The sequence below is a fragment of the Novosphingobium sp. genome, from assembly GCF_031417815.1.
In the GTDB taxonomy this organism is placed as follows: Bacteria; Pseudomonadota; Alphaproteobacteria; order Sphingomonadales; family Sphingomonadaceae; genus Novosphingobium.
This window is the reverse complement of record NZ_JANOWI010000021.1, coordinates 1-55,146: the sequence shown is the minus strand read 5'-3', so window position 1 is coordinate 55,146 and position 55,146 is coordinate 1. Positions and strand designations below refer to the sequence as shown.

Genomic DNA, 55,146 nt, shown 5'->3' with positions numbered 1-55,146 from the left:
TCCATGATCAGCCCCGGCAGCACCGGCATCACCAGCCCGAAGCCCAGCATATCGATCAGCACGATGGCAAAGACGATGGCAATCGAGCCGCGGTGTTGCAAAACATATCCCCCAATCGATCCTTCCCATTTTTGGCGAATGCCACAAATGGGGAGGTGGCAGCGGCGTCGAGCCGCTGACGGAGGGGAAATGGCGCAAAGGTCCAAAACCCCTCCGTCATTTGCTCCGCAAATGCCACCCCCCCATTTGGCTGCGCAAAATGGAGAGGACCTTGTTGCACCTTTCGGCCGAGATCATTATCGGCCCATCATGACGATCCAGCCCAGCGATTCCATCCTTATTGTCGATTTCGGCAGCCAGGTCACCCAGCTCATCGCGCGGCGGGTGCGCGAAGCGGGGGTCTATTCCGAAATTGCCCCGTTCAACAGTGCCGCCGCTGCGTTCGCGCGGATGCAGCCCAAGGGGATCATCCTGTCGGGCGGGCCGGCCTCGGTGCTGGACGCTGATGGTCCGCGGATCCCGGTGGAAATCCTTGAGAGCGGGCTGCCGATTATGGCGATCTGCTATGGCCAGCAGGCTTTGATGCATCAGCTGGGCGGCGAAGTGCAGCCCGGTGACAGCGGCGAATTTGGCCGCGCTTTCATCGAAATTTCAGACAGCTGCGTGCTGTTCGATGGCCTCTGGGCCGAGGGCGAAAAGCACCAGGTGTGGATGAGCCACGGCGACAAGGTGACCCAGCTCGCCGCCGGTTTCCGTTCCGTGGCCGCCAGCTCGGGCGCGCCTTTCGCGGTGATCGCCAACGATGAAAAGCGCATCTACGCGATGCAGTTTCACCCCGAAGTGGTCCACACCCCCGATGGCGGCAAGCTTTACAAGAACTTCGTGCGCCACGTCTGCGGGCTGCCGGGTGATTGGACCATGGCCGAATTCCGCAAGACCAAGATCGACGAAATCCGCAAGCAGGTCGGCAAGGGCCGGGTGATCTGCGGGCTATCGGGCGGGGTCGTTTCTGCGGTTGCCGCCGTGCTGATCCACGAGGCGATCGGCGAGCAACTAACCTGCGTGTTCGTCGACCACGGGCTGATGCGGCTGGGCGAGGCCGAGCAGGTCGTCAGCCTGTTCCGCAATCACTACAATATCCCGCTAGTCCACAAGGACGTTTCCGCGCTGTTCCTGGGCGGGCTGGCCGGGGTCACCGATCCCGAAGCCAAGCGCAAATTCATCGGCAAGACCTTCATCGACGTGTTCGAGGAAGAGGCCAGGCAAGTTGGCGGGGCCGATTTCCTCGCGCAGGGCACGCTTTACCCGGATGTGATCGAGAGTGTTTCATTCACCGGCGGGCCTTCGGTGACGATCAAGAGCCACCACAACGTTGGCGGGCTGCCGGACAGGATGAACATGCAGCTGGTCGAGCCGTTGCGCGAACTGTTCAAGGACGAAGTCCGCGAACTGGGGCGCGAACTGGGCCTGCCGGACATCTTCGTCGGCCGCCACCCATTCCCCGGCCCCGGCCTGGCGATCCGCATCCCCGGCGAAGTGACCCGCGAACGCTGCGATGTGCTGCGCAAGGCCGACGCAGTTTACCTCGAAGAAATCCGCAACGCCGGCTTGTACGATGCGATCTGGCAAGCCTTTGCGGTGTTGCTGCCGGTAAAAACCGTCGGCGTGATGGGCGATAGCCGCACTTACGACAACGTCTGCGCGCTGCGTGCGGTGACCAGCACCGACGGGATGACCGCCGATATCTATCCGTTCGACGCCGCGTTCCTGAGCCGCTGCGCGACGCGGATCATCAACGAGGTCAAAGGCATCAACCGGGTCGTCTATGACTACACCTCGAAACCGCCGGGGACGATTGAGTGGGAGTGATGGAGGCTGCCGAACGAAACGCTTGGATTGCGAAGCTTTCCTGCTGGCAAGACCCCGCTCAGTTTGGTCGGCTCGTCAGTGAATGCCACGAAGCGCTTGGACAGTTCGGGGCCATGATCGAACATGGAACCGGATTTTGGAGAGATGCATGGCTCGCCCAGCAACAAAGCATCCATCTGAAAGCTTGCTCCGTCCGGCTTCTGCATCCTGAACCCTATCCAGATTTTGCCCTGATGTTGGGGACTGACGAGCTTAGATTTGAAGCTACCGAGGCCATCGGCCGACTTCGTCGAAGAGGCGACGAATATCGAGAAGACCTGCGCCTGGTCGAACAAGGCATCTTGCCGGTTCGACAAGATCCCGCTGACGCTTGGTTGTCACCAGAAATGGCATTTGAGCTGCTCCAGCAACGGGCGTCGGCAAAAGCCTGTAAACCTTATGCCGGTGCGTGCGGGCTGCTTATCTACCTGAATGAAAGCGAATACGGATCAAACGAACAAGCGATCCGCGACACCTTCCTAGGTGCGACCGAGCCAGCTGGTCTCACCTTCAGGACTGTAGATGTGTTGTGGCATTCTCAAGTCCATCGCGTTTGGGATTCCGGAAAACCGGCCGCTGGCTAAGTCTAGTTTCGACGACTACTCCCCAAACAAGTCCGAATGCGTCCCCGTTCGCGCCAGCAGCAACTCTGTCTCCGTCAACTTGTAGATCAGCACCCAGTCCGGCTCGACATGCAGGTCACGCCAACCTTGCCATTCGCCTTTGAGCGAATGGTCGCGGAGCTTCGGTTCGAGCGGCGCCTTCTCTATCAGCAGCAGGATCACCGCACGAAGCTTGGCCATGTCCCTGCCACGCTTGTCCGCTCGCTTGACGTCCTTCTTGAACGCCGTCGAACGGATCACTTCGCGCAAAGATCAGATACCCAGATCGTCGAATAATTCATCGACGCTCTCAAAACGCTTGCCCTTGCCGTCCTCGAGCTCGGCCAACGCCGCGCGGCTTTCGGCATTGGGCACCACCACATCAAAGGGCAACCGCTGGTCCGCCGCGACCCGGTGCATCAACATGCGGATTGCGTCAGAAACCGATAGGCCCATCGCCGCCAGCGCGGCGGTTGCCTTGACTTTGGTCGCGGTGTCGATCCGGGCGCGAATAGTGTCTGTAGCTTGCATGGGCTACAACGTAGCTACAATCGTTGCAAAGTCAATCCCGCTACGACCAGAGTTCTGAAAGTTGCCGCTTGACCCGTCCAATGACGCCAGTGCACCGCCCCTAAATGCCCAACCCCCGCCGCCTTCACTGGACCGATGTCCCGCTGGCCACCCTGCCAACCCCGCGCGGCACGATGGCGCTGCACCGCAGTCTGACTTCGGGCCTGTGCCGCCGCGCGGGCGATCCGCCGGGGGTGTTCTGGGGGGTGGGAGATCGCGGGCCCAATCTGGGGCCGGAAGATGCCGCGGCGCGTTATGGGCTGGACCATCTGGCGCACCTCGCCGCGCTCGACGGCGTCAAGATCATGCCGCTGCCCGATGTTGGCCCGGCGTTGGCGCGGTTCCGGCTGGAGGGCGATGCCGTTTTGATCGAAGCGGTAATGCCGCTGCGCTGCCCCGCTGGAACGCCGCTGAGCGGCCTGCCGCCGCCGCGTATTGCCGGGGCCGAAACCGAATCGGTCTTCGCGCTCGATGGCACACCGCTGCCCACCAGCGTCCACGGTGCGGACAGCGAAGGGATCGCCGCGCGGCGCGACGGCCTGTTCTGGATTGCCGAGGAATACGGACCCTCGTTGCTGTTGGTGGAGCCGGACGGCACCGTAATCCGCCGCCTCGTGCCACGCGGCAGCGCCGACCGGTTTGCCGGATCCGCGATCCCGATCGTCGCATCGCTGCCGCCGGTCGCGCTCACCCGCAAATTGAACCGCGGGTTCGAAGCGCTGGCGCTCAGCCCCGATGACGCAGTGCTGTATGCCGCGTTCCAAAGCCCGTTAGCCCACCCGGACCGCGCTGCACACGACGCGGGCGATCTGGTGCGGATCTGGGCGCTGGACGCCGATAGTGGCAATTTTCTGGCCGAATATGCCTATCCGCTTGATCCGGCCGGATGTTTCAGGCGCGATGCAGAGGCCGGACCGGTCAGCGCCAGCGACGTCAAGGTCAGCGAGATGGCCTGCCTGCCAGATGGCCGTCTGCTCGTGCTGGAACGGATCACCCTTTCAACGCATTTTTACCGTGTGAGACTTGGGGAGGCCCTGCCCGCAGCGCTACTGGATCCCACGCACCGGCCCACCCTTGAACAGATCGGACAGGCCGGGATGCAAGCCGCCGGCTGGCCGCTGCTGACCAAGCAACTTGTGGCTTCAACCGACCTGCTCAGCCAGGTTTGTGGAGATCTTGAAGGGCTGATCGTGCTGGGCGATGGCACCTTGCTGGCCGCCAATGACAGCGATTACGGAACCGAAGGCGCACAAACGCAGTTCTGGTTGCTGCCAGCTGGCTGATTGTGGCAGCTTGCCACCATCAATGCGCACAGCCGGCACACCTCCCGGGATTGTGTGAATCCTGGGCCGCGACCAATTTTCTATGCATACCTATGCGGACGGAACTGTCGCCAATTTGCAACGTTTTGTCGGCACAAATACTTGTAATACGTGGATTTGCTTGTTAACCCCCCGCAATACCGATTCCGTCTGGCGGGGGTCGCACCCGAAGAGCAGCCACGGATGGCTGTTGACTAGGAGTTTGATCGTGCAGATTGGCAATTTCCTTGGCTCCCGCAAAGCCCGGCAGACCATGGCAGCGATCGTTGCTCTTGGTGTCGTTCAGATTCCCTTGGTAAGCCTTGCCGATGCCCCGGCTCCGTGGGTGCAGAAGGCCGACCAGAAGAAGAAAAAGAAGAAGGCAGCGCGCCGCACCGCACGCCGTCCGGTCCAGCAGACCCAGACCGTGACCCGCGCGCCCGACTTGCCGCCTGAAACGGCTTACACCCCGCCGGTGGAAGCGCCGCCGCCGGTGGTTGAAGCGCCGCCGGTTGTGGTTGAAGCACCGCCGGTTTACGTTCCGCCTGCCGCACCCATCCCCGTTGCTGTCGCATCAAACGGCGGGTTCAACTGGCTGTTCCCGGTGCTCGGCCTGATCGGGCTCGGTGGTCTGGTCGCCGCCTTGGGCAGCGATTCGAACGGCTAAGCCGCAAGGCAATCACCGGCAATCAAGGGCCTGCTACCTTAGGGTGGCGGGCCTTTTGCTTTCCAGGCCCAGGTTTAAGGCGGTGCAATCTGTCAGGCGATAGCGACGAATTTACCAGCAGCGCGATCTTTCTTCACCTTGAGGCCATCGAACACCTCGCCGCTCATCGCGATATAGACCCCGGGCGGTGCCACCTGCGCGCAGGCAAAGGCCATGCCGAGGTTGAAATGTGCGTCGGTTTCGGCAAACCGCGCCGGGCTGAGCGCGCCTGTCAGCACGATCGTCTTGCCCGGCGCCGCCCGCGCCAGAACCTTGGCGGTTTCTGTCATGGTATCGGTCCCATGGGTAACGACGATGCGCTGCTCGGGTGCCTCGCGCGCGGCCTGGCCGATTTGCGCGCGGTCTTCATCGCTCAGTTCAAGGCTGTCCTTGCGCATCACCTCCACCACCCGGTGCGGCAGCGCCACCCGCGCTTCCTTCAGCAACGCCGGAATGCCGCTGTCGACAATCTGGTATTCGCTCAGCGCGTCGAAATAGTTCTTGTCGATCGTGCCACCGGTGGTGAGCACTAGGATGGCTTGCTGGGTCATGTCCCGGCCTTAGCCCAGCGCGCGCGCAATGCCAAAACGGCGGCGTGAAATTGCGGGCTGGCGCTTGTCTGGCCCCGTGCTAGGCTGGTGCCAACCTGGGTCGCGGGGGGAACGAACCATGGCAAGCGCGCCGCAGACCGCGAATCACGCCACCGGAACACGGCTTATCTGGCTGGTGGCGCTACTGGCACTGTCGATCCTGCTGAACTATGTTGATCGCGGCGCGATCGGCATTGTCGCGCCCAAGATGAAGGACGCGCTTGGCTTGTCAGCCAGCGAATTCGGCTTTGCGGTTTCGGCCTTCTTCTGGACTTATGCGCCGCTGTGCCTGGTGATGGGCTGGCTGTGCGACCGCTTTTGCGTTTACCGGATCTTCGCGCTGGGGGTTACGATCTGGGCGGTCTGCACATTCCTGACCGGGTTTGTTGGCGGGCTGGCAGGCCTGATCATGCTGCGGATCGGGCTTGGCATTGGCGAGGCCGTGGCCTTCCCCGGGAGTTCGAAGATCTTTGCCGCGCAGGTTCCGCCGCACAAACGCGGGATCGCCAATGCCTCGGTCGCCGCCGCCATCGCCTTTGGCCCGGCGGTCGGTTCGCTGGCGGGCGGGACGATCCTGACGCTGGGGGATTGGCGCGCGGTGTTCTGGCTGTTCGGCGCGGGCACGCTGTTGTGGCTGGTGCCATGGCGGATGGTTACCCGCCCGGTGCAGAGCCCGACCTTCAGCCACCCCACCGTGGGCCGGCTCGAACTGGGCAAGCTGCTGCGCATCCGCACGCTGTGGTTGATGGGGATCGCCCATTTCCTCTCGAACTATGGCTTCTATTTCCTGCTCACCTGGCTGCCGCTGTGGCTGGTCCAGACCAGAGGCTATTCGATCCCCGAAATGACCGCGCTGACCACACTGGGATTTGTGGTTCAGGGCGTGGCAGCGCTGGCGATCGGGCATTGGTCTGACGCGCAGGTCGCGGCCGGCGCCGATGAGGGCAAGCTGCGCCGCAAGCTGATCGTGGCCGGCCATCTTGCCGCGATGCTGGCGATTGCCGGAATTTTCCTCGCACAGAACACCTGGCAACTGGCCGCGCTGCTGGTGTTGGCCGGGCTGGGCTTCAGCCAGGTATCGACCAACATCTTCGCGATCGGCCAGATCTTTGCCGGGCCTCGGGCCACGGGCGGCTGGATCGGGATTCAGAACGCGATCGGCAACCTTTCCGGGATCATCGGCCCGATCGTTACCGGAATCCTGATCGACGCACTGGGCAGCTATGGCTGGGGCTTCGCGCTGGCTGCCGGGGTCTGCGCAGCGGGCGCGCTGTGGTGGGGGCTGGTAGTGCCCGAAATACGCCAGCACGACGGCCTGGAAACGGCCGCAACCTGCGCCTAGCGGGCCTTGCGCGAAACCCACCACGCCAGCCAGATCAGCACCGGCTGAAAGGCCAGACGCGGCAGGTGATAGCCCAGCCCCAAACCTTGATCGGCGCGCGCCATATCGTTGAACATATGCTGCACATTTGCGGGCCAGACGCACAAGGCATAGGCCGCCAGCCCCCAGCCTGCCGCCCGCCGCAGCGGCAGCGACCACGGCTGGACCAGCCCGGCCGCACCCAGCAGTTCGGCAATCCCGGTCAGCGCCACCACCGCCGCAGGCGCGGGTACCCCTGGCGGCATGATCGCCAGGAACGGCGCGGGCTTGACGAGGTGGAACATCCCCGCCGCGCCATAGAACAGCGCCAGCAACCAGCGCAGCACCGTGCGGGTCACGCCGCCAGCGCTCCATCCTCAACGGCTTCAATCGCCTCAATCGCGCGGTGCAGGCGCGCGGCCGCCGCTTCATCAAGCCGGTGTTCGAACAGCGTCAGGTGGCGCAGCAAGGTGCGCCGCACCGCACCGGCCCCTTCGCCGATCGGCTCGCCCAGTTCGCGGTAGTGTTCGAGGCCATAACGCAGCACGATCGTGGCGTTGATGGCCAGATCGCGCAGCCGTTCGGCCGGCCAGTCCAGCAGCCCGGCACCGACCAGCGCCGCCAGGTGCGCCTCGATCTGGTCAAAGGTGGCAATCAGCCAGCGCGGGGCATTGTCACGGATGATCGCGGCCTCTTCGCCGTAAGCCTGCTGATCGCGGTAGAGAAAGCGGAAGGCGCGAAATTCCGCCATCACCGCTTCAAGCAGCGCGGCGTAATCACGCACCGGATCGCCCCCGGGCCGCAAGGCCAGCCGCGCCTCGATCGCTGCGGCAAAGCGCTGGCTGATCGCATCGAGCAAGGCCGCGCGGGTCTTGAAGTGATACCACAGGTTGCCCTCGGCAATCCCGCAGGCAGACGCCAAGGCCGCTGTCGAAACCGCGCCGTAGCCGTGCTGGTTGAACAGCCGCAGCGCAGTTTCGACAATCCGGTCCCTGGTCTTCAATTGAGGGGTCTTCATCAGTAGTGCGATAGTTCGACCTGCAGCGATTTGTAGCCATGGACGAAGCAGGCCGGAACCCGCTCGGGCTCGCCGATCACATTGGCGCGCAGCCGCCGCTTGCCCATTTCCTCAAGCAAGGTGCACAGCTGCAATTCAGCCACCCGGGCACCAACGCAGCGGTGGATGCCATAGCCGAACGAGAGGTGGCGGCGGGCGTTTTCGCGGGTCACCCGGATCGCTTCGCCATCTTCGAACACCGACTCATCGCGGTTGGCCGAAAGGTACCACATCACCACCTTGTCGCCCTTCTTCATGTGGTGACCATCGATCTCGGTATCGACTTCGACCGTGCGCCGCATGTGCGAAAGCGGGGTTTGCCAGCGGATCAATTCCTGCACCGCATTGGGGATCAGAGAAGCGTCCGCCTCCAGCTTGGCGCGCTCTTCGGGAAACTGGCTGAGGCCATAGGCAAAGCTCGACATCGAATTGCGGGTGGTGTCGTTGCCGCCAACGATCAGGAGGATCAGGTTGCCCATGAATTCCTCCTCGCTCATGTGGTTCATGGCATCAGAGCGCAACATGACCGAGATCAGGTCGCTGCCCGGATTGGCCACTTTCTGCTGCCACAGCGCACCGAATGCGGCACCCATTTCCATCAGCGCGGCATTGCGAATGGCGATGTTCGCAGGATCCTTGATCAGTTCGACATCGCCGCCCATGTCAGACCAATAAGTCAGCTTGTGCCGTTCTTCCCAAGGGAAGTCGAACAGCGTGGCGAGCATGCCGGTGGTCAGCTCGATCGAGACTTTCTCAACCCAATCGAACGCCTGCCCGATCGGCAGCGAATCGAGCACTTCGGCGGTGCGCGTCCGGACTTCGGCCTTCATTGCAGCCACTTCGCTTGGGCCAAAACTTGGCGCAATGGTGCGGCGCTGGGCCGTATGTTGCGGCGGGTCCATGGCAATGAACATCGGCATCTTGATTTCATTCTCGATCGGTTCGCCGACCGAACCCGAGATCGCGATCCCGCCGTATTGCCAGCTTGACGAAAAGATCTTGGGCAGTGCTTCGATCTGCACGATCGGCTTGTAGGTGCTGACCGACCAATAGGGGCCGAAGGACGATTCCGGGACCCATTGGATCGGCGCCTCGGCGCGCAATTTGCGGAACGGCTCCTGCCAGCGATCTTCCGAATAGAGTTCGGGCAGCGAAACGTCGATCGGATCGATCGGCGAGCGTGTACGCTCAAGCGGTGCAGCAGTGGCCATGGCTCAATCTCCCTCGGCTGGCTGTGCAGCCAGCCTCTAGGGTGTTTACCCTAAAAAGATTGCGCACAGAGTCAAGCCACCGTTTGACCACACGAAAACCGCCGCCCGGATTGCTCCGGACGGCGACTCGCTGTGAAGCGTAGGCGACTTACTTGGCGGCTTTGATCCGGCGATACGGCACGAATTCGCCAAGACTGATCGATCCGTTGAACATATGGCTCGACCGGTCAAGCGTCTGGACGATGTCGAGGCTGCAGAACTGACCGCCATAATTGCGCGTAAACAGCACGTCGTCCGAATCGACGTCCCTGGCATTGCGCGGCACGTTGACCCAGATGGTGTTGCCCCAGCCAAAGACCAGCGCGGTACCATCAATCACGCGAATATCGCGCGCATCGTGCTGCGAAATACAACTGCGCGGGGTTCCCGCCTCGCGGCCTGCAAGCAGCTTGGCCAGTTCCTGATCCGGGGTCATTTTGGTGCGGGCTTCAAGCGCCGGGCCGGCCAGCAATGCAGCGGCCGAGACAAGGGCAATGGCGATCTTACGCATGGCTATGTTCCTTTATCCGCTTCACTCTACACCGCGATCCTGAACCCAATCTGAAAAACTTCAACCCGTGCCGCCCACCGTCAGCCCTTCAACCAGCAGCGTGGGCTGGCCAACGCCGGCGGGAACGCTTTGCCCGCCCTTGCCGCAGACCCCGACGCCTTCATCAAGCGCGAAATCGTTGCCGATGCCTTTGACCCGGGTCAGCACGGTGGGGCCATCGCCGATCAGCGTGGCACCTTTGATCGGCGCGCCCAGCTTGCCGTTCTCGATCTTGTAGGCCTCGGTGCAGGAAAACACGAACTTGCCCGAGACGATATCGACCTGCCCGCCGCCAAAGCTCTTGGCAAAAATCCCGCTTTTCACCCGGCTGAGCAGTTCAGCTGGGTCGTCGTTGCCGGCCTTCATGAAAGTGTTGGTCATCCGCGGCATCGGCGCATGGGCATAGTTTTCGCGCCGTCCGTTGCCGGTGGCAGCCACGCCCATCAGCCGGGCGTTGAGGCGGTCCTGCATATAGCCTTTCAGAATGCCATCCTCGATCAGCACGTTTTCCTGCGTCGGCGTGCCTTCATCGTCGATCGAGAGCGAGCCGCGGCGGCCCTGCCCGTTTGCCCCCAGCATGGTCCCATCATCGACCACGGTGACCCCCGGCGCGCCGACCCGCTCACCAATCCGGCCCGAAAAGGCACTGGTGCCCTTGCGGTTGAAATCACCTTCGAGCCCATGGCCAACCGCCTCGTGGAGCAGAATGCCGGGCCAGCCGGGGCCGACCAGCACGGTCATTTCGCCCGCCGGGGCGGCCACGCTGTCCAGATTGGTCAGTGCCTGCGCCAGCGCTTCGTCGATCGCGCGGTTCCAGGTTTCGGGTGCGAACAGATCGTCATAAAGCCGCCGTCCGCCGATCCCGAAGCTGCCGGTTTCGCGCCGGCCATCCCGTTCCACTACGATCCCGACGTTGAGCCGCACCATCGGGCGCACATCGCCGGCGCGGAAACCATCGGCGCGCAGGATTTCGATCACCGACCAGTTGGCGGCAATGCTGGCCGAAACCTGCACCACCCGCGGATCGCGGGCCCGCGCCGCGGCATCGATCATCTCGAGCAGCTTGACCTTTTCGGCAAAACCGATCCCATCAAGCGGCGATGCGGCGGTATAAAGATGGCGGTTGTTCTGGCGCGGCGGCGCGGCGGGCGCGGCCGTGGCCGGATCGAGCAGTTGCAGCGTTTCACCGGCGCGGCGGATCGCCGCCTCACTGATCTCGTTGCCATGGGCAAAGCCAGTCATCTCGCCCGAAACCCCGCGCAGCCCGAACCCGGCATCGCGCGAATAGTCAGCGGTTTTCAGCCGCCCGTCGTCAAACAGGAAGCTTTCCGCAGCGGTGAACTGCAAATAGAGTTCGCCATCATCGCAGGCCTTCAGGGCATCGGCGGTGATCGCCTGCGCGCGCGCAGGATCAAGCTGGCGGAACAGGTGGGCGGCGGCGGGATCAGAAGCAGTCATGCTCCCGATATAGGCACGTTAGACGCTGGCGCCAGAGGCGATATCGGGCAGGCTGGGCTGATCGGCCCCATCCGCCGGGCCGCCCTTCAGCACGAAGCGCTTGTCGCAATAGCCGCAATCGACATAGCCGTGCTCGTCAATTTCAAGGAAGACCTTGGGATGGCCCAGTGCCGCGCCGCCGGGAATTCCGGAAGCACCATCGCAGTAAACACGGGTGCTGGTGACGATTGCGGTTTCGGGCGACTGGCTCATGCGACGCCTCTAGCAGCGCCGCGCAGGCATTTCCACACCCTACTGGTATTGCACCACGATGTTGAAGGTGCCGGTGTAGACCCCGGGTCGCTGGTTGGCCCCAACATTGAGCCGGCCGGCCACGCGGAAGGTGAAAATCCCGGTGTTGGACACGATCTCATAGCGGCGGTTGCCATTGCCCAGGCCGTTGCCGTTGCCGCCGATGAACTGCAGTTCGGGCGCGGTGCCCAGCGTGATGGTATTGACCAGCATGGTCGCCCCGGCTGGCCCTGTCAGCGTGATCGAGCCGGGCACCTGGATCCGCGTCGTCATCTTCTTGGTGCCCATCCCGGCAAATTCGGCGAACTGGCAGGCCCCCTGGTGGATCACGCCGCCGGTGGTGGTACAGGCCCCGGTGTTGACGTTGATCGTCACCGTGCCCGCCGTTGTCCGCGCCGCGACCCGGCCGAAGTTGATATCGGAAACCTTGATCAGCGTCAGCGGCGCAACCACGGTGGCCTGCGCCGAAGCCGTCGTCGTGGCGACTTCCTTGGCATGGGCCTGTCCGGCAAAAAGGATAAGCGCCAGCAGCGCAAGACATGCGCGCATCGCCGTCCGGATACGCCCGGCCTGATTGGTTACCCCCGAATTCATCACGGTCTGCCCTAGTGATCGCGCCTGAAGACGCTCTGACTAGCTATGGTTAATGCCGGTGTAACGATTGCCGCCGCGCCCCGCAAATCCGGGGCTTTGCCATGTGAACGGCTTGGCGCTAAGCGGGGCAAATGGAATCGCCCGCAGCAATCTCGATCAAGAACCTGGTGAAGTGCTATGCGCCGGCCGGAAACGCCCCCGCCAAGCTGGCGCTCGACGACGTCAGCTTCGATGTGCCGCAAGGGCAGATCTTTGGCCTGCTCGGCCCCAACGGCGCGGGCAAATCGACGCTGATCAATATCCTCGCCGGGCTGGTGATGAAGACCAGCGGCAGCGCGGACATCTGGGGTTTCGATATCGACAAGGACGTGCGCAACGCCAAGCGTTCGATCGGGATCGTGCCGCAGGAAATCGTCTTCGATCCGTTCTTCACCCCGTTCGAAGTGCTGGAAAACCAGGCCGGGCTCTATGGCGTGCCCAAGGCGGCGCGCAAAAGCCTGGAACTGCTGGGCCAGGTGCACTTGTCGGACAAGGCCAATGCCTATGCCCGCACGCTCTCGGGCGGGATGAAGCGCCGCCTGCTGATCGCCAAGGCGCTGGTCCACACCCCGCCGGTGATCGTGCTCGATGAACCGACCGCCGGGGTCGATGTCGAACTGCGGCGGCAATTGTGGGAACTGGTCAGCGAACTCAATGCAGGCGGCGTGACGTTGGTCCTCACCACCCACTACCTCGAGGAAGCCGAACAGCTGTGTGACCGGATCGCGATCATCAACCACGGCCAGCTGATCGCCAACAAGCCGACCCGCGAACTGGTTGAAATGGCGCGCGAAAAGGTGGTGGTGGTGACGCTTGACGGGGATGTAGTCAAACTGCCCGAACATGCCGCGTTCCTCAAAAGCGAAAAGACCGGCGAGCGCACGATCGAGATCACCTATGACAAGGACCGCAGCAACGCCGGCGAAGTGCTGGCCGCGGTCCAGGCGCAAGGGTTGGGGATCATCGACGTGACCACCCGCGAGGCTGATCTGGAGGATGTGTTCGTGCATCTGACCAGTGCGGCGGCGGGGTAGTTTTGCGATTGCTGACTTACCCGCCCGAATCCCTCCCGCAAGCGGGAGGGGGGAAGAAAGCGCGACACAGTTCCCCTCCCGCTTGCGGGAGGGGTTAGGGGTGGGGCAGTGAGGAACCAAGGCAAGTTTCGCGATCGAGACACCAACCGTGCCCGCGAATTGCGCAACGCCGCAACGCCAGCCGAGCGTCTGCTGTGGCAATATCTTGCACGTTCCCAGCTGGGCGTGAAGTTCAGCCGCCATACGCCAGCCGGTCCTTTCTACGCCGATTTCCTGTGCCGCGAACTGATGTTGATTGTTGAGCTGGATGGCTTCTCGCATGACGTCCAACCGGAACGTGACATTTATCGTGATCGCTATCTCGTCGAACATGGCTACCGCGTATTGCACTTCACAAATGCTGAAGTGCTGGGCAATGTCGAGGGCGTGGTAACTGCAATCATTCGCGCGCTGGCCGACTGGCCCACCCCCAACCCCTCCCGCAAGCGGGAGGGGGGTATATGACCCACGACGTCATCATTGTTGGCTCGGGCGCCGCCGGCCTGACCGCAGCCTTGGCGCTGGCCGACAGGCTCAAGGTGCTGGTCCTTGCAAAGGGCGAGCTGACCGGCGGGTCGACCGCCTGGGCGCAGGGCGGGATCGCCGCGGTGCTTGATGCGGGTGATACGTTCGAAAACCACATCCGCGATACGATGGTCGCGGGCGCGGGGCACAACCGGCTGGAAACGGTCGAATTCGTGATCGAACAGGCCCCGCACGCGATCCAGCGGCTGATCGATCTTGGTGTGCCGTTCAACCATGAAGGCAGCGCGCTTCACCTCACCCGCGAAGGCGGACACAGCCATCGCCGGATCGTCCACGTGGCCGATGCGACCGGTTGGGCGGTGCAGGAAGCCTTGCTCAAGGCTGCCGCTGCCCATCCGGGCATCACGCTGTTGCCGCACCAGTCGTGCATCGATCTGATCACCGGCAAGCACGAGGAACGCTATTCCGGTTCGGGGCGGGTCTGGGGGGTCTATGCCCTCAATGCGCAGACCGGCAAGGTTGAAGCGCACACCGCGCGCGCCACGGTGCTGGCGACCGGCGGGGCGGGCCGGGTCTATCAGTTCAGCACCGCCCCGCGCGGGGCCACGGGCGACGGGATCGCGATGGCCTGGCGCGCGGGCGCGCGGGTCGGCAACATGGAAATGATGCAGTTCCACCCGACCTGCCTCTACAACCTCGACGTCAAGAACTTCCTGATTACCGAGGCGGTGCGCGGCGAAGGCGGGCACCTGCTCAACCCCCGCACCGGGCACCGCTATATGCCCGATTACGACGAACGCGCGGAACTCGCCCCGCGCGATATCGTGGCGCGCGCCAACGACAGCGAGATCAAGCGCGACGGGCTTGACTACGTCCACCTCGATATCAGCCATCAGCCGCCGGAATTCGTGCGCGAGCATTTCCCCAACATCCATGAAAAGCTGCTCGGCCTTGGCATAGATATGACCAAGGGGCCGATCCCGGTGGTGCCCGCGCAGCATTATACCTGCGGCGGGATCGTGATCGACCTGGCCGGCCGGACCGACCTGCCCGGGCTTTATGCGGCGGGCGAATGCACCGAAAGCGGGCTCCACGGGGCCAACCGGCTCGCCTCCAACTCGCTGCTCGAATGCTTCGTGTTCGGCGAAGCGGCGGCCAGCGATATCCTCGCCCGGTGGGACAGCTTCGAGGCCCCGCCGCCAGTCCGCGGCTGGGACGAAAGCCGCGTCACCGACAGCGACGAGGAAGTGGTGATCCAGCAGAACTGGACCGAAATCCGCCGTTTCATGTGGAACTATGTCGGCATCGTGCGGACCACCAAGCGGCTTGAACGGGCCAAGCACCGGATCCAGATGCTGACCGACGAGGTCGAGGAATACTACGCCCACTTCCGCGTTTCGACCGACCTGATCGAGCTGCGCAATCTGCTGCAATGCGCCGAACTGATCGTGCGGTCCGCGCTGCAGCGCCACGAAAGCCGCGGGCTGCACTATACGCTCGATTATCCTGAAATGCTTGCAGAGGCGAAGGATACGGTGCTGGTACCCTGAAGCGCGTGGCGTCATTCGCCGATGTGAAATCAAACCGTAACAATTGTGCCGCACCGTGGCAGGACAGTGATGAGCGACGATACAGCCGATAAACCCGATCCCGCCGATGCGCTGGCAAAAGGCATTGCCGCCGAGCGCGTGCTGGCTGCGCAGCAAGGCGCGCTGGCCGCGGCCGAAGCGGTGGCCAGACGCGGCACCCTGGCCGATATCGAGGCGCTGATTGCCGGTTCGGCCCCCGATGATGCGGTCCGGCTTCGCGCGCTGCTGGGACTGCCTGAAACCAGCATTCCGCTGCGCCAGACCAGCGACGAGCTGGCCCCGGGCTGGCAGCTGGGCGGCTATCCCTACAAGTACAAGATGCTGCGCAAGGATTACGAGCGCGAGAAATTCCTGCTTCAGGCCGAGCTCCTCAAATTCCAGACCTGGGTCCGCGAGACCGGCAACCGGGTGGTGATCCTGTTCGAAGGACGCGACGCGGCCGGCAAGGGCGGTACGATCAAGCGCTTCATGGAACACATGAACCCGCGCGGCGCGCGTGTGGTGGCGCTGGAAAAGCCCAACGAGATCGAGCGCGGGCAATGGTACTTCCAGCGCTATGCCGCGCACCTGCCGACCAGCGGCGAAATCGTGATGTTCGACCGTTCGTGGTACAACCGCGCCGGCGTGGAACGGGTGATGGGGTTCTGCACCGACGCCGAATACCGCTCGTTCCTGCGCGAAGCCCCCGAATTCGAAGCCAACCTGGTGCGCGGCGGGATCCACCTGTTCAAGTTCTGGTTTTCGGTCAGCCGCGCGGAGCAATTGCGCCGCTTTACCGAACGCAAGGTCCACCCGCTCAAGCAGTGGAAACTCTCGTCAATCGATCTCGCCAGCCTCGACAAGTGGGACGACTATACCCGCGCCAAGGAAGCGATGTTCGCCGCCACCGATACCGATGCCTGCCCCTGGACCGTGATCAAAAGCGACGACAAGAAGCGCGCCCGGCTCAACGCGATGCGCCATATCCTGAGCGCTTTCGCATATGACGGCAAGGATCTGGGGATCATCGGCACGGTCGATGCGCTGCTGGTCGGCCGCGCCAATGCCATCCGCGAAAGCGGCGAGGTTCCGCCGCCCGCCTGATCCTGCCAGGTGGCAGAGGAGATTGTGTCTCGCCCGATTGCCGTTAATCCTCCCACGCAAATCACAACCGGGGAGCAGACATGCCGCAGATCCAGGCCAACGGAATAAGTCTAGAATACGAAACCCACGGCGATCCCAAAAATCCCCCGCTGCTGCTGGTGATGGGGCTGGGCGCGCAGTTGACGCTGTGGCCGATGGAACTGGTCAAGGCGTTGGTCCAGCGCGGCTATTACGTGATCCGCCACGATAACCGCGATATCGGGCTCAGCCAGAAATTCAGCGAGCACGGCGTTCCGAACTTCAAACGGGTTGCGCTGCTCAGGATGCTGGGCCTGCGCCCGCGCACCCCTTATTCGCTGGGTGACATGGCAGACGATGCCGCCGGGCTGCTTGATGCCTTGGGGATCGCCAAGGCCCACGTGGTCGGCGCTTCGATGGGCGGGATGATCGTCCAGCTGATGGCGGTGAATCATCCCGACAAACTGCTGTCGATGACCTCGATCATGTCGACCACCGGCAATCGCCGTGTGCCGCCCGCCAGGCCTGAGGCGATGAAAGCGCTGCTGAATCGCGCCCCGGCTGATGCCACGCTTGAACAAGTGCTGCCGATCGGCCTGCACGTCAACCGCGCCATCGGCTCGCCCGCCTACCCGGCCAGCGAAGAGCGTCTGCGCGCCAATATTACCCGCGATTTCAACCGCAGCTTCTTCCCCGAAGGCGCCGCCCGCCAGATCAGCGCGATCATGGCCGATGGCGATCGCCGCAAGCGGCTGGCCAAGGTCACCACCCCGACGCTGGTGATCCACGGCGCCGACGATCCGCTGGTCCCCGTCGAAGGCGGGCGCGATACCGCTGCGGCGATCCCCGGCGCCAAGCTGCTCGAGGTTCCCGGCATGGGCCACGATTTGCCGCTGGAGCTGGTTGACCGGATTGCCGATGCGATTGCGGGGCACGCCAAGTAGGCCGCCGTAACTATGCGTTCAATTGTGCACTCTTCTGAAATCAGACCACAATTAACATGAAGGTGAAGCAGATGAGACCACGCCTGATTGCCGCCCTGGTATTGGCACTGTCGGCAGCAGCGGCGCACGCTGAGCCGCAGGCACCTGCTCCGTTGACGTGCGAAACAGGCCCGGTCCAGCGCCAATTCGGCGGGACGGACTGGCTAGTGTACAGTTGCGACGATGGGCGCTCGATGGTTGTCATCTCGGCTTCCGGCAATCCGGCGTCGCCCTTCTACTTTATCCTCACGCCGCTGGACGGTGCCTACAAGATCTACGGCGAAGGTAACGGCAGCAAAGCGGCAAGCGATGCTGCAGGCGGTGATCTTGCGCGCTTGCAGCAGGACGACCTGGCCAAGTTGCTCGCAGAAACGAAGACGCAGCCCGCCGCGCACAATTGATCGTCCGTCGAGGCTGCTAGGCGCCCGCCCACCACATCGACCAGAAATGCGGCCCGCCTTTAGGCACTTTCCACTCCTCGATCACGGCAAAGCCCAGTGCCTGATAAAGCCCGACGTTTTCAGGCGTGGCGGTTTCAAGATAGACCGAGCGGCCGCGCGCCTTTGCCCGCGCCAGCCCGGCGCGAATTGCCGCCCCGCCCCAGCCGCAGCCCTGAAAGGCTGGATCGACGCCGGCGAAGTGCAGGTAATCGTAGGTCTGGCCCGCGGGGTGGTGCGTGTCGAGCGCGGTGCTGACCGCCAGCGCGCGCGGCAGATTGGTGCCAAGCGCCGACCAGAACGCGGGCAAGGCGCGCACCAGATCCCACAGCGATCCGTGCACCGCCTCGCTGCCCCGCCACAGCGTCACCGCTTCGCTGTGCGGTGAGGCCAGCGCCCATCCGGACGCAAATTCATCATCGACCAGCAGCGCAAACAGCCTGGGCAGCCGCGCGGCGCGCACTGCTGGATCGGGCATGATCCACGCCATCGCCGGATCATCGGCAAAAGCGCGCGCCAGCGTTGCGATCATCGCTGCGCGGGCAGTGCGCGGCGGCGCGGCAATATCGGGCAGCGGGCGCGGCGGCGGCGCGCTCAAAAGTGCCAGCCCATCCGGTTGCCGATGTAGATCAGCACCATCGCGCCGACGATTGATCCAATGCAGCCGGCCCGGTTGTAACCTTCGCGGATGCCCTGCCCGTTTGTAAGGCTGGCCAGCACGCCCACCAGCAGCGCTCCGCCAATGCCGAGCAGGCTGGTCATCCAGAAGCCCATGTCGTTATCGCCCCAATAGACCCAGCGGGCGATCAGGCCGACGAAGAAGCCCGAAATGATATTGCCGATAAGGTTGATCATGGATGGCTCCTGCGTTGCGGTACACATCAGATAGCCACTCGGCGACGCGGATCAAGCGGGCTGCGTCACAAGCGTCAAACGGTGCGCGGGCGCAACAAGATTGCGCGGCTCGATTCTATCCGTGTCAACGCCGCGCCGGGGCGATTCCGGGTAAAAATATTTTTCAAAATCCATTTTGACTCTTGCGCTCATCACCAGTGGCGGATTTCCCGCGCGTCGCTGCAGCGCGGCAGTGCCCACAAGGCTGTGCATGACTGCCTGGCAGGGTGAACGGCGCATTTACCCTCTTGCGCGCGAATCAGGATACGGCACTATGGATAGTGGGCCAGCTTGGGGGCAGACCTACTAGACCTTGATTCAAGCCAGGGAGCGCGGTTCGCGCACCGGGGGCGGATTCGGGCCTGGTGGGGGCACTTGGGGGCAGGGCTGGGGAACGTTTCGGGATAAGTTTTTCTCGTTTCGTTCTCATGGCAGTGGTAGGACTGGCGCTTGCCGCCGATTCGAACGAATGTGGAACAAAGGCGCCGTGTGCGCCGCAATTACGAAGACGGGGGTCCAGGGTGGAATTCAGGAACGGAGACGAGCCGAGCATGGCCGATGTAGACGCTGCGCTGGCAACCGGGGACGCCAGGACCGACAATCAAACCAAGGGAAGGGCACCGGCAGTTACGATGGCTGACAAGACCGATCCGGGCAGCGAGGCCCTGGTGGAACAGCTGGGCGCCAATGCGCTGCAGGGCGCGCTGGCCGGCATGGCCAAGGCCGCAGCGCCCGAGGAGCACGATTCCAAGGCAATCCACGACCGCCGCTTCGCGATCGAGACCGATCACGCCCGCGATGCGTTGCTGACGGATTTCGGCAAGGATACGCTCGACGATCGTTATCTGCTGCCCGGCGAACGTTATCAGGATCTGTTTGCGCGCGTCGCCGCTGCCTATGCCGATGATGAAGCCCATGCCCAGCGGCTGTATGATTACATCAGCCGGCTGTGGTTCATGCCCGCCACTCCGGTGCTGTCGAACGGCGGCACCAATCGCGGTCTGCCGATTAGCTGCTATCTCAATTCGGTGTCTGACAGCCTCGAAGGGATCGTCGGCACCTGGAACGAGAACGTCTGGCTGGCCAGCCGCGGCGGCGGGATCGGCACCTATTGGGGCAATGTCCGCGGAATTGGCGAGCCGGTTGGGCTTAACGGCAAGACCAGCGGGATCATCCCGTTTGTCCGGGTGATGGACAGCCTGACTCTGGCGATCTCGCAAGGCAGCCTGCGCCGCGGATCGGCTGCCTGCTATCTCGACGTCAGCCACCCGGAAATCGAGGAATTCCTCGAAATCCGCAAGCCTTCGGGCGATTTCAACCGCAAGGCTTTGAACCTGCACCACGGCGTGCTGCTGACCGATGATTTCATGGAAGCGGTGCGCGAAGGCGCCGAATTCCATCTGCGCAGCCCCAAGGACGGTTCGATCCGCGCCACGGTCGATGCGCGTTCGCTGTTCCAGAAGCTGGTGGAAACCCGCCTGGCCACGGGCGAGCCCTATATCGTGTTCTCCGATACGGTGAACCGGATGATGCCCAAGCATCACCGCGATCTGGGGCTCAAGGTTTCGACCTCGAACCTGTGCAGCGAAATCACCCTGCCGACCGGGGTCGATCACCTTGGCAATGACCGGACCGCGGTGTGCTGCCTGTCGTCGCTCAACCTCGAAACCTGGGACGAGTGGAAGGGCGAGGACCGGTTCGTCGAAGACGTGCTGCGCTTCCTCGATAATGTGCTGCAGGACTATATCGACCGCGCGCCCGAAGAAATGGCCCGCGCCAAATATTCGGCGATGCGCGAACGCAGCGTCGGCATGGGGGTGATGGGGTTCCACTCTTTCCTGCAGAAGAAGAACATCGGCTTTGAAAGCGCGCTGGCCAAGGCCTTCAACCTCAACATGTTCAAGCACATCGCCGCGAAGGCGGACGAAGCCAGCTTGTTGCTGGCGCAGGAACGCGGCGCCTGCCCCGATGCTGCCGACATGGGCGTGATGCAGCGCTTCAGCTGCAAGATGGCGATCGCGCCCACCGCGTCGATCTCGATCATCTGCGGCGGCACCAGCGCCTGCATCGAACCGATCCCGGCCAACATCTATACTCACAAGACGCTGTCGGGCAGCTTCGTGGTAAAGAACCCCTATCTTGAGGGGCTGCTGCAGGCGAAGAGCAAGGATTCGACCGCGGTGTGGAACACGATCCTTGAACACGGCGGCTCGGTCCAGCATCTCGATTTCCTCTCGCCAGAGGAAAAGGCGGTGTTCAAGACCAGCTTCGAGATTGACCAGCGCTGGCTGCTCGAATTCGCCGCCGATCGCACCCCGTTCATCGATCAGGCGCAGTCGCTCAACCTCTATATCCCGGCCGATGTCGACAAGTGGGATCTGGCGATGCTGCACTTTCAGGCATGGGAAAAGGGTATCAAAAGCCTCTATTATCTGCGCTCCAAATCTGTCCAACGAGCAGGGTTTGCGGGCGGCGTGGAAGCCGACAATACCGCCGAGCCGGCCATCTATGAGCTGCCGACCACCGATTACGATGAATGCCTGAGCTGCCAGTAGGCCGGGCCGCAACAAGGGACTGATCGATGCAACACCGCCTGCTTTGCGCCGCGCTGGGCCTTGCCGCGCTGTTCGCCCCGGTCGCCGCCGGGAGCGCGCAGCTTGATGGCTGGGAAGCCGAACCCTTCGATGCCGGAACTGGCTGCTATGTGGCCCGGTTCGTCGAGAAGAACCTGATGGTGGGATTCCACTATATGAATGAAAAGCGCGAGTTCCGCATCGCCTTGTCGAGCGAGAACTGGGACGCGCTGGTGGCCGATGGTGATCGCCAGGGCAAGGTCGAGCTGCGCCTCACCACCCCCGGCGGCCTGCGCACGCTGAGTACAAAGGAAGGCTATGCCATGCCGCTGGGCGGCGGGACCGAGGCGGTGGCTGCGATCTGGTATGCGGGCGAAGGCGAAACGGTGCGTAGCGCGCTCAGCACGGCCAGCGCGATGACCGTCACGTTTGATGGCGATCCGGTCGGCACGTTCCCGCTGCAGGGCGCATCCGGCGCGATCGACGCGCTGATGGCCTGCGTTGCCGATCTCGGCAAGTCTTGAGGCCGGAAAGTCATGGGCTGCCATCAAAAATCGGGCCTGAACCCGTGACACCTCCAGCAATTACAAATCGCGACACGGCAGCCGCTTGCCATTCGTGCGGCAGTCTGCTTGATAATGCGAATCAATCGCAACAAGGATATGCAACCAATGCGCAGATGGCACCGCTGGCTCTCGGTTCTGTTCGGAGTGTTCCTGCTGTGGATCGCGGTTACGGGGGTGATGAGCCAGATCGCCGATCTGGTAGCCGAGGGCGAACGTTCCCCCGCAGCGCGGCAGGCGGCGGCGGTGGGCGCGGCGCTGGTGCCTGCAGCGCGCGCGCACGAGGAGCAGCTGGCTCCGGCGCCCAAGGCCTTCGTCTGCCCGGCCGAGATGATTTGCCGGCCCAAGCCCGATCCCAATGGCGCGCGGGCCTGGGTCGGCTATCTTCATCACCTGCATTCGGGCGAGGAGTTCGGGCCGCTGGGCACGGCAATCTCGATCCTCTCGGGCCTGGCGTTGGTGTTCTTCGCCTTTTCAGGCCTGTGGATGTACCTGCGCATGTGGTCGCACCGCCGCACCGCCAATCACAAGCCCGGCTGGTTCTGGAAGTGAGCGCTCTTCACAGCCCTATCCCCAGCCAATCGCCCGCGCCGCAATCGCGCCGCACGGCGTTCTGCGCTATCCTTTCCAGTCGTTCCAATCCGGAGTCGTAAGATGCCCCTTCTCGAAGCCCGCAAAAGCTACAAGCCGTTCGAATACCCGTGGGCTTACGAATTCTGGAAGCGCCAGCAGCAGGTCCACTGGATGCCCGAGGAAGTGCCTTTGGGCGAAGACTGCCGCGATTGGGCGCAGAAACTCTCCGAGCATGAGAAGAACCTGCTGACGCAGATCTTCCGCTTCTTCACCCAGGCCGATATCGAGGTGCAGAACTGCTATCACGAGCAGTACGGCCGGGTGTTCAAGCCGACCGAAGTCAAGATGATGCTGGCCGCGTTCAGCAACATGGAAACCGTGCATATCGCGGCCTACAGCCACCTGCTCGACACCATCGGCATGCCCGAAAGCGAATACAGCGCCTTCCTCGAATATACCGAAATGGCCGAAAAGTGCAGCTACATGCACACCTTCGGGGTCGATAGCGACGAGGATATCGCGCGCACGCTGGCGATGTTCGGCGGCTTTACCGAAGGCATGCAGCTGTTCGCCAGCTTCGCCATGCTGATGAATTTCCCGCGCTTCAACAAGATGAAGGGCATGGGCCAGATCGTCTCGTGGTCGGTGCGCGATGAATCGCTGCACTGCGAAGGCATCATCAAGCTGTTCCACGCCTTCTGCGCCGAGCGCCAGTGCCTGACCAAGGCGGTCAAGGAAGACATAATCGATTGCTGCCAGAAGACCGTGCGGCTGGAAGACAATTTCATCGATCTGGCGTTCGAGCTCGGCCCGGTGCCGGGGATGAGCCCCAAGGAAATCAAGCGCTACATCCGCTACATCGCCGATTGGCGGCTGAGCCAGCTGGGCCTGCCCGCGATCTACATGATCGAAGACCACCCCCTGCCCTGGCTCTCGCCGCTGCTCAACGGCGTAGAACACGCCAACTTCTTCGAAACCCGCGCCACGGAGTATTCCAAGGCCGCCACGCGCGGCAACTGGAACGATGTGTGGTCGAGCTTTGACTCAAGGCGCAAGGCCAAGGGCGACGTTGAAGGCGCGAATGACGTGGGCGCCGATCCGGCGAACGAGCCGGATATGTTTGCTGCGGGCGTGAACGCGGCGGAGTGATTGACGAGAACGAAATAAGAACATAACCTGTGCGCTCAAAGGAGCGAGTCATGCATTCGATCGAATTTTGTGCGGGCGCCGGCGGCCAGGCGTTGGGACTGGAGCAAGCTGGTTTCCGTCACACCGCGCTTGTCGAGATCGAGGGCGATTTCTGCAAGACATTGCAGTTAAATAGGCCGCAATGGGATGTGCGTTCGGAAGATATGAACGTGTTCGACGGTCGTCCATTCAAGGGAATGGACTTGCTAACGGCGGGCCTGCCATGCCCCCCGTTTTCGGTGGCTGGAAAGCAGCTTGGTGAAAACGACGAACGGAACCTTTTCCCGGCTGCGATCCGGCTCATCGATGAGATCAAACCCAAGGCGGTCATGATTGAGAACGTTCGGGGATTTCTGTCTCCAGTCTTTGAAGATTATCGGCTGTTCCTGAAGTCCGAATTCAAAAAGCTTGGCTACACCATTGACTGGCGTCTGTTGAATTCGTCTGATTTCGGCGTACCGCAGCTAAGGCCAAGGGTCGTCATTGTCGCGATCCGCAATGACCTGGTCGAGGCATTCGATTGGCCCGAGGTCCAGCCCCACAATCCAGCCACGGTGGGCGCGACACTTCAAGACCTGATGGCCGCAAATGGCTGGGCCGGCGCGCGGCGTTGGGCCGAACATGCCAACGATATTGCTCCAACGATTGTTGGCGGTTCGAAAAAACATGGCGGTCCTGATCTTGGTCCGACACGCGCACGGAAAGCTTGGGCTGCTTTGGGAGTTGAAGGTCGTTCTATTGCTGAGGCAGCGCCAGATGGCGATTTTTGCGGTATGCCACGACTGACCCTTCGCATGGTTGCCCGGATTCAAGGATTTCCTGATAGCTGGCAGTTCTATGGTCGAAAAACTACCGCCTACCGGCAAGTTGGCAACGCGTTCCCGCCGCCTGTCGCTCGCGCAGTCGCTCAAAATCTTCGGATCGCGCTTTCTGCGCAGCGTGCATTTGGGATGCAGAAATGCGTCGCGTAGGTTCAAAAGAAGGAATCCGGCGCTTTCTTTTGGCCAATGTAGGTCGCGTGATTCAGTCAGCCGAATTGCAAGCGGCAGCCAATGGCGCGTCTGAATTTGGCCGTCGAACTCGCGAGCTTCGGGATGAAGAAGGCTGGCCAATACTGACGCACAATGACAGCGCGGAGCTGAAGCCTGGGGAGTATCTTCTCAAGGAAATTCCTCCACCTAGGAGGGACGTTAAATTTTCTCGATCAATTTCCGCCAAGCTGAGAGCTGAGGTTTTGGATCGAAATGGCTTCACCTGTCAGATGTGCGGGTTAACTCCGGGCGATGTTGATCCTTTCACGGATCGAAAAGTGCGCCTGCATATCGGACATATCGTGGACAAAAGCCTCGGTGGCAGAGACGAACTAGCGAATTTGCGATCCCTATGTTCAACGTGCAACCAGGGTGCGAAGAATGTAACAGGCGAAAAACCCAGCGGCATATGGCTATTGTCCCAAGTAAGGCGCGCGGGTCGCGACGAGCAAATCATGCTCTTTGAATGGCTTAAATCGAAGTTTTCTTAGGTTGCGATTACACTCTACTTAACCCCCAAACTCTCCTCAAACCACACCGCCGGACGGGGACACGCGGTTAGCATGCCCGAGTAACGCGGCCTGCCCCCCGCGCAGCTGCTAGCGCGCCGGCACGCGGCTCCTGATGCGGTCAAACCCGGCCTTGATATTGGCGAAGCGTTCGTCAATCTGGGGTTCGAATTCGGTGTCGGTGAAGATGTAGGGCCAGTCACCCTCGATCCCCTCGCGGACCAGCTCGCCAACATAGCGCGGGTCTATCCCGTGGGCGATCGCATCGCGAGCGAGCTGGACGAACTCTGCCGCGCCTTCGCTTTCGTTGACTTCTTCGATCGCGCCAAAGCGATCTGGCAGATTGCGGACCGAATCCATGATCTGGGTCTTGATGAAGCCGGGGCACAGCACGGAAACCCCGATTCCGCGCGCGGCGAGGGTGACGCGCAGGCCTTCCGAGAGGGCAACCACGCCGTACTTGGTGACGTTGTAGGCCGGGTTGACCGCGGCGTTGAGCCCGGCGATCGAAGCGGTCGAGACGATCTGCCCGCCTTCGCCGTGGCTCTCGATCAGCGGCCCGAAAATTTCCACGCCCCAGACCACACTCATCAAGTTGACCCCAATGGTCCAGTCCCAGCTGGCATCGGTCCATTCGCCATAGTTGCCGCCGCCGCCAACACCGGCATTGTTGACCAGGATGTGCACCTTGCCGAAGCGTGCCAGGGTGGCCTCTGCGGCGGCCTGGAGTTCGGCCTTGAGCGAGACATCGGCGCGCACCCCGGCAACATCGGCGTTGGTTGCGGCAAGTGCGGCAACCGCCGCATCGAGCGCGGCCTGCTCGATGTCGCAGAGCATCACCTTGGCCCCTGCGGCACAGAGCGCCTGGGCTATGCCAAGGCCAATGCCGGATCCCGCCCCGGTGACAAACGCGACTTTGCCTTCAAGCTGCAACATACCCTGCTCCTTGCCGAATCGCGTCCCGCTAAGAGGTTAGGCGCGCGCAGCGGACAGTGCCAGCTTGGCTTTCCGCCAGCGCCCGTCCGGGACCATCCCTGCCCCGGCTCCGGAATCGGGGGGTTCTGTCGGATGGGAACACGCAGGTAGCATGTCCCCGGCCTAGCGCGACCGCACCGCACCTCGCCACACCGCCCACGGCATCACCGCAAAGCCCAGCTGCCCCGCCAGCCCCAGCATTCCGGCGGGTGTCGCCAACCCGCTCAGCCAGCCCGTTACACTCCCGCCCAGCAGCACCGCCAGCGCGGCTTCTGCGGCCATCAGCAGCGCGAAGGCCGCTGCGCCCATTACCAGCGCATCGGTGCGAGCGGCCAAGGGGTGGCGGCTCAGGAGGCGGCGGGACCACCACCAGCTTGCCGCGAGGATCACCGGCAGCTCGGCCATGACCGCCGCGAAAGCCCCCACGCGCGGTGCCAGCCACAGCGTCCGCCCTACGCCGACGCAAAAGGCCAGCGCAAAGACCCCGGCGAAATAGGCCAAGGCCAGGGGGATCACGCGGCGGGCGATTTGCATGGCGGTGCGGCTCCGGCGCGGTCGCGGCGCTGGCCATTGGCATAAGCGCGCGCCGCGCCGCTGCCAATTGGTTCGCGGGGCGGCGCAATGCAAAGGTCGGCGCGAAGGGGTTCTGATTTTGTCCGGCGCACACAAACCGTTTTCCTACACCTGCGGGCGCGCGTTACGATCCGGGGCATGGTGCCTGCCCTTCGCCTTGATCCGTTCCTGCCCTGCACTGGGCAAAAGCCGGGCCGCACGTTTTTTTATTTTGTCTGCGCCGGCGTTGGCACAGAAATGCCCGAAAAACCCCGAAAATCGAGCGTTTTTCGGGCGGGACACGAAGTGGACTCGGTGTCAACTGTGTCAACTTGCCCAGCGCTCGGTGCCGCGTGCAGCGTGCAGCGTTCCCATAGCCGCGCCGTCGCAGAGCCGGGCAGGCGCACCCCCTCGACACCGCCGTGCCCGCGCCTTAGCTTCGCTTTCCATGAAACGCGCTCATCTGGCCCTGGCCTTCGCCCTTGCTCTCACCGCGCTACCGCTCTCGGCCGCGCCGCAGGACACACGCCAGCGCGACGATATCGCCCCGCTTTCGATCGACAAGGACGACCGCGCGATGAACGCCGCGCGGGCCGAGGCGCGGCGCACGCTGCCCGTCTTCCTGGCGCTGCTGGCCAATCCGCCCGAGGGAACCGGCGGCTATGCGATCAAGTTTCCGCTCGAAGGGTGGGAGCACATCTGGGTGAACGAGCTGGAAATCGACGGCAAGGTGATCGTTGGCCAACTGGCGAACTATCCCGAACAGGACGGCTATGAAATCGGCCAGAGCGTGCGGGTGCCGATCAGCCAGATCACCGATTGGGGCTATCGCAGCGCAAAGGGCGTGATGCAGGGGCACTTTACCACCCGTGTGCTGCTGACCCGCATTGCCCCCGCCGATGCCGCGCAAATCCGCGATGATATGGGCTGGAGCGAATAGCTGCGGATGTGATGCAGGTCACACCGTGCCGGCAGGCGGGGCGCTAAACCCAGGCCCGGTCGCGCAACCGGGAGAACCATCGTGAAGCACTTTCGCACCTTAGCCCTGCCCGCAGCGCTTGCGGCATCGGCAATCATCGCCGCACCGGCGCTGGCGGGCAGCGCCATCAGCGTGAGCCAGGCCGACAGCATCCTCAACAACCGCTGCGCCGGCCCGCGTGAGCGCGCAGAAAAGGTAGCCCTGCAAAACGGCGACCCGCGTGATTACTATACGGCGATGGCGCGCGGCTATTTGACGACCGAGATGCCGATCGATCAGATCCAGCGTCTGATCAGCACCACCGACAAGCACCTGGCAGGCGGCAATGTTGCCCAGCAAACGGTTGCCGAGCTGATGTACTGCGTGCTCGAAGTGAAGCTGACGTACGCCCGCTGATGCAGGCGGCGGGGATGTTACTCGGCACCGTGGGGGAAATCGTCCTCGGCGTCGGCATCCTTGCCATAGGTCTGTTCTTCGTCGTCGTCGTTCCGCTCGCCGGCAAAGGCGCCCATGTCGATGTGGCCGCTGCTGACCATCTGGTTCATCGTATCGACCAGATCCGGGGTGCTGCCTTCACTTTCGTCGCCGGAGCCGACCTTCTCGCTCTCTTCATCATCGAACGTGGTGGCGCGGCCCAGCGCTTCGTCGGCCAGGGTCTGGGCCTGATCGGCGTCATCGTCCTGCGACTGGTTGTGGGCTTCCGGGGTGGCTTCGCGTTCGGACATCGTGGGGCTCCTGATCGGGGGTTCGATGCTGCAACGGCCTGACCCCCAGAGCGGTTCCCGATTGCCAGCCCGCCCGCGTGCAGGCATGCTGAACGCAGTGCTTGGTTCAGCGGAGAGAAACGTTATGCGAGCGACACTTGGTCACCTTGGACTGGTTGCCGCCCTGGTTCTGACGGCGAGCGCCATGCCGGCCCAGGCGGAAGAGCGGCTCGACCGGATGATGGCGGGAGAAAGCTGGCTGCAGGGCAAGGAACTGGACGCCGCGATCGCCACGGCTGAGGCGCATCCGCTGGGCTCGGAAGCGAACCCGGTGCGGGTGACTGCCCCGCAAGGCCAGCGCGCCTATCTTTCGCGCCAGCGCTGCAGCAATGGCAAGGCACCGACCTTTTTCCGCCGCGGCAACGTGGGCGAAGGGCCGTTCGGCAATATCGTCGATCTCTACATCGTCACCTGCGATGGTGCCGAGCCGGCCGAAAGCATGGTCTATATGGACATGTACCATGGCGGTTTCATGGAAAAACGCCCGCTGCCGGGCTTTGCCGGTTCGCCGCCGCCGTTGCCTGCGCCGGAAAAGGTGCCCGAGGCTGCCAGCAACCCGCGCGGCTGATTTCCGCGTTCCACCGACCCTCACAGAAAGTCCCAACGATGCGCCGGTTGCTGCCGTTCCTGATCCTCGCGCTTGTTTTCAGCCAGGGGGCTGAGGCGAAGACCCGCAAGCCGAGCAAGGCCGAAATGGCCGCGACCGAAGCCAAGGCCAGGCTCGATGCCGAAACCGCAGCGGTGCGCAGTGCGGCGGCGGCGCAGGTCCAAGCGATCCAGAGCCTCGACGATGATCCCAAGGGCCCGCAGCTTGACGCAGTGATCGTCTATAACCCCAATGCTGCCTATGAGGCGGCGCTGCTGGCCCACACCGGACGGCTGCAGGGCAAGACCGTGCTGATCAAGGACAACGTCGAAACCCGCGATTTTCCGACCACCGCAGGCAGCCTGGCGCTGGCCAACAACAGCACCGGCCGCGATGCCCCGCTGGTCACCCGGATCCGCGCCGATGGCGGGGTGATCCTGGGTAAGACCAACCTGTCCGAATGGGCCAACATCCGCTCGCCGATGAGCTCGTCTGGCTGGTCGGGCGTGGGCGGGCAGACCCGCAATCCCTACGCCACCGACCGCAGTGCCTGCGGATCAAGCAGCGGCAGCGGTGCGGCGGTGGCGGCGGGCATGGCCTGGGGCGCGGTCGGCACCGAAACCGATGGTTCGATCACCTGCCCGGCCAGCGTGGGCGGCATCGTCGGCTTCAAGCCCACCGTCGGACTGATCAGCCGCACCGGAATCGTGCCGATCAGCCACAGCCAGGACACCCCCGGACCGATGACCATGACGGTGCCCGATGCCGCGCTGCTGCTGACCGTTCTGGCCGGCAGCGATGCCAGGGACCCGGCCACCCGCGAAGCCGATGCACGGCGCAGCGACTATACGCTGGGGATCGGCAGCTCCAGCCTGCGAGGTGTGCGGATCGGCGTGCTGACCCGGCAAAGCGGCAACCACCCGGGTGTGAACCGGGTGTTCGATCAGGCCAAGCAAGACCTGCTGGCGGCGGGCGCGATCCTGGTGCCGATCGATTACGACCCGCCGGGCGAGATGTTCCGCGACGAGGGCGTGGTGCTCTATTTCGAGCTGCGTGAGGATCTCAATCTCTATCTTGGCGGTCTACCCGGCAATCCCGGCGTGCGCACGCTGTCCGAAGTGATTATGTTTAACAAGAACAATGCGCTGACTGAGCTGCGCTGGTTCGGACAGGAAACCTTCGTCAAGGCCGACAAGCCGGTCGACCGCGTGACCTATGAAAAGGCGCGGGCCAATTCGCTGCGCCTGGCTGGCCCCGAAGGCGTCGACAAGCTGCTGCGCGACAACCGCGTGGCAGTGCTGATCGCGCCGACCTCTGGCCCGGCCTGGCCGATCGATCTGGTCACCGGCGATCACTTCATCGATGTTGGCGCGGGCAGCCTGGCGGCAATCGCGGGCTATCCGCATCTGACCGTGCCGATGGGCCAGGTTGAGGGATTACCGGTGGGAATCTCGTTCATCGGGCCAAAGTGGGCCGACAAGCTGGTGCTGGATGTCGGCGCTGCTTACGAACGTGCCCGCACCGCGCCGCTGCCCAGGCCAGGCTTCAAACGCTGGGGAGAATAGGCCGGTGTCCAGCCGTTCCGGCAAAGCAAAGGCCCGGCGCGATCTGATCGCACCGGGCCCTGGAATGCTGCAAGCAAGGTAAGGCCTACTTCTTGGCGGCGGCCTTCTTTGCCGGAGCCTTCTTTTCCGCCTTCTCATCCTTGGGAGCGGCTTCCTTTTTGGGGGCCTTGTCCTTTGGGGCTTCCTTGGCAGGCTTGGCGTCGGCCTTGTCTTCAGCCTTGTCGTCCGCCTTCGCTGCGGCCTTCTTGGCCGGGGCCTTCTTGGCGGGCTTGGCGGCCGGAGCCGGGGCTGCCTCGTCTGCTTCGATCGCGGCCTGCAGGTCCTCGCGGGTCACTTCGCGGGTCGTGACTTCGGCCTTGTCGAACAGAAAATCGACCACCTTGTCCTCGTAAAGCGGCGCGCGCAGCTGGGCTGCGGCCAGCGGGTCCTGGCCGATGAAATCAGCGAAGCGCTGGCGATCTTCCGCGCGGTACTGCTGCGCCGCCTGGTTGAGCAGCATGTTCATTTCCTGCTGGCTCACTTCCACGCCGTTGGCCTGGCCGATTTCCGACAGCAACAGGCCAAGCCGCACGCGGCGGACCGCGATTGCCTGGTATTCGTCCTTCTCGTCCTCGATTTCCTTAAGCGCCGCAGCGGGATCTTCCTCGTTCTGGGCTTCCTGCTGCAGCTGGGCCCAGATCTGGTCGAATTCGGCTTCGACCATGCTCGGCGGGACATCGAAATCGTGGCCAGCTGCCAGGTGATCGAGCAGCGCGCGCTTCATCTGGGTGCGGGTCAGCCCGGCGGTTTCCTGCTCAAGCTGGCCGCGTAGCAGGCCCGTCAGCTGGGCGAGATCGGTGAGGCCAAGGTTCTTGGCAAAATCATCGTCGATCTTGGCTTCGCCGGGGACTTTCACCGACTTGACCGTGATGTCGAAGGTGGCGTCCTTGCCGGCCAGGTTTGCGGCCTGATAATCGGCCGGGAAGGTAACGGTGATGGTCTTTTCATCGCCTGCCTTGGCACCCACCAGCTGTTCTTCGAAGCCAGGGATGAAGCGGCCCGAACCGATTTCGAGCGCAGCGTCTTCCGCCTTGCCGCCATCGAATTCGACGCCGTCCAGTTTGCCCAGGAAATCGATGATCAGCTGATCACCGACTTCGGCCTTTTTGCCCTTCTTGGCATCGGTGAAGCTCTTGGCCTGACCAGCCAGCTTGGCCAGCTGTTCGTCCACTTCGGCATCCGACACCGGCACGACCAGCTTTTCCAGCTTGATCCCGTCGATCGAGGGCGCGGGGATGGTGGGCAGCACTTCGATGCTGACGATGACTTCGGCGTCCTTGCCTTCGGTATAGTCTTCGCCCAGCGCGATCTGCGGCTGCATCGCGGGACGCAGCTTGTTATCGGCAATCACCTTGCCGATCGCTTCGCGCACGGTGGTGTTGAGCGCTTCCTGGTGCAGCGCAGGGCCGTGCATCTTCTTGACGAGATTGGCCGGCACCTTGCCAGGGCGGAAGCCGGGCATGTTCATCTGCGGCGCAATCTTGGCCACTTCGCCATCGATCTTCGCGGCGATATCCTTGGCCGCAATCTTGACGCTGTAACCGCGCTTCAAACCTTCGTTGGTGGTCTCGACAATCTGCATGACAATTCAGGCCTTCTCGTGAATTCTTTTGCGCAACGCGGATGGCAGTGCAACCGGGACTGGTGCGGGCGAAGGGATTCGAACCCCCACATCTTGCGATACTGGTACCTAAAACCAGCGCGTCTACCAGTTCCGCCACGCCCGCAGCCCGACGAAGTCCGGAATCGCGCCGAAGTGACGAAAAACCGGAATCAAGGCGTGGCCCTTAGTGGCCCCTTGGGCAAAGGGCAAGCGGGGAGACGGGTGCCCCGAGGTTTCTGTGCGGCGCAAACTTGTCGCCCCGGCCCGGCCCGTCAGCGGCTCTGCAAAGCAAGCATTGAAAGCCGCGCCAACCAGCCTTCGCGGACATCGCCGGGCGGGGCGAAATCCAGCACCGCGCAATCGAGGCAATAGGCCTGCATTCCCTGCACCTGGCCCAGCCGCGCCAGCCCGCTGGCTGCCCGGTCCAGACCCAGCTGCTGGCGCGCCGCCAGCGTGGCAAACAGATCTCCGCCGGTTGCCGCCTTCGCATCATCCCCGCCGCCCAGCAGCGCGGTGACGCGGCCCGCCAGTGTTTCGGGTTCGGTGCCGTAGAATTCGGTGTGCCATGTCTCAAGCTTGGCGGCCTTGGCCACCCAGGCCGCCGCATCGTCAAGCCCGCCGAACTGGTCGACCAGCCCTTTCTGCCGTGCGGTGCCGCCATCCCAGACGCGGCCCTGCGCCATTGCATCGATCTCGGCCGCGCTTTTGCCGCGCGATTTGGCGACGACATCGAGGAAGCGGGTATAACCCTGTTCAACCGTGGCCTGCAGTACGGCATCGGTTTCGGGGGTGAGCCCGCCGAGGATATCGGGCTGGCCCGAAAGCGGCGTGGTACGCACGCCGTCGCTGTTGACGCCGTATTGCGCCAGTGTCTTTTCGAACGTGGGCAGCACCGCGAAAATCCCAATCGAACCGGTAATTGTGCCCGGTTCGGCAAAGATCCGCTGTGCCGGGGTGGACACCCAGTAGCCGCCGCTGGCCGCCAGGTTGGCCATCGAGACCACCACCGGGCGGCCATTCGCCTTGAACCGTTCAAGTGCGAGCCGGATCGTTTCGGAGGCCAGCACCGAACCGCCGGGCGAATCGACCCGCAGCACCAGCGCCTTGGCACCGTCGGTGTTGGCTGTATCGATCAGATCGGCAATCCGGTCACCGCCCGCTGTACCCGGCCCGGCATCGCCATCGACGATCTCGCCCGCCACGGTGACGACCGCGACGGCGTCGCCGCCACTTTCAACCGGGTGGGCACCGAGCAGCGCGGCCGGCTTGTTGGCGGCAAACGTGCCGGGGGCCTCGTCCAGCGGATCGGCCCCGACCAGCGCTTTTACGCGTTCGCCAAACGCCACCCGGTCACCCAATTTGTCGACCAGTCCGGCCTTCAGCGCGGCCTGCGCGCCATCGCCGTTCGACGCCTTGATCCAGCCGACCGGATCCTTCGCCGCCAGATCGAAGTTCGCCCCCGGCCGCGCCTTGGCAACATCGGCCCGCCACGTTTCCCAGACCGACTGATACAGTGCGCTGCGCGCCTCGCGCGACGGGGCCGAGGCCTGGTTGCCCAGATAGGGTTCAACCGCATCCTTGAACGTGCCGACCTTGTAGACGTGGACGTTGACCCCGAACCGTTTGAGCAAATCGCCATAATAGGGGGTGGTGCCGCCCGGCCCCATGACCATCGCCGCGCCCATCGGGTGCAGCCACACCTCACTGGCATGCGCGGCCAGCATCAATCCGTCATCGAGGTAAGCGACCGCATAGACCAGCACCGGCTTTTTGGCAGCGCGCACTGCGTCCATCGCCGCAGCCACTTCCTGCATCGAGACGATCCCGCCGCCGGTGAATCTGGATAGATCGAGCACCACGGCCTTGATCCGGTCATCGCTGGCAGCAAGGCGGATCGCCCGGGCAAGGTCGCGGGTGCGGTACTGCTTGTTTGGGGCGGCGGTGCCGATCAGCATGCCCAACGGATCCTCGCTCGACGGTTCTTCAACCACGGATCCATTGAGACTGAGCAGCAACGCGCCTTCGCGCACGCGGTCCGCGGCCGGGCGGCTGGAAAGCATGCCGAACAGCAAGAGGAAGAACAGCAGCATGAACAACAGCACCAGCCCGTCCTTGATGGCGACAAGCAGGTGCCAGACCTTGCGGGCAAAAATCATTGCGTAGAGTTCCCCAAAATGGCGCGTCTTGGCCAGGACATAGGGTTGACCAGTGGGCTTGACCAGTGCTGCCGGTCGAATGGCCCAATCGACAAGCAGGGCGCCCTTGCCGCCACGCCATTCGGTGTCTATGGCACTTTCTTCAATGACATCGTCGAAACCCGAAGCCGCCAGCCGCTATCCCGCCGGGTGCGCCGCCTTCCCGCACCGCGACCTGACGGGTCTGGCGGGGCTGGCCCCGTGGGAGATCCTGTACCTGCTGGATGAGGCGGAACAATGGGTCGAAATGAACCGGGGGGCGCAGAAACGCGACGAGCGACTGGCCGGGCTGACGATCATCAACGCCTTCTTCGAAAACAGCACCCGCACGCTGCTGAGCTTCGAAATCGCCGGCAAGCGACTGGGCGCAGACGTGGTCAACATGCTCGTCGCCGGGTCGAGCGTGAAGAAGGGCGAAACGCTGATCGATACGGCGATGACGCTGAACGCGATGCACGCCGATGCCATGGTAATCCGCCACCAATCAAGCGGCGCGGTGCGGCTGATCGCCGAAAAGGTCGATTGTCCGGTGCTCAACGCCGGGGACGGGCAGCACGAGCACCCGACGCAGGGCCTGCTCGATGCGTTGACGATCCGCCATGCCAAAGGGGATTTCTCAGGGCTGAAGGTGACGATCTGCGGCGATATCCTGCACAGCCGGGTGGCGCGATCAAACATGCATTGCCTGACCACGCTGGGCGCCGAAGTTCGCGTTTGCGCTCCGCCCGCGCTGATGCCGGCCGGGATCGAGGAACTGAAGGTCCAGCCGTTCTATGATTTCGACTCGGCCCTGGAGGGCGCGGATGTAGTGATGATGCTGCGCCTCCAGCAGGAACGGATGACCGGGCAGTTCATCCCCAGCCCCCGCGAATTCCGCCATCTTTACGGCCTCACCATGGACCGGCTGGCCAAGGCCAGGCCCGATGCGCTGGTGATGCATCCCGGGCCGATGAACCGCGGGGTGGAGATTGACAGCAACGTCGCCGATCTGGCCGGACGCAGCGCGATCACCACCCAGGTCGAAATGGGTGTCGCGATCCGGATGGCCTGCCTCGATGTCCTGACCCGCCGCGCGCGCAAGGTGGAGGGCTGGACCCTCTCGGAGGGCGGGCAATGAGCACCGCCGCACCGCTGTATATCCACAACGCCCGGCTGATGCTGCCAGGGTCCGAGCCTGCAATCGGCGCGCTGCGTGCGGCCGGTGGCCGGATCGCCGCGCTGGGTGACTGCGCAGCGCAGGCGGGTGATACGGTGATCGATGCCAAAGGCGCATTGCTTGCCCCCGGGTTGGTCGATCTGGGCGTTTTCGCGATCGACAAGGGCGCGCTGCACTTCGGCGGGATCACGCGCGCTGCGTTGATGCCCGATCAAGGCGTGGTGCTCGACAAGCCGAGTGCGGTGCGCTTTGCCGCCCAATCGGGCAAGCCTGACCTGTGGGTGCACCCCTTGGCTGCGGCAACGCGCGATCTGGCCGGCAGCGAAATCGCCGAACTTGCGCTGATGCGTGATGCTGGCGCGCGCGCCGTCGCAACCGGGCGGCGCTGGATTGGCGAATCGGGAACGATGCTGCGCCTGCTGTCGTACGCCGCGATGCTCGATCTGGTCGTCGTGGCCCACGCCGAGGATGCTGGGTTGACCGGATCGGCAGTTGCGACCGCCAGCGAAATGGCAACGCGGCTGGGCTTGCCGGCGGCCCCGGCCGAAGCCGAAGCGCTGGCGATTGCCCGCGATCTCGCGCTGGCCGAATTGTCCGGCGCGCAAATCCACTTCCGCCAGGTCACCACCCGGTGCGGGCTCGATCTGGTCCGCGCAGCCAAGGCGCGCGGGATCAAGGTCACCGCCGGGATAACCCCGGCACACTTCATGCTGTCCGACAATGCAATTGGCGATTTCCGCACCTTCACCCGCCTTTCCCCGCCGCTGCGCAGCGAGGCTGACCGCCACGCTGTGCTGGCTGCCCTTGCCGACGGCACGATCGACGTGATCGCATCGGGCCACGATCCGCGCGGGCCCGAAGACAAGCGCTTGCCGTTTGCCGATGCCGAACCCGGCATGGCCGGTGCCGAGACGCTGCTCGCGCTTACGCTGGGCCTGGTGCGCGACGGGGTGATTACGCTGGCTCGCGCGTTCGAACTGCTCGCCGCCAATCCGGCCCGCCTGCTCGGGGTTGAAGCAGGCAAGCTGGCGCTGGGCAAGGAAGCCGATCTCGCACTGATCAATCCCGACAAGCCGTGGGTGGTGGATAGCGACAAGATGGCCGCCAGCGCGGGCAACACCCCGTTCGACAAGCAAGGCGTACAAGGCCGCGTCCTCGCCTTGTGGAAGGGCGGCGCTGAGATCGCGCTTTGACCAAACGAAAACCCCTCCCGTTTCCGGAAGGGGTCTCGTGTCATCGGGCCGGGTAAAATCGTTTAGCGGCGCGCATTGCCTTGGCCGGCCGGAGCCTGCGCGGGTTTGGGCGCGGGGCGCATCGCCAGCTTGGGTTTGGCCTTGACCTGACGCTGCGCCATGGCCGGGGCATTGGCAGCCCGGCCGCGCGGCGCGCTGACCGAATAGGCGAAGCACACCCCGCCGCGATTCTTCACCGCCGAGCACAGTCCGCCCGCACCGCGGCCATCAAGACCAGCGGCGGCAACGCGCCAATAGGTCTTGCCGCGGACCACCGCCTTGGTGATCGCCATCTTGAAATTGCGCAGTTCGGGGTTGCGCTTGGCATAGTATCCCCAGGCACGGCGTGCGCCCTGTTCGCTGGCAAACGAGCCAAGCTGAACGAGGTGCGACGAACCGCGACCGGCCACAGCTGCGGCCGCATGGCGCGGACGCAGGCCCGGGCGGTGAGTCACGGCCTTGGGTTTGGCCGAAGTGAGGGTAGCGCGTGCAGGACGCGGCCTGGGCGCGGCCTTCATCTGGCGCGATGCAGGTGCCGTAACGGGCGTAGCATCAAGCGGCTGGACCACGGGGCTATCGCTGTATTCAGGGCGGAATGCTTCAGGCACTTCGCTCGCCGGAGCGGCATCGGCCACCGCCGGTGCGCTGACCGGCTGGTACTGCGCCAATGCGGCAGAGCTTTCGGCCGAAGCAGCCGGCAATTCGCCATTGGCACCCAATGCAACCGGCGCGACCGGCGTTGCGACCGGCGCACGCACGGCGCCGCTTTCGGCGGCAAGCTGCTGTTGATCGCTGCTGGCATTGAGCGCGAGAGCCGTCGGCTGACCCGGATCACCGCGCATCGGCACGTTAAGCAGGGAGGCAACCCGCTGTTTGGAATCTTCGGGCTTGGCCATGCTGGCCCAGCCGCTCAGCCGCGCATCAAGCTGATCTGCCGGAACATCCTGCGCGGCCATGATCCGGGCTTCGCGCCAGCGCCCGTCAAGCGCGTAGGCATAGGCGAGGTTCTGGCGCAGCTTGGGCGAATTATCGCCCGAACGCAGCGCATCCGACAGGATCGCCACGCCGCGGCTGGTTTCACCCGCCAGTGCATAGGCAAGGCCAAGGTCGGCGGCGGGAATGGCATCGCGCCAATCGTTGAGGATCGCCACGGCTTCGGGGGTGCGGCCGGCGCCGATATTGGCCAGCGCCAGCGACAGTGCGGTCTTGGCCGAATTATCGCCGAGCTTCATCGCATCGTTGAAGGTGGCGGCGGCGCTGTCAAAACGCCCGGCCTTGAGATAGGCCTGACCCAGCAGCGCGCGGTACGAAGCATCGCGCGGGTTGGCGGCAACCACCGCTTCAGCCAGCGCAATCGCCTTTTCGACATCGCCCTTGGCCAGCGCCTTCTGCGCGGCTGCGGCGGTCTTGTCAGGGCTCGACTTGGCGACCGCGCTGTTGCTTACGCCCATCCCGGCGACCATCGCCAAGGCAATCGCCCCGGCAAGACCCAGCGGCAGAACCGAACGGTTGATGCGGTTGGTATTCATGGGAAAAGTCCCTCCCTGGACAAAATCAGTGACGCTTGCTCACCACTTGCGCGGCGAGATCGGCGAGTTCGGGCAATTCTTCGAGCAGCGCGTCGAGCGCTTCGGTAACCAGTTGCTGCGCGCTGCGGCCCCTGATCGTGCAGGCAAGCCGCAATTTCAGGTGGCGTTCGGCATCGACCCGCAGCGTAAAGGCGGCGCGGCGCCCATCGGCCAGAGCCGAGCGGCGTTCGTGATCGAGACGGGTTGCCATGGCGCGCTGCTGGCGCACCACTTCGGGCAGATGTCCGGCAAAGCTGGTTTCGGGTGCGATCGGCACGACTTCGCCCATCGGGCCTTCATCGTGGCCCATGTCGTTCCAGCCCAGGTCTTCGTGGCTGATCATCACGGCACTGGCTTGCGAACGCATGGCCGGACGCGCACCGCCCTTGCGGGCGAGCAGGCGGGGGCTCAGCGAGGCAATCGGTTTGGATTCGGCCATGGCGCCCGCGCTCCTGCTCAGGAGCCCGCGACCCGGCGGCCGAAGCCCCCGGACTGACGATTGACGCCCGACATTGACGAAACGCTGGCAGGTGCGGCGAACACGGTGCGGCGGAAATTCTTTTCGAGCCGGTCGGAAATGTAGCTCCACAGCGCGGTCACTTCGGCGGCGCTGCGGCCGTTGGGATCAACTTCCATCACGGTGCGGCCATCGATCATCGAGGCCGCGAAATCGGTGCGGTGATGCAGTGTGATCGGGGCAACGGTGCCGTGCTGCGACAAAGCGACTGCGGCTTCCGATGTAATCTTGGCCTTGGGCGTCGCAGCATTGACCACGAAGATCAGCGGCTTGCCGGCGCGTTCGCACAGATCGACCGTGGCGCCCACGGCGCGCAGATCATGCGGGCTGGGACGGGTCGGAACGACAATCAGTTCGGACACCGCAATCACCGACTGGATCGCCATGGTAATCGCCGGGGGCGTATCAATCACCGCCAGACGGAAACCTTGCTGGCGCAGAACCGCAAGATCGGCGGACAGCCGCGCGACGGTGGTTTGAGCAAAAGCGGGGAATTCATCCTCGCGTTCGTTCCACCAATCGGCCAGCGATCCTTGCGGGTCGATATCGATAAGGACGACCGGGCCTGCGCCCGCTCGCTGGGCTTGCACGGCCAGGTGACCGGACAATGTGGTCTTGCCCGATCCGCCCTTCTGCGATGCCAATGCCAAAACGCGCAATGTCGGTCCCCTCGATAAGAAATACTGCAAACCTGATCAGATTTACGGCGGGGATCGCAGAACGTTCCTAATTTTGAGTTAACACGCACGCCCCTGAAATGCCGTTTCGGGCGACGCAAAGCGCAGAAAACCTTTGCTAACGATGCGTTCACTATGCCAGTTTACCATCCAGATCGGCGCTGGGTGCAACTGCGCCGGGCGGGGCAGCGGGCAATTGGTTGCACGGCTGTTGTGGGGACAGGGATTTTTCGATGGGCCGCAAAAAAATTCAATTCGCGCTTGCACTTGGCCTTGCGGCAATACTTGCTGCACCGGCATGGGCCGATACCAAGGCAGGTGTGGATGCCTGGACACACGGCGATTTCACCAGCGCAGTCAAATTTTGGGAAATCGAAGCGGCCAAAGGCGATAGCGATGCGGTGTTCAACCTCGGCCAGGCCTACAAGCTGGGCAAGGGCGTGAAGCAGGATCTGGCCAAGGCCGAAGCCCTGTTTGCCCAGGCTGCGGCGGCGGGCCATCTGCAAGCCGCCGACAATTATGGCCTGCTGCTGTTCCAGCGCGGCGAACGCGCAAAGGCGCTACCGTATCTTCGTGCCGCAGCCGATCGCGGCGATCCGCGCGCGCAGTATCTGCTGGGGATCATGCATTTCAACGGCGAGTTGGTGCCCAAGGACTGGGTCCGCGCTTATGCGCTGGTCACTCTGGCGCAGCAGCAGGGCTTGCCGCAGGCTGGCAGCGCGATGACGCAAATGAACGAATTCATCCCGATCGAGCAGCGCCAGCAAGGCGTCCAGCTGGCTGGCGAGCTGGCCTCCCAGGCTGACGCGACCCGCGCGCGCCAGCTTGCTGCGGTCGATCTGGGCACGCAGGTCCCCGCCGCCAATCCCGCCGCCACGCCGGTTACTGCCCCGCCAATGCGCGGGCCGGTTGTGGCTGTGGCCACCCCGGCCCCCACCCCGCCGCCGCGCGCGGTGGTAACGCCGCCCAAACCTTCTCCTGCGCCGCGTCCGGTGGCCGACAGCGGCGGCACCTGGCGGATCCAGCTGGGCGCGTTTGGCCAGCCGGCCAATGCCAATGCGCTGTGGGCCAAGGTAAAAGGTCGGCCCGAAGTGGCGGGCCATGCGCGGATCGACGTGCGCGCGGGCGCGGTTACGAAGCTGCAGGCCGGCGGTTATAGCCCGGCCGGGGCGCAGGCCGCCTGCGGCAAGCTCAAGGCGGCTGGCTACACCTGCGTCGCGGTGGCAAGCTAGGCCCCGCGAGCATGGCCGCCGCACCAATGCAGCGGCTTCGGGCGCTTGATCTGATCCGCGGGGTCGCGGTGCTGGGGATTCTTGCGGTTAATGTCGCCAGCTATTCGGGCGCACCGTCGGCGTCCTATTCGCCCAATTTGCCTCTGCCCGGGAGCGCCGCCGATCATTGGGCATACCTGGTCACCCTGGTGCTGTTCGAGGGCAAGATGCGCACGCTGTTTTCGATCCTGTTCGGAGCCAGCATGCTGCTGTTCATCGAACGGGCCGAAGCGCGCGGTGAAAACGGCGATACCATGCAGCTGCGCCGACTGGCCTGGCTGGCGCTGTTCGGGTTCCTTCATTTCCTGCTGCTGTGGCAGTGGGACATCCTGTTTCTTTATGCCGTGGTCGGCACGCTGGCGCTGCCGCTGCGGCATCTGCCGGTCCGCGCTGCCGTGGCCGGAGCCTTGCTGCTGTTTGCCGCCTGGCAAGCCTGGGGGTTTGACCAGTGGCGTCCATCGCTGCGTGCCGAAGCCGCCGTAGCCGCTGGCAGCGCCAGCACCGCCCAGCGCAGCGATCACGCGCGGGCCATCGCAGCCTACCGCGCTGAAGACCGCACCGAACTTGCGGTCCTGGGCCAAAGCTGGCCCGATCTGGTCACCACCAAGCTGCACGAACGGCTGGTGATGCTACTGATCGCGGTGATCTTCGTCAGCGGCGAGACCTTACCCTTCATGCTGATCGGCATGGCGTTGTTTCGATCAGGCTTTTTCAGCGGCGTCTGGACGCGGCGGCAACTGGTGGTGCTGGCCGCAGGCGGGACGGCACTGGGCGGCAGCACGACGCTGCTGTTTGCACGCTGGGCCAGCCAAGCGGGCTTCCCCGAAATCGCAATGCGCTTTTTCATTGGCTATGGTCTGGGGTTTGCTCATCTGGCGATGGCGCTTGGCTATGCCGCGCTGTTAATGCTTTTTGCCCCGCGCCTTCTGGAGCGCGCGCTGGGCCAAAGGCTTGCTGCAGCCGGGCAGACCGCGTTCAGCAATTACCTGGGCACCAGCCTGGTGATGACTGCAATCTTCTATGGCTGGGGGCTGGGGCTGGTCGGCCGGTTCGGCCCTGCCGTGCTGTCCGGCTTCGTGCTGCTCGGTTGGGCGCTGATGCTGGCGTGGAGTCCGTGGTGGCTGGGCCGGTTCCGGCGGGGTCCGCTCGAATGGCTGTGGCGCGGCTTGACGGACGCGCGGCTCAGGTCATCAACCGCGCGCTAGACATAGCCCATTAATCTGCGATTAAGGCCCGCGGCTGGATCAGGCAGGCCAGCAAGAAAGGGCAATTTAATGACGACCATGAGGATTTCGCAGGCATTTTCATCGAGCCACGTAAACCGCCCCCTGGCGCTGGCGCTGGCGGCTGCTTGTGCGGCTGCGGCAAGCCCCGCGATGGCCGATTGCGTCGCCGATGGCAGTGGCCTCATCGTCACTTGCTCGGGCACCTCTGGCCCCTATGTCAACACCAACACCGGCGTCACCCTGACGGCCCAGACCGCCGGTACGGTCACCGGACCGATGGTGCTTGGTGCCAGTTCCACCACCACCAATGACAGCACCTTCAACGGCGTCGCCGGAAGCCCGATCCTGACCGTCGGCGCGAACAGCAGCGTGACCAATTCGGTCACCGGCAAATTCATCCAGCCGGGCGTCACCAGCGGCACCGAAGGCGTGGTGCTGGGCGATAATTCGACCTTCATCAACAACGGCACGCTGACTGTATCCGCCGGGTTCAACGCCGCGCGCTTTGGCAGCAACGGCACTTTCACCAACACCGCTGCCTCCCCTGTGGTGGTGACCGGCAACGTTGCTTTCGGGCCCAGCCTGGGCGCCAATGTCAGCCGCTTCACCAACCAGAACACCGCTTTCGGGTTCCTTGGCAACGTCACCGGCAGCGGCAACCTCAACTTCGACAATTCGGGCAAGTTCACCGGCAACGTGATCCAGCAGGCGGCCGGTGGTACGGTCAGCATTGTCAATCAGGCGGCCGGAATCTTTACCGGCGCGATCAGCACCGGCGATGCAACCACGGTCAACAATGCCGGCACGATGACGCTCAACGGTGCATCGCTGATCGGTGCCTTCACCTCGGCCGGCACCAGCTTCACCAACACAGGCCGCCTCAACCTTGGCACCACCAATTCGGTCGGCACGCTGGCCGTCAATGGCAACTACACCCAAAGCGCGGCCGGTACGCTGGGCATCACGATCGGCGTTCCTGGATCCGCCGGCCCGATCGCCGGAACCACGTTCAGCCAGCTGCGCACCACGGGTACGGCCAATCTTGGCGGCACGCTCGCCCTCACCGTGATCAACGGGTATTATCCCACCAATTCGACCTACAATGTGGTCATCGGCGATACCGGGGTTACCGGCACTTTCGCGGCGGTCACCGGCAACCAGCTGACCTTCATCACCTTCGTGCCGATCGGCGTGGTGACCATATCGGGCAGCCAGCAGGCCTATCAGCTGCAGGTGCAGCGCACCGCCACTTATGCCACCGGGCTGGGCACAGGCGCCACGGCCAACCAGCTGGCGATTGCCACCGCGTTCCAGCCGTTCGTGGCCTATGCCGATACCCACCTGACCAGCGATGCTGCACGGCTGGTGGGCGCGGTTGACGTGATGACCGCCGCTCAGGCCAAGGTGTTCTTCGATTCGATCAGCCCGGCCGGTTACCTCGCCTATGCCACTTCGATGCGCGATCATGCCAGCATGTTCCACCGGCAGGTTTCGCTGCGGATGGACGATTACCACGGTGAAGAGCCCCAGAAGGGCTGGTGGGTAAACTTCGGGATGCAGGCGCTGAACAGCACGGTGACCGGCACCGACAAGACCAAGAACACCGGGATGAACATCGCCGGCGGCTATGATTTCTCGGGGCCCACCTATGTCGCCGGGATCGCGCTGGGCTATGCCAAGGGCACACTGAAGTATGCGCCGGGATCGCTGGACGGCAAGGATACGGCCTATCAGATCGGCGCTTACGGCTCGGTCAAGCTGGGGCCGCTGGTTGCCAATGCGATCGTCGATTACCAGCTCGGCAAGTTCTCTTCGGTCAAGACCATCAACTTCGGCAGCGCCGCCCGCACCGCCTCGGCCAAGGCCAACAGCCAGCTTTTGACCGGTACGGCCACGCTGGGGGCCAATCTTGATGGCGGCGGGATCGGCTTCAAGCCGTTCGTCGGGGTCCAGGCACACCGCGGTTCGATCGACGCTTTCACCGAAGATGGCGCCACCTCGGCCAATCTTGCGGTGAACAAGATCAAGGCTGATCGCACCGATCTAATCGCCGGGGCGACGCTGACCCGCACCACCGGCAACTGGCGTCCGTTCGTGCGCGGGACCTATCGCAACCTGATCGGCACCGCGCCGTCAGACACGATTACCGCCTCGTTCGTCGATGTCACCGGAACCGGATTTTCGGTAACCGGGCGCGGCGCGGGCAAGGACGCGGTCGAAATCGACGCCGGGCTTAACTGGGTGTCGAACGACGAAGGCGGGCTGTTCGTGGCCTACCAGGGCACCTTCCGCGACGATCTGACCAGCCACGGCGTGGTGGCCGGCATCCGCCTGCAGTTCTGATCCTGAACCCATGCAGCGGCCCTGCCGACCTCGGTCGGCGGGGCCGTTTTGCGTTTGAGGCTGTTTCAGTGAAACTGAAACAGACAAGACCGGCCCGCTCTCCGTCCCGGCCACCCACAAGAGTACCTATGAATGGGTGGCCAGGAGGGGGAGCGGGCCGGTGTTGCTTCCACGTCAGTGGAACAGATGCTGGCTCTATTTCTTGAACGGGTTCTTCGGGCTGCGCAGGTTGAGCCGCACCGGCACCGCATCGAACCCCAGATCGCGGCGCATCGAATTGACCAGATAGCGCTCATAACTGGCGGGCAGCGCATCCAGCCGGGTGCCGAAGATCACGAAGCCCGGCGGGCGGGTCTTGGCCTGGGTGATATAGCGCAGCTTGATCCGTTTGCCGCCGGGTGCGGGCGGCGGGTTCTTTTCCAGTGCTTCGTCGAACCAGCGGTTAAGCAGCGCGGTGGGTACACGCTTTGACCAGGCGGCGCGGATTTCGAACCCCACCTTGATCAGCGTATCAAGCCCCTTGCCGGTGCGCGCCGAAACGGTCAGCACCGGCACGCCCTTGACCTGGCTGAGCCCGTCTTCGAGCGCGGTCTTGATCCCGTTGAACAGAGTCGAGGCATCTTCGGCGGCGTCTTTGCCGGCCACGTCCCACTTGTTGACCGCGATGATCAGCGCGCGGCCCTCTTCCAGCACCATGCTGGCGATCTTCAGATCCTGGTGCTCCAGCCCGCGGGTGGCATCGAGCAAAAGCACCACCACTTCGGCAAAATCGACCGCGTGGCGGGCATCGGCCACCGCCAGCTTTTCCAGCTTGTCGATGACCAGCGCCTTTTTGCGCATGCCGGCCGTATCGATCAGCCGCACGGCGCGTTTCTCGCGGCTGTCGGGATCGGTCCATTCCCAGTCGATCGCGATCGAATCGCGGGTAATCCCGGCCTCGGGCCCGGTCAGCAGCCGGTCTTCCTTGAGGTAGGCGTTGATCAACGTCGATTTACCGGCATTGGGCCGCCCGACAATCGCCAGCTTGAGCGGCGCGGCGTTGAGCGCTTCCTCGTCGTCCTCATCAAACGGCTCGAATTCTTCACCATCGGGCTGCTTGGGCTCAAGCAGCGGCAGCAGTTCCTCGAACAGATCGGCCATCCCGGTGCCGTGTTCGGCCGAGAACGGGATCGGATCGCCGAACCCCAGCGAAAACGATTCGTAGACCCCGTGATCGCCCGATTTGCCTTCGGCCTTGTTGGCGATCAGCACCACCGGCACCGAGCTTTCGCGCAGATAGCGTCCGATTTCTTCATCAAGCGGGGTCAGCCCGGCGCGCGCATCGATCACGAACAGGGCGACATCGGCGCCGACTAGCGCGGCTTCGGTCTGCTGGCGCATCCGCCCGGGCAGACTGCTCGGATTCTCATCCTCCCAGCCGGCCGTATCGACGATGATGAAATCGAGGCCGAGCAGGTGCGCCTCGCCAAAGCGGCGGTCGCGCGTCACCCCGGGCTGATCGTCGACCAGGGCAAGGCGTTTGCCGACCAGCCGGTTCCACAACGTGGACTTGCCGACATTGGGACGGCCGATGATGATAACTTGCGGGAGCGCCATTGCCGCCCCCTGCGCCGGGCGGCGATTATTTGCAAGCTGTGTGGCAATGTGTTGCCGCGCCGTTAACCAAAGTGCGCAGGCCCGAAATAACCAAGTCACCCTAAACACACCGGTCATGAGGGTAAGAGTTCTCCTGGCAGTAGCGGTTTTCGCGGCGGGCATCGCCGCAAACCCGATTGGCGCGCGCGCCGCATTCCCGAACGATATTGCAGCCTTGGGCGGTGGGGCCTCCACCCTGCCGCCCTACCTGCAATGCGTGCCTTATGCGCGGCAGGTTTCGGGCATCCAGATCTATGGCGATGCCTGGACCTGGTGGAGCCAGGCCAGGGGGCGCTATGCCCGCGGTTACCTGCCCAGGATCGGCGCGGTGATGGCGCTGCGCCCGCATGGCAATTCGCGGCTGGGCCACGTTGCTGCGGTCAGCCGGATCCTCGATGCCCGCACCATCCTGGTCCGCCATGCCAACTGGAGCCCGATCGACGGCCGCCGCGGCCAGATCGAGGACAATGTCAAAGTGATCGACGTATCGCCCACCAACGACTGGAGCGAAGTGCGCATCTGGTACGCGCCGATCGGCGCGCTGGGCGGTTCGCACTGGCCGGTGCAGGGCTTCATCTATCCGGTGAAGCCGGGTAGCGGCGAAGTTACCGCCCGCTCCGCCGCGCCCAAGCCCGCAGCCATGGCGAAAAGCGCTGCAAAGCGCCGCAGCAAGGACCCGATCGCCGATATCATCGGCGCGAAGATGGGCTGGTAGCAAGATCCTCGCCATTTTCGCAAAGCGCAAATGGGGGGGGCCTTTTAGATCAAGCCTTCGCTAACGGGGCGTCGTCACCCAGGTCTTCGTACCAGGCTTCGACCGGACCGGTCAGCTTGATCGTCAGCGGCTGGCCCTTGCGGTCCATGGTCTTGCCAGCCTGGACCCGGACCCAGCCTTCGGAAATGCAATATTCCTCGACATTGGTCCGCACTGTGCCCTTGAAACGGATGCCCACCCCGCGCTGCAGCACATCAGCATCGAAATGCGCGCTGCGCGGGTTGATCGCCAGATGGTCGGGCGGCACGTCGGTACCGGTTGTGATGTCATCGCTCATGAAATGCGCCTCTAGGCCCGATTGCAGCCTTGTCAATTCGCAGAAGGCCCTCTAATGGCGCCGGTCTTGGAAGTGGGCGCGTAGCTCAGTGGTAGAGCACACCCTTCACACGGGTGGGGTCGCAGGTTCAATCCCTGCCGCGCCCACCACTTCCTGCTCCTGGAAATCAGCGGCCAATCAGGCCTAGCGCATGCCGGATGAACATATCGCGGTCGCTCACCCACCGGGCATTGGCGGGAAGTATCGGGTTGACGAAGGCCCAGCCCGGGCGGCCATAGACCTTGCTGAACCGCCCAGAGGTGTTGAAAGCCAGCGAAACTTCGCGCTGCTGCGCGGGCGCGGTCAGTTCGTTGCCATTGATCATCGTAGTGCCGGGGTTAAGCCCGGTACCTTGCGGGCGCAGCGCAAAAACAAAGGGTTCGCTGCGGAAGCTTTCCACGCGGGTGTTGAAGAATACCGAGAGGTAGACCTTGTCCAGCACGCCCAGCGCCTGCGCGGGCATCCGCCATGATCCATCGACCAGCGGGTTCCACGGATACATCCCCTGCCCGCCATAAAGGATCTCGCTGCGCAGATCGACCAGGGCATCACGCGGGGCCTGCGCCGAAGCCAGCCGTTTCAGCGTCAGATTGTTGGCCCAGGTAAAGCCCATCGCCGAGATGTCGACCAAGGGCATGGCCGAAGGCGCGGAACCGTTAGGCGTGTTCGTCACGGTCACGTTTTCGTAAACCCGCAGGTAGGCCTTGTCTTTCAGCTGGTGGCCGCTGGCCACATCCTGCCAGCCGTGCTGCCCGCGCCACACGCAATTCCTGAAGTGCGAGACGAGAATACCGTTGATGTAGGTGGTGTGTTCCTGATCGACGTTGCTGCCGACATTGCCCGAAAACTCGCTGTCCTCGATATAAAGCATGGTCTGGCCGCCGGGCACGAACAGCCCGTTCTTGCCGCCGAACACCTTGGAGCGGCGGATCACCGCGGTGAACAGCCCCGGGGCCTGCCCGCCGAACGTTTCCAGATGGAGCCCGCCCTTGGGCTGGACTGCGCCCGGAAAATCGAGCGCGATGTCGCTCATTTCGAAATGGACGCGCTGGCGGCCGAAATCGAACAGGCGCAGGTTGATGGTGGCCCACTGGTCAGCGGTGCGGAAGGTTACCTGCCGGCCCGGCACCGACGAGCGCAGGATATACTGCGTGTGGTCGAGCGACCCCACCACTTGCGGCAACCACGGGTAGAACGGATAGACACACGGGTTACCGGCGCTGTCACTCGCCTCAAAGATGATTTCATAGCCGCCCTCGGCCCGTCCGCCGATCGATTGCGCGCTGGCCCCGGCATAGACTTCCTTACCGGCGCGGCGCGAGGCTTCGCATTTGACGAACATCTTGACGACCGGACGCTTGAGCCCCTGCATCGGCATGTAGAACGGATAGGAATTGGCCGCAGTGGGCTGCGGCGCGATTGGCTGGACCGGCGATGTCGCACTCACCACATCTTGCGGCGCAATGCGCGGCGCGGGCTTGCCCTGCGCCATCGCGAGCGCTGCTGCGGCAAGACCGCCCAGTGCGGCAAGGGTCAAGGCAAGGGGGCGCTGCATACCGCACCGCTTATGCAGTGCGGGGCGTTACGGACAAGTGAACTCTTGGGCCTGTCCCGGCCTTGCACGCCTCCCGCCGACGCGGCATAGCGCCCGCACTATGCACGATATCAAATCCATCCGCGAAAACCCCGAAGCGTTCGATGCTGGCCTGGCCCGGCGCGGGCTGGAGCCGCAATCGGCTGCGATTCTGGCGCTTGATGCCAAGCGGCGCCTGGTGGCAACCCGGATGCAGGAGGCGCAGAACCGCCGCAATGAGGCGTCCAAGCTGATCGGCGCAGCGATGGGGCGCGGCGACAAGGACGAGGCAGAGCGGCTGAAGGGCGAAGTGGCGAGCCTCAAAGACACCCTCCCCGCGCTCGAAGGCGAAGAGAAGGATTTGACCCAACGCCTCAGCGATGTGCTGGCGATCATTCCCAACCTGCCCGCTATTGATGTGCCCGAAGGCGCGGATGAGGCCGACAACATCGAAGTCAGCCGCTGGGGCAGCCCACGCACGTTCAATTTCCCGCCCGGGGAACACGCCGATCTCGGCCCTTTACTCGGGCTCGATTTCGAAACCGGTGCGCTGATTTCAGGCGCGCGGTTTACCTTCCTGCGCGGGGCAATGGCCCGGCTGGAACGCGCGCTGGGCCAGTTCATGCTCGATCACCAGACCGGCACCAATGGCTACACCGAATGCAACCCGCCAGTGCTGGTCCGCGACGAAGCGATGTATGGCACTGACAAGCTGCCCAAATTTGCCGAAGATTCGTTCCGCACCACCGATGGTCGCTGGCTGATCCCGACCGCCGAGGTCAGCCTGACCAGCTCGGTGATGGGCCAGATCCTGAGTGAAGCCGCGCTGCCGCTGCGGATGACGGCGCTCACCTTGTGCTTCCGCAGCGAAGCCGGCGCGGCGGGCAAGGATACGCGCGGCTACATCCGCCAGCACCAGTTCGAAAAATGCGAGCTGGTCAGCGTGGTGCGGCCCGAGGACTCTGCCGCTGAACACGAACGCATGACCACCGCGGCCGAATCAATCCTGCAGGCGCTGGAGCTGCCCTACCGCAAGGTGCTGCTGTGCACCGGAGACATGGGCTTCGGCGCGCAGAAAACCTATGACCTTGAAGTCTGGTTGCCCGGTCAGGACACCTACCGCGAGATCAGCTCATGCTCCAATTGCGGCGCGTTCCAGGCGCGGCGGATGAACACGCGCTACCGGCCCGCCAATGACTCTGGGGGCGGCAAGGGCACGGAATTCGTCCACACGCTCAACGGCTCGGGCCTGGCGGTCGGCCGGACCCTGGTGGCGGTGCTGGAGAACTATCAGCAGGAGGACGGCTCGGTCGCGGTGCCCAAAGTACTGCTGCCCTACATGGGCGGGCTTTCCGCGCTGGTTCCGGCATGAGAATCCTCCTCACCAACGACGATGGCATCCATGCTCCCGGGCTCGAAGTCCTGGAAAAACTGGCGCGGCAGTTTTCGGATGACATCTGGATCGTTGCACCGGCTGAGGAACAGTCGGGCGCCGGCCATTCGCTGACGCTGAACCGCCCGGTGCGGTTGCGCCAGTACGATGAGCGGCGCTTTGCGGTTTCGGGCACCCCAACCGATGCGGTGATGATGGCGCTGCGCAAGGTTTTGCCGGGCAAGCCCGATCTGATCCTGTCGGGCGTCAACCGCGGCGCCAATCTGGGCGATGACGTGACCTATTCGGGCACCGTTTCGGCCGCGATCGAAGGCGCGCTGGCAGGCATCCCCTCGATCGCGCTGAGCCAGGTCTACGCCAAGGAAGGGATGGGCGATGACGTGCCCTTCGCCGCTGCCGAGGCCTGGGGAGCCAAGGTGCTGGCCCGGTTGCTGGATGCACCCTTTGCTCCGCGCACCTTGGTCAATGTCAACTTTCCGGCCCTGCCCGCGCATGATGTCCACGGAATTCGCGTTGTTCGTCAAGGATTTCACGATTATGCGCGCGGTTCGCTGGTTGAAGGAACCGATCCACGCGGGTATCAGTATTACTGGTTCGGCCTGCATGGGATCGAGCAGACGCCCGGCCATGCATCCGACCTTGAGGCTATTCAGGATGGGTACGTATCGGTGACGCCGCTTCAATTGGACCTGACTCACGAAGGCTCGCTCGGCGAGCTGGCGACGCGGTTCGCGGGATGAACCGCGCGGGGGCCTTTGCCCTTGCTCTGGCGGTTTTCGCCGCCGCCCCGATGTTGGCCCAGGACGCCAAGCCCGAGCCCAAAACCGAAGCCGTTCACGTGGTTCAACCGGGCGAAACGCTGGGTGGAATTGCTGCCCGCGCCGAAGTGCCCCGGGTGCTGATTATCGAAGCCAATGGCCTGAAAGCCCCTTATGCCCTGAAGGCCGGGCAAAAGCTGATCATCCCGCGCCGCCGCAGCCACACTGTGAAAGACGGCGAAACCGGGTTCGATGTTGCCATGACTTATGGCGTGCCGTGGAGCGCGATCGCTGCAGCTAACGCGATCAAGCCCGACGCAAAACTGAAAGCCGGGCAAAAGCTGGCGATCCCCACCGTTTCGGCCAAAGCGGTTTCCGCAGTGCCCGTCCCCTCGATTTCGACCGAGCCTGACGCCGGGCTGCCCGATACCGCCGCGCCGGGCTTTGCCTGGCCGGTCCAGGGCAAGGTTCGCCGCGCGTTCATGGCCGCCAAGCAAGGCCAGACCGGGCATGACGGGATCGATATCCTTGCGCCTTCCGGCACCGCCGTTCGCGCCTCTGCGGCGGGCAAGGTGATCTTCGCCGGACCGGGGCCGGACGAATACGGGCTGACCGTAATCATCTGGCACGCCGGGCGCTGGACCACGACTTACAGCTATCTCGACAAGATCACCGTCAAGGTGGGCGACAAGGTCAGGGCCGGTGAACGGGTCGGCCTGGTCGGGCAGACCGGCCTGGCCGAAGTGCCGCAGCTTCACTTCGAAGTGCGCCGCAACAAACTGGCGCAGGATCCGGCGCGCTATCTGCCAGGACCCAAGCCGAAGCGCTAGGTCAACAGCCAGAACACCCCGCCCATGGCCAGGTAGGCAATCAGGAAGCCGGCACAGTCGCGCCATATTTCGCGCACGCTGATCCCTTGCCGGCTGCCCACAATCCACAAGGCGGGGATGACGAAGGCTAGGGCGAGCCCGCCGGATTGCATCGCGTAAAGGTGCGGCTTGGCGGCCAGCGTTGCCTCTCCGATCCGCTGGAACGCATGACCCAGCATCGCGGCAGACACGAGCATCGCGATCGGCAGGACCGGATTGCGCCAACCGCTGACCCGCATCGTGGCCAGAACCACCTCCCCCGCCGCCGCCGCCACCGCGATGCCCAGCCAGTCAGTAATGCCCATCGCCTTCTCCTTCGTTCGCAGCAGTAGCACTTTCGCTCCGTCCGGTGTAAGGGCGCCCGCCATGGCAACGCAGATTCCCGAACAGAAGCGCATCGGCATGGTCAGCCTTGGCTGCCCCAAAGCGCTGGTCGATAGCGAGCGCATTCTCACCAAGCTGCGCGCCGATGGCTATGCGATGTCGCCCGATTACGCGGGCGCCGATGTGGTGCTGGTCAACACCTGCGGCTTCCTCGATTCGGCCAAGGAGGAAAGTCTGGCCGCGATTGGCGAGGCGATCGCCGAAAACGGGCGGGTGATCGTGACTGGCTGCATGGGCAATGAGGCCGCACTGATCCGCGCCAAGTTCCCTGCGGTGCTCGCTGTCACCGGCGCGCATCAGTATGAAGCCGTGGTCGAAGCGGTGCATGAGGCTGCGCCTCCGGGTCAGGGCCCTTACATCGACCTCGTCCCGCAGGCATTTGCCGACGATGGCGGCATCAAGCTAACCCCGCGTCACTACAGCTATCTCAAGATTTCCGAGGGCTGCAACCACGCCTGCGCGTTCTGCATCATCCCCACCCTGCGCGGGAAACTGGCCAGCCGCCGGATCGACGCGGTACTGCGCGAGGCTGAGAAGCTGGTCGCTGCCGGCACCCGCGAATTGCTGGTGATCAGCCAGGACACCAGCGCTTACGGGGTCGATGTCCGCCACGAAGAGCGCCAGTGGAAGGACCGCCCGGTCCGCACCCACATGACCGATCTCGCCCGCGAACTGGGCGGCCTGCGCACCCCCGAGGGCGATACGCCGTGGGTCCGCCTGCACTACGTTTACCCCTACCCGCACGTCGATGCAGTGATCCCCTTGATGGCCGAAGGGTTGATCACGCCCTACCTCGACATCCCGTTCCAGCACGCCGCGCCATCGGTGCTCAAAGCGATGAAACGTCCGGCCAACGAGGCCAAGGTGCTTGAACGGCTCAAGGCCTGGCGCGCGATTTGCCCCGATATCACGATCCGCTCCAGCTTCGTGGTCGGGTTCCCGGGCGAGACCGAGGCGGACTTCCAGTATCTGCTCGACTGGCTCGATGAAGCCCAGCTCGGCCGGGTCGGCGCGTTCCGCTTCGAACCAGTCGAAGGCGCGGCCGCCAATATGTTGCCCGATCCGGTGCCTGAGGCGCTGAAAGAAGAGCGCTACGCCAGGATCATGGCCAAGACCGAGGCGATCAGCGCGGCCAAACTGCAGGCCAGAGTGGGCAAGACCGTGCGCGCGATCATCGACGAGATCGGTGAGCCCGAAGCTGACGCATTCGGGGACGTCGCCATCGGCGCCACCGCCCGCAGCCAGGCCGACGCCCCTGAAATCGACGGCGCAGTCTATTTGCGCGATGTGCCCGCCGGCACCAGGCCAGGCGATTTCGTTACCGTAGAGGTCGAAGACGCTGACGAACACGACCTGTTCGGGGTGATCGTCTGACCCTGCGCGCGGCAAGTTGACACAGTTGACACCGAGTCCACTTGCTGTCCGGATATTTTAGCGTTCTTGTTCAATGCGTTATGCCAAAAAGGTGGAGCTTGTGCGCTGCCCGGCCAGAAAAAGCATCGCAGTTACATCGGAACTGCCGGAAATCACGCCGCAAGACTGCCTGCAGGAATGGCTGCACAGGCGATGGGTGCGCACTGCGGGGTCAACGACAGGAAAGCGCGGGCCGCAATTGTAGCAGGCGGCAGCGGTGTAGGAAAATCTGCGATCCAAACCCGTTCATGCTGAGCTTGTCGAAGCATTGTCCTGTCCCCTTGCTTAGTTTGCGGTCCAGCGGCACTAACGCGGTGTGAACACGCAGGAATTCATCACCAAATGGCTGGGCGTAAAGGGCGGCGCTGAACGCGCCAACTATGGCCAGTTCATCAACGATTTCTGCACCGCGCTGGATTTGCCGGTGCCCGGCGTCGCCGCTGGCGGCGTGCTGGGCGATTATCAGTTCGAAGGCCCGGTGGCGGGCGGCGGTGCGGGCGGCTACACCGGCGCGATTGACCTGTACAAGCAGGGCAGCTTCATTCTTGAAGCCAAGCAGTCCAAACTGCCGGCCGCCAGCCGCAACCAGCCCGAACTGTTCGACGCACCAAATTCGGCGCCCCGGTCCCCCTCTGGCGCGCGCTATGACAAGCTGATGCGCGATGCTTTGGCCCAGGCCAAACGCTATGCCGTGAACCTGCCCGGGAACCACCCCTGGCCGCCGTTCCTGATCGTCTGCGATGTTGGCCGCGCGTTTGAGCTGTATTTCGATTGGTCGGGCAACGGCCGCGGCTATGGCCATTTTCCCGATCAGCACAGCTACCGCTTCGAACTGCAGCGTTTTGAGGAGGCGGAAACCCGCGCGCTGTTCGCCGCGATCTGGACCAACCCGTCCAGTGTCGATCCGCGCGCCCGCTCGGCCGAAGTTTCGCGCGGCATCGCCCGGCGGTTGGCCGACGTATCGAAATGGCTGGAGGGCCTGCAAAAGCAGAAGACGCTTGAATCCTCCGACAGCGAACGCAGCCTGGCGATCGAAGAGACCGCATTGTACCTGATGCGGATCATCTTTTGCATGTTTGCCGAAGATGTCGGGCTGCTGCCCAAGGCCAGCTTCACCGCCTTCCTGGAAAAGGCGGTCAGCAACGAAGCCGCGTTCGAGCCTGAGCTGCGCCAGCTGTGGAAGGTGATGGGCCGCAGCGACGGCGATCGCTATGCTTCGGCGATTGGCGCAGACATCCGCTATTTCAACGGCGGGCTGTTCGCCTCTGCGCAAACCTTCGGGCTATCGAATGCCGATCGCGGTGAACTGCTCGAAGCGGCTAGGGCCGATTGGACCAAGGTTGAACCGGCGATCTTTGGCACTCTGCTGGAACAGGCGCTGACCGCAACCGAGCGCGCCAAGCTGGGCGCACACTATACCCCGCGTCCTTATGTCGAGCGTCTGGTCCAGGCCACCATCATGGATGTGCTGGAGGCGGAATGGGATGGGATCGCAAATCCTCCCCG

Annotated in this window: 58 protein-coding genes and 2 tRNA genes (1 of these 60 only partly in view); 33 read left to right on the top strand and 27 right to left on the bottom strand. The window is 63.8% G+C overall.

Going from position 1 to position 55,146, the window contains the following annotated elements:
* Positions 1-101 carry the beginning of a TCR/Tet family MFS transporter gene (locus RMN99_RS05415; RefSeq protein ID WP_309622277.1) on the bottom strand. 1,135 nt of this gene lie to the left of the window's left edge, so 101 of the gene's 1,236 nt are visible here — the first part of the coding sequence; it begins with the start codon at positions 99-101; its stop codon lies off the left edge, out of view.
* Positions 102-309: 208 nt separating this feature from the next.
* Between RMN99_RS05415 and guaA the strand changes: the two genes are divergently transcribed.
* Positions 310-1,869 (top strand): glutamine-hydrolyzing GMP synthase, encoded by a 1,560-nt coding sequence (gene guaA, locus RMN99_RS05410; RefSeq protein WP_309622276.1) that lies wholly within the window; start codon positions 310-312, stop codon positions 1,867-1,869.
* A complete protein-coding gene (locus RMN99_RS05405) occupies positions 1,869-2,492 on the top strand; it encodes a hypothetical protein (RefSeq protein ID WP_309622275.1) in 624 nt (207 codons plus the stop codon). The genes guaA and RMN99_RS05405 overlap by 1 nt, the downstream gene beginning before the upstream one ends.
* Positions 2,493-2,507: 15 nt before the next feature.
* On the opposite strand, the gene RMN99_RS05400 is transcribed toward RMN99_RS05405, so the two are convergent.
* Both RMN99_RS05400 and RMN99_RS05395 read right to left on the bottom strand, forming a co-directional pair.
* A complete protein-coding gene (locus RMN99_RS05400; RefSeq protein ID WP_409035234.1) occupies positions 2,508-2,771 on the bottom strand; it encodes a type II toxin-antitoxin system YafQ family toxin in 264 nt (87 codons plus the stop codon).
* A gap of 12 nt (positions 2,772-2,783) precedes the next feature.
* Positions 2,784-3,041: a type II toxin-antitoxin system RelB/DinJ family antitoxin gene (locus RMN99_RS05395; protein WP_309622273.1), complete on the bottom strand. Its 258-nt coding sequence runs from the start codon at positions 3,039-3,041 to the stop codon at positions 2,784-2,786.
* Positions 3,042-3,145: 104 nt separating this feature from the next.
* On the opposite strand from RMN99_RS05395, the gene RMN99_RS05390 reads away from it, so the two are divergent.
* A complete protein-coding gene (locus RMN99_RS05390) occupies positions 3,146-4,363 on the top strand; it encodes an esterase-like activity of phytase family protein (protein ID WP_309622272.1) in 1,218 nt (405 codons plus the stop codon).
* A gap of 292 nt (positions 4,364-4,655) precedes the next feature.
* The gene (locus RMN99_RS05385; protein WP_309622271.1) at positions 4,656-5,048 is read left to right on the top strand and encodes a hypothetical protein; all 393 of its coding nucleotides are present in this window, start codon (positions 4,656-4,658) and stop codon (positions 5,046-5,048) included.
* A 92-nt stretch (positions 5,049-5,140) separates the two neighbouring features.
* Here the strand turns inward: RMN99_RS05385 and RMN99_RS05380 are convergent, their stop codons facing one another.
* A complete protein-coding gene (locus RMN99_RS05380) occupies positions 5,141-5,638 on the bottom strand; it encodes an asparaginase domain-containing protein (protein ID WP_309622270.1) in 498 nt (165 codons plus the stop codon).
* Between the two features lie 118 nt (positions 5,639-5,756).
* Between RMN99_RS05380 and RMN99_RS05375 the strand changes: the two genes are divergently transcribed.
* The gene (locus RMN99_RS05375) at positions 5,757-7,019 is read left to right on the top strand and encodes an MFS transporter (protein ID WP_309622269.1); all 1,263 of its coding nucleotides are present in this window, start codon (positions 5,757-5,759) and stop codon (positions 7,017-7,019) included.
* Here the strand turns inward: RMN99_RS05375 and RMN99_RS05370 are convergent.
* From RMN99_RS05370 to RMN99_RS05340, 7 genes are all read right to left on the bottom strand, one after another.
* Complete coding sequence (locus RMN99_RS05370) at positions 7,016-7,396, bottom strand: DoxX family protein (RefSeq protein WP_309622268.1); 381 nt, start codon at positions 7,394-7,396, stop codon at positions 7,016-7,018. The two genes, RMN99_RS05375 and RMN99_RS05370, sit on opposite strands and share 4 nt — an antisense overlap.
* Positions 7,393-8,055 carry a TetR family transcriptional regulator gene (locus RMN99_RS05365; RefSeq protein ID WP_309622267.1) on the bottom strand — a complete coding sequence of 221 codons (663 nt, stop codon included), beginning with the start codon at positions 8,053-8,055 and terminating at the stop codon, positions 7,393-7,395. Before RMN99_RS05365 ends, RMN99_RS05370 begins: the two co-directional genes overlap by 4 nt.
* Positions 8,055-9,305 carry a cytochrome P450 gene (locus tag RMN99_RS05360; RefSeq protein WP_309622266.1) on the bottom strand — a complete coding sequence of 417 codons (1,251 nt, stop codon included), beginning with the start codon at positions 9,303-9,305 and terminating at the stop codon, positions 8,055-8,057. The genes RMN99_RS05365 and RMN99_RS05360 overlap by 1 nt, the downstream gene beginning before the upstream one ends.
* Before the next feature lie 148 nt (positions 9,306-9,453).
* Complete coding sequence (locus RMN99_RS05355) at positions 9,454-9,855, bottom strand: hypothetical protein (RefSeq protein ID WP_309622265.1); 402 nt, start codon at positions 9,853-9,855, stop codon at positions 9,454-9,456.
* Positions 9,856-9,915: 60 nt separating this feature from the next.
* Positions 9,916-11,352: a metalloprotease TldD gene (tldD, locus tag RMN99_RS05350; RefSeq protein WP_309622264.1), complete on the bottom strand. Its 1,437-nt coding sequence runs from the start codon at positions 11,350-11,352 to the stop codon at positions 9,916-9,918.
* 18 nt (positions 11,353-11,370) lie between these two features.
* Positions 11,371-11,604, bottom strand: a complete 234-nt coding sequence (locus tag RMN99_RS05345) for a zinc-finger domain-containing protein (RefSeq protein ID WP_309622263.1) — start codon at positions 11,602-11,604, stop codon at positions 11,371-11,373.
* A gap of 39 nt (positions 11,605-11,643) precedes the next feature.
* Positions 11,644-12,237 (bottom strand): DUF4402 domain-containing protein, encoded by a 594-nt coding sequence (locus RMN99_RS05340; protein WP_309622262.1) that lies wholly within the window; start codon positions 12,235-12,237, stop codon positions 11,644-11,646.
* Positions 12,238-12,368: 131 nt separating this feature from the next.
* Here RMN99_RS05340 and RMN99_RS05335 point away from each other — a divergent pair, with 131 nt between their 5' ends.
* The 6 genes from RMN99_RS05335 (at position 12,369) to RMN99_RS05310 (ending at position 17,909) form a co-directional block, all read left to right on the top strand.
* Positions 12,369-13,310, top strand: coding sequence for an ABC transporter ATP-binding protein (locus tag RMN99_RS05335; RefSeq protein WP_309622261.1), 942 nt, complete (start codon positions 12,369-12,371; stop codon positions 13,308-13,310).
* 108 nt (positions 13,311-13,418) lie between these two features.
* Positions 13,419-13,814: a DUF559 domain-containing protein gene (locus RMN99_RS05330; RefSeq protein ID WP_309622260.1), complete on the top strand. Its 396-nt coding sequence runs from the start codon at positions 13,419-13,421 to the stop codon at positions 13,812-13,814.
* On the top strand, positions 13,811-15,385 hold the full coding sequence (gene nadB / locus RMN99_RS05325; RefSeq protein WP_309622259.1) for an L-aspartate oxidase: 1,575 nt from the start codon (positions 13,811-13,813) through the stop codon (positions 15,383-15,385). The genes RMN99_RS05330 and nadB overlap by 4 nt, the downstream gene beginning before the upstream one ends.
* A gap of 69 nt (positions 15,386-15,454) precedes the next feature.
* Positions 15,455-16,507 carry a polyphosphate kinase 2 gene (ppk2, locus tag RMN99_RS05320; RefSeq protein ID WP_309622258.1) on the top strand — a complete coding sequence of 351 codons (1,053 nt, stop codon included), beginning with the start codon at positions 15,455-15,457 and terminating at the stop codon, positions 16,505-16,507.
* 80 nt (positions 16,508-16,587) lie between these two features.
* A complete protein-coding gene (locus tag RMN99_RS05315) occupies positions 16,588-17,469 on the top strand; it encodes an alpha/beta fold hydrolase (RefSeq protein WP_309622257.1) in 882 nt (293 codons plus the stop codon).
* 56 nt (positions 17,470-17,525) lie between these two features.
* Positions 17,526-17,909, top strand: coding sequence for a hypothetical protein (locus tag RMN99_RS05310; protein ID WP_309622256.1), 384 nt, complete (start codon positions 17,526-17,528; stop codon positions 17,907-17,909).
* 16 nt (positions 17,910-17,925) lie between these two features.
* Here the strand turns inward: RMN99_RS05310 and RMN99_RS05305 are convergent, their stop codons facing one another.
* Together RMN99_RS05305 and RMN99_RS05300 are read right to left on the bottom strand one after the other, a co-directional pair.
* Positions 17,926-18,543, bottom strand: coding sequence for a GNAT family N-acetyltransferase (locus RMN99_RS05305; protein ID WP_309622255.1), 618 nt, complete (start codon positions 18,541-18,543; stop codon positions 17,926-17,928).
* Entirely contained in the window at positions 18,540-18,800 is a 261-nt protein-coding gene (locus RMN99_RS05300) for a GlsB/YeaQ/YmgE family stress response membrane protein (protein WP_309622254.1), read from the bottom strand. Before RMN99_RS05300 ends, RMN99_RS05305 begins: the two co-directional genes overlap by 4 nt.
* A gap of 671 nt (positions 18,801-19,471) precedes the next feature.
* On the opposite strand from RMN99_RS05300, the gene RMN99_RS05295 reads away from it, so the two are divergent.
* The 6 genes from RMN99_RS05295 to RMN99_RS05270 all read left to right on the top strand — a co-directional run bounded on the left by RMN99_RS05295 (position 19,472) and on the right by RMN99_RS05270 (position 25,258).
* Positions 19,472-21,394 (top strand): ribonucleoside-diphosphate reductase subunit alpha, encoded by a 1,923-nt coding sequence (locus tag RMN99_RS05295; RefSeq protein WP_405029557.1) that lies wholly within the window; start codon positions 19,472-19,474, stop codon positions 21,392-21,394.
* 26 nt (positions 21,395-21,420) lie between these two features.
* Positions 21,421-21,936: a hypothetical protein gene (locus tag RMN99_RS05290; RefSeq protein WP_309622252.1), complete on the top strand. Its 516-nt coding sequence runs from the start codon at positions 21,421-21,423 to the stop codon at positions 21,934-21,936.
* Between the two features lie 114 nt (positions 21,937-22,050).
* Positions 22,051-22,527: a PepSY-associated TM helix domain-containing protein gene (locus RMN99_RS05285; RefSeq protein ID WP_309622251.1), complete on the top strand. Its 477-nt coding sequence runs from the start codon at positions 22,051-22,053 to the stop codon at positions 22,525-22,527.
* A 102-nt stretch (positions 22,528-22,629) separates the two neighbouring features.
* Complete coding sequence (locus tag RMN99_RS05280; protein ID WP_309622250.1) at positions 22,630-23,697, top strand: ribonucleotide-diphosphate reductase subunit beta; 1,068 nt, start codon at positions 22,630-22,632, stop codon at positions 23,695-23,697.
* A 50-nt stretch (positions 23,698-23,747) separates the two neighbouring features.
* Complete coding sequence (locus RMN99_RS05275; RefSeq protein ID WP_309622249.1) at positions 23,748-24,707, top strand: DNA cytosine methyltransferase; 960 nt, start codon at positions 23,748-23,750, stop codon at positions 24,705-24,707.
* Positions 24,695-25,258, top strand: a complete 564-nt coding sequence (locus tag RMN99_RS05270) for an HNH endonuclease (protein ID WP_309622248.1) — start codon at positions 24,695-24,697, stop codon at positions 25,256-25,258. Before RMN99_RS05275 ends, RMN99_RS05270 begins: the two co-directional genes overlap by 13 nt.
* 108 nt (positions 25,259-25,366) lie before the next feature.
* On the opposite strand, the gene RMN99_RS05265 is transcribed toward RMN99_RS05270, so the two are convergent.
* Both RMN99_RS05265 and RMN99_RS05260 read right to left on the bottom strand, forming a co-directional pair.
* Entirely contained in the window at positions 25,367-26,212 is an 846-nt protein-coding gene (locus tag RMN99_RS05265; protein WP_309622247.1) for an SDR family NAD(P)-dependent oxidoreductase, read from the bottom strand.
* 162 nt (positions 26,213-26,374) lie between these two features.
* Positions 26,375-26,785 (bottom strand): hypothetical protein, encoded by a 411-nt coding sequence (locus tag RMN99_RS05260; protein ID WP_309622246.1) that lies wholly within the window; start codon positions 26,783-26,785, stop codon positions 26,375-26,377.
* Positions 26,786-27,251: 466 nt separating this feature from the next.
* Here RMN99_RS05260 and RMN99_RS05255 point away from each other — a divergent pair, with 466 nt between their 5' ends.
* Positions 27,252-27,743 carry a DUF2314 domain-containing protein gene (locus RMN99_RS05255; RefSeq protein WP_309622245.1) on the top strand — a complete coding sequence of 164 codons (492 nt, stop codon included), beginning with the start codon at positions 27,252-27,254 and terminating at the stop codon, positions 27,741-27,743.
* A gap of 81 nt (positions 27,744-27,824) precedes the next feature.
* Positions 27,825-28,178, top strand: coding sequence for a hypothetical protein (locus RMN99_RS05250; protein ID WP_309622244.1), 354 nt, complete (start codon positions 27,825-27,827; stop codon positions 28,176-28,178).
* Between the two features lie 17 nt (positions 28,179-28,195).
* Here the strand turns inward: RMN99_RS05250 and RMN99_RS05245 are convergent, their stop codons facing one another.
* Positions 28,196-28,507 (bottom strand): hypothetical protein, encoded by a 312-nt coding sequence (locus RMN99_RS05245; protein ID WP_309622243.1) that lies wholly within the window; start codon positions 28,505-28,507, stop codon positions 28,196-28,198.
* A gap of 124 nt (positions 28,508-28,631) precedes the next feature.
* Here RMN99_RS05245 and RMN99_RS05240 point away from each other — a divergent pair, with 124 nt between their 5' ends.
* Together RMN99_RS05240 and RMN99_RS05235 are read left to right on the top strand one after the other, a co-directional pair.
* Positions 28,632-29,114, top strand: coding sequence for a hypothetical protein (locus RMN99_RS05240; RefSeq protein WP_309622242.1), 483 nt, complete (start codon positions 28,632-28,634; stop codon positions 29,112-29,114).
* 38 nt (positions 29,115-29,152) lie between these two features.
* A complete protein-coding gene (locus tag RMN99_RS05235) occupies positions 29,153-30,697 on the top strand; it encodes an amidase (RefSeq protein ID WP_309622241.1) in 1,545 nt (514 codons plus the stop codon).
* Between the two features lie 85 nt (positions 30,698-30,782).
* Here the strand turns inward: RMN99_RS05235 and tig are convergent, their stop codons facing one another.
* The 3 genes from tig to sppA form a co-directional block, all read right to left on the bottom strand.
* Positions 30,783-32,318 (bottom strand): trigger factor, encoded by a 1,536-nt coding sequence (gene tig, locus RMN99_RS05230; RefSeq protein ID WP_309622240.1) that lies wholly within the window; start codon positions 32,316-32,318, stop codon positions 30,783-30,785.
* A 60-nt stretch (positions 32,319-32,378) separates the two neighbouring features.
* Positions 32,379-32,463: transfer RNA gene (locus RMN99_RS05225), tRNA-Leu, on the bottom strand.
* A gap of 148 nt (positions 32,464-32,611) precedes the next feature.
* Positions 32,612-34,495: a signal peptide peptidase SppA gene (gene sppA / locus RMN99_RS05220; protein ID WP_309622239.1), complete on the bottom strand. Its 1,884-nt coding sequence runs from the start codon at positions 34,493-34,495 to the stop codon at positions 32,612-32,614.
* 145 nt (positions 34,496-34,640) lie between these two features.
* Between sppA and RMN99_RS05215 the strand changes: the two genes are divergently transcribed.
* Together RMN99_RS05215 and RMN99_RS05210 are read left to right on the top strand one after the other, a co-directional pair.
* The gene (locus RMN99_RS05215; protein WP_309622238.1) at positions 34,641-35,651 is read left to right on the top strand and encodes an aspartate carbamoyltransferase catalytic subunit; all 1,011 of its coding nucleotides are present in this window, start codon (positions 34,641-34,643) and stop codon (positions 35,649-35,651) included.
* Positions 35,648-36,883 (top strand): dihydroorotase, encoded by a 1,236-nt coding sequence (locus RMN99_RS05210; protein WP_309622237.1) that lies wholly within the window; start codon positions 35,648-35,650, stop codon positions 36,881-36,883. Before RMN99_RS05215 ends, RMN99_RS05210 begins: the two co-directional genes overlap by 4 nt.
* 62 nt (positions 36,884-36,945) lie before the next feature.
* Here RMN99_RS05210 and RMN99_RS05205 read toward each other — a convergent pair whose 3' ends face one another.
* From RMN99_RS05205 to RMN99_RS05195, 3 genes are read right to left on the bottom strand one after another with little or no spacing between them, the layout of a single operon-like run.
* Entirely contained in the window at positions 36,946-38,451 is a 1,506-nt protein-coding gene (locus RMN99_RS05205; RefSeq protein ID WP_309622236.1) for a tetratricopeptide repeat protein, read from the bottom strand.
* A gap of 25 nt (positions 38,452-38,476) precedes the next feature.
* On the bottom strand, positions 38,477-38,929 hold the full coding sequence (locus RMN99_RS05200) for a hypothetical protein (protein ID WP_309622235.1): 453 nt from the start codon (positions 38,927-38,929) through the stop codon (positions 38,477-38,479).
* A 17-nt stretch (positions 38,930-38,946) separates the two neighbouring features.
* Positions 38,947-39,666 carry a ParA family protein gene (locus tag RMN99_RS05195; protein ID WP_309622234.1) on the bottom strand — a complete coding sequence of 240 codons (720 nt, stop codon included), beginning with the start codon at positions 39,664-39,666 and terminating at the stop codon, positions 38,947-38,949.
* Between the two features lie 251 nt (positions 39,667-39,917).
* On the opposite strand from RMN99_RS05195, the gene RMN99_RS05190 reads away from it, so the two are divergent.
* From RMN99_RS05190 to RMN99_RS05180, 3 genes are all read left to right on the top strand, one after another.
* On the top strand, positions 39,918-40,916 hold the full coding sequence (locus RMN99_RS05190) for an SPOR domain-containing protein (protein ID WP_309622233.1): 999 nt from the start codon (positions 39,918-39,920) through the stop codon (positions 40,914-40,916).
* Positions 40,917-40,927: 11 nt separating this feature from the next.
* Entirely contained in the window at positions 40,928-42,160 is a 1,233-nt protein-coding gene (locus tag RMN99_RS05185; RefSeq protein WP_309622232.1) for a DUF418 domain-containing protein, read from the top strand.
* 69 nt (positions 42,161-42,229) lie between these two features.
* A complete protein-coding gene (locus tag RMN99_RS05180; protein ID WP_309622231.1) occupies positions 42,230-44,524 on the top strand; it encodes an autotransporter domain-containing protein in 2,295 nt (764 codons plus the stop codon).
* 195 nt (positions 44,525-44,719) lie between these two features.
* On the opposite strand, the gene der is transcribed toward RMN99_RS05180, so the two are convergent.
* Positions 44,720-46,120, bottom strand: a complete 1,401-nt coding sequence (gene der / locus RMN99_RS05175; RefSeq protein WP_309622230.1) for a ribosome biogenesis GTPase Der — start codon at positions 46,118-46,120, stop codon at positions 44,720-44,722.
* Between the two features lie 115 nt (positions 46,121-46,235).
* Between der and RMN99_RS05170 the strand changes: the two genes are divergently transcribed.
* The gene (locus RMN99_RS05170; RefSeq protein ID WP_309622229.1) at positions 46,236-46,874 is read left to right on the top strand and encodes a CHAP domain-containing protein; all 639 of its coding nucleotides are present in this window, start codon (positions 46,236-46,238) and stop codon (positions 46,872-46,874) included.
* A gap of 49 nt (positions 46,875-46,923) precedes the next feature.
* Here RMN99_RS05170 and RMN99_RS05165 read toward each other — a convergent pair whose 3' ends face one another.
* Positions 46,924-47,211 carry a DUF3297 family protein gene (locus tag RMN99_RS05165; RefSeq protein ID WP_309622228.1) on the bottom strand — a complete coding sequence of 96 codons (288 nt, stop codon included), beginning with the start codon at positions 47,209-47,211 and terminating at the stop codon, positions 46,924-46,926.
* A 74-nt stretch (positions 47,212-47,285) separates the two neighbouring features.
* Between RMN99_RS05165 and RMN99_RS05160 the strand changes: the two genes are divergently transcribed.
* Positions 47,286-47,360, top strand: a tRNA-Val gene (locus RMN99_RS05160).
* 17 nt (positions 47,361-47,377) lie between these two features.
* On the opposite strand, the gene RMN99_RS05155 is transcribed toward RMN99_RS05160, so the two are convergent.
* Positions 47,378-48,805, bottom strand: coding sequence for a hypothetical protein (locus tag RMN99_RS05155; protein WP_309622227.1), 1,428 nt, complete (start codon positions 48,803-48,805; stop codon positions 47,378-47,380).
* Positions 48,806-48,905: 100 nt separating this feature from the next.
* Between RMN99_RS05155 and serS the strand changes: the two genes are divergently transcribed.
* From serS to RMN99_RS05140, 3 genes are read left to right on the top strand one after another with little or no spacing between them, the layout of a single operon-like run.
* The gene (gene serS, locus RMN99_RS05150) at positions 48,906-50,195 is read left to right on the top strand and encodes a serine--tRNA ligase (protein WP_309622226.1); all 1,290 of its coding nucleotides are present in this window, start codon (positions 48,906-48,908) and stop codon (positions 50,193-50,195) included.
* Positions 50,192-50,956 (top strand): 5'/3'-nucleotidase SurE, encoded by a 765-nt coding sequence (surE, locus tag RMN99_RS05145; protein WP_309622225.1) that lies wholly within the window; start codon positions 50,192-50,194, stop codon positions 50,954-50,956. The genes serS and surE overlap by 4 nt, the downstream gene beginning before the upstream one ends.
* A 50-nt stretch (positions 50,957-51,006) precedes the next feature.
* On the top strand, positions 51,007-51,804 hold the full coding sequence (locus tag RMN99_RS05140) for a M23 family metallopeptidase (protein ID WP_309622224.1): 798 nt from the start codon (positions 51,007-51,009) through the stop codon (positions 51,802-51,804).
* Here the strand turns inward: RMN99_RS05140 and RMN99_RS05135 are convergent.
* Entirely contained in the window at positions 51,801-52,148 is a 348-nt protein-coding gene (locus tag RMN99_RS05135; protein ID WP_309622223.1) for a DUF1761 domain-containing protein, read from the bottom strand. The two genes, RMN99_RS05140 and RMN99_RS05135, sit on opposite strands and share 4 nt — an antisense overlap.
* Before the next feature lie 61 nt (positions 52,149-52,209).
* Here RMN99_RS05135 and rimO point away from each other — a divergent pair, with 61 nt between their 5' ends.
* On the top strand, positions 52,210-53,601 hold the full coding sequence (gene rimO / locus RMN99_RS05130) for a 30S ribosomal protein S12 methylthiotransferase RimO (protein WP_309622222.1): 1,392 nt from the start codon (positions 52,210-52,212) through the stop codon (positions 53,599-53,601).
* A 78-nt stretch (positions 53,602-53,679) separates the two neighbouring features.
* On the opposite strand, the gene RMN99_RS14375 is transcribed toward rimO, so the two are convergent.
* Positions 53,680-53,880, bottom strand: coding sequence for a hypothetical protein (locus RMN99_RS14375; protein ID WP_409035233.1), 201 nt, complete (start codon positions 53,878-53,880; stop codon positions 53,680-53,682).
* A gap of 76 nt (positions 53,881-53,956) precedes the next feature.
* Between RMN99_RS14375 and RMN99_RS05125 the strand changes: the two genes are divergently transcribed.
* A partial coding sequence (locus tag RMN99_RS05125) for a type IIL restriction-modification enzyme MmeI (protein ID WP_409035232.1) occupies positions 53,957-55,146 on the top strand: 1,190 nt, incomplete at its 3' end.

Bases quoted from the DNA above. Each gene is read 5' to 3' on its own strand.
- RMN99_RS05275 (WP_309622249.1), top strand. From the start codon at position 23,748: ATGCATTCGATCGAATTTTGTGCGGGCGCCGGCGGCCAGGCGTTGGGA.
- RMN99_RS05185 (WP_309622232.1), top strand. From the start codon at position 40,928: ATGGCCGCCGCACCAATGCAGCGGCTTCGGGCGCTTGATCTGATCCGC.
- RMN99_RS05280 (WP_309622250.1), top strand. From the start codon at position 22,630: ATGCCCCTTCTCGAAGCCCGCAAAAGCTACAAGCCGTTCGAATACCCG.
- rimO (WP_309622222.1), top strand. From the start codon at position 52,210: ATGGCAACGCAGATTCCCGAACAGAAGCGCATCGGCATGGTCAGCCTT.
- RMN99_RS05335 (WP_309622261.1), top strand. From the start codon at position 12,369: ATGGAATCGCCCGCAGCAATCTCGATCAAGAACCTGGTGAAGTGCTAT.
- RMN99_RS05385 (WP_309622271.1), top strand. From the start codon at position 4,656: ATGGCAGCGATCGTTGCTCTTGGTGTCGTTCAGATTCCCTTGGTAAGC.
- RMN99_RS05340 (WP_309622262.1), bottom strand. From the start codon at position 12,237: ATGAATTCGGGGGTAACCAATCAGGCCGGGCGTATCCGGACGGCGATG.
- RMN99_RS05360 (WP_309622266.1), bottom strand. From the start codon at position 9,305: ATGGCCACTGCTGCACCGCTTGAGCGTACACGCTCGCCGATCGATCCG.
- RMN99_RS05165 (WP_309622228.1), bottom strand. From the start codon at position 47,211: ATGAGCGATGACATCACAACCGGTACCGACGTGCCGCCCGACCATCTG.
- RMN99_RS05155 (WP_309622227.1), bottom strand. From the start codon at position 48,805: ATGCAGCGCCCCCTTGCCTTGACCCTTGCCGCACTGGGCGGTCTTGCC.
- guaA (WP_309622276.1), top strand. From the start codon at position 310: ATGACGATCCAGCCCAGCGATTCCATCCTTATTGTCGATTTCGGCAGC.
- serS (WP_309622226.1), top strand. From the start codon at position 48,906: ATGCACGATATCAAATCCATCCGCGAAAACCCCGAAGCGTTCGATGCT.
- RMN99_RS05390 (WP_309622272.1), top strand. From the start codon at position 3,146: ATGCCCAACCCCCGCCGCCTTCACTGGACCGATGTCCCGCTGGCCACC.
- RMN99_RS05345 (WP_309622263.1), bottom strand. From the start codon at position 11,604: ATGAGCCAGTCGCCCGAAACCGCAATCGTCACCAGCACCCGTGTTTAC.
- RMN99_RS05270 (WP_309622248.1), top strand. From the start codon at position 24,695: ATGCGTCGCGTAGGTTCAAAAGAAGGAATCCGGCGCTTTCTTTTGGCC.
- surE (WP_309622225.1), top strand. From the start codon at position 50,192: ATGAGAATCCTCCTCACCAACGACGATGGCATCCATGCTCCCGGGCTC.
- RMN99_RS05135 (WP_309622223.1), bottom strand. From the start codon at position 52,148: ATGGGCATTACTGACTGGCTGGGCATCGCGGTGGCGGCGGCGGCGGGG.
- RMN99_RS05290 (WP_309622252.1), top strand. From the start codon at position 21,421: ATGCAACACCGCCTGCTTTGCGCCGCGCTGGGCCTTGCCGCGCTGTTC.
- RMN99_RS05315 (WP_309622257.1), top strand. From the start codon at position 16,588: ATGCCGCAGATCCAGGCCAACGGAATAAGTCTAGAATACGAAACCCAC.
- RMN99_RS05380 (WP_309622270.1), bottom strand. From the start codon at position 5,638: ATGACCCAGCAAGCCATCCTAGTGCTCACCACCGGTGGCACGATCGAC.
- RMN99_RS05260 (WP_309622246.1), bottom strand. From the start codon at position 26,785: ATGCAAATCGCCCGCCGCGTGATCCCCCTGGCCTTGGCCTATTTCGCC.
- nadB (WP_309622259.1), top strand. From the start codon at position 13,811: ATGACCCACGACGTCATCATTGTTGGCTCGGGCGCCGCCGGCCTGACC.
- RMN99_RS05255 (WP_309622245.1), top strand. From the start codon at position 27,252: ATGAAACGCGCTCATCTGGCCCTGGCCTTCGCCCTTGCTCTCACCGCG.
- RMN99_RS05285 (WP_309622251.1), top strand. From the start codon at position 22,051: ATGCGAATCAATCGCAACAAGGATATGCAACCAATGCGCAGATGGCAC.
- RMN99_RS05170 (WP_309622229.1), top strand. From the start codon at position 46,236: ATGAGGGTAAGAGTTCTCCTGGCAGTAGCGGTTTTCGCGGCGGGCATC.
- RMN99_RS05245 (WP_309622243.1), bottom strand. From the start codon at position 28,507: ATGTCCGAACGCGAAGCCACCCCGGAAGCCCACAACCAGTCGCAGGAC.
- RMN99_RS05355 (WP_309622265.1), bottom strand. From the start codon at position 9,855: ATGCGTAAGATCGCCATTGCCCTTGTCTCGGCCGCTGCATTGCTGGCC.
- RMN99_RS05240 (WP_309622242.1), top strand. From the start codon at position 28,632: ATGCGAGCGACACTTGGTCACCTTGGACTGGTTGCCGCCCTGGTTCTG.
- der (WP_309622230.1), bottom strand. From the start codon at position 46,120: ATGGCGCTCCCGCAAGTTATCATCATCGGCCGTCCCAATGTCGGCAAG.
- ppk2 (WP_309622258.1), top strand. From the start codon at position 15,455: ATGAGCGACGATACAGCCGATAAACCCGATCCCGCCGATGCGCTGGCA.
- sppA (WP_309622239.1), bottom strand. From the start codon at position 34,495: ATGATTTTTGCCCGCAAGGTCTGGCACCTGCTTGTCGCCATCAAGGAC.
- RMN99_RS05235 (WP_309622241.1), top strand. From the start codon at position 29,153: ATGCGCCGGTTGCTGCCGTTCCTGATCCTCGCGCTTGTTTTCAGCCAG.
- RMN99_RS05395 (WP_309622273.1), bottom strand. From the start codon at position 3,041: ATGCAAGCTACAGACACTATTCGCGCCCGGATCGACACCGCGACCAAA.
- RMN99_RS05300 (WP_309622254.1), bottom strand. From the start codon at position 18,800: ATGATCAACCTTATCGGCAATATCATTTCGGGCTTCTTCGTCGGCCTG.
- RMN99_RS05215 (WP_309622238.1), top strand. From the start codon at position 34,641: ATGACATCGTCGAAACCCGAAGCCGCCAGCCGCTATCCCGCCGGGTGC.
- RMN99_RS05200 (WP_309622235.1), bottom strand. From the start codon at position 38,929: ATGGCCGAATCCAAACCGATTGCCTCGCTGAGCCCCCGCCTGCTCGCC.
- RMN99_RS05375 (WP_309622269.1), top strand. From the start codon at position 5,757: ATGGCAAGCGCGCCGCAGACCGCGAATCACGCCACCGGAACACGGCTT.
- RMN99_RS05205 (WP_309622236.1), bottom strand. From the start codon at position 38,451: ATGAATACCAACCGCATCAACCGTTCGGTTCTGCCGCTGGGTCTTGCC.
- RMN99_RS05190 (WP_309622233.1), top strand. From the start codon at position 39,918: ATGGGCCGCAAAAAAATTCAATTCGCGCTTGCACTTGGCCTTGCGGCA.
- RMN99_RS05210 (WP_309622237.1), top strand. From the start codon at position 35,648: ATGAGCACCGCCGCACCGCTGTATATCCACAACGCCCGGCTGATGCTG.
- tig (WP_309622240.1), bottom strand. From the start codon at position 32,318: ATGCAGATTGTCGAGACCACCAACGAAGGTTTGAAGCGCGGTTACAGC.
- RMN99_RS05405 (WP_309622275.1), top strand. From the start codon at position 1,869: ATGGAGGCTGCCGAACGAAACGCTTGGATTGCGAAGCTTTCCTGCTGG.
- RMN99_RS05310 (WP_309622256.1), top strand. From the start codon at position 17,526: ATGAAGGTGAAGCAGATGAGACCACGCCTGATTGCCGCCCTGGTATTG.
- tldD (WP_309622264.1), bottom strand. From the start codon at position 11,352: ATGACTGCTTCTGATCCCGCCGCCGCCCACCTGTTCCGCCAGCTTGAT.
- RMN99_RS05180 (WP_309622231.1), top strand. From the start codon at position 42,230: ATGACGACCATGAGGATTTCGCAGGCATTTTCATCGAGCCACGTAAAC.
- RMN99_RS05365 (WP_309622267.1), bottom strand. From the start codon at position 8,055: ATGAAGACCCCTCAATTGAAGACCAGGGACCGGATTGTCGAAACTGCG.
- RMN99_RS05295 (WP_405029557.1), top strand. From the start codon at position 19,472: ATGGCTGACAAGACCGATCCGGGCAGCGAGGCCCTGGTGGAACAGCTG.
- RMN99_RS05265 (WP_309622247.1), bottom strand. From the start codon at position 26,212: ATGTTGCAGCTTGAAGGCAAAGTCGCGTTTGTCACCGGGGCGGGATCC.
- RMN99_RS05140 (WP_309622224.1), top strand. From the start codon at position 51,007: ATGTTGGCCCAGGACGCCAAGCCCGAGCCCAAAACCGAAGCCGTTCAC.